This window comes from Microcoleus sp. Pol7_A1 (assembly GCF_036701085.1).
Taxonomy (GTDB): domain Bacteria; phylum Cyanobacteriota; class Cyanobacteriia; order Cyanobacteriales; family Microcoleaceae; genus Microcoleus; species Microcoleus asticus.
Window position 1 is genome coordinate 1 of sequence record NZ_JAUBQD010000031.1, and the last position, 53,135, is coordinate 53,135.

The 53,135-nt window shown below is 45.9% G+C and carries 45 protein-coding genes and 1 pseudogene; 19 read left to right on the plus strand and 27 right to left on the minus strand.

Annotation, left to right across the window (positions count from 1 at the left end; translation table 11 throughout):
* From QUA20_RS17905 to purS, 4 genes are all read right to left on the minus strand, one after another.
* The coding region (locus QUA20_RS17905; protein WP_333190385.1) for a WD40 repeat domain-containing protein at nt 1-1,445 on the minus strand (1,445 nt) is incomplete at its 3' end.
* Nucleotides 1,442-3,481 carry an ATP-binding protein gene (locus tag QUA20_RS17910; protein WP_333190386.1) on the minus strand — a complete coding sequence of 680 codons (2,040 nt, stop codon included), beginning with the start codon at nt 3,479-3,481 and terminating at the stop codon, nt 1,442-1,444. The genes QUA20_RS17910 and QUA20_RS17905, both read right to left, overlap by 4 nt.
* A gap of 290 nt (nt 3,482-3,771) precedes the next feature.
* The gene (gene purQ, locus QUA20_RS17915; RefSeq protein ID WP_333190388.1) at nt 3,772-4,473 is read right to left on the minus strand and encodes a phosphoribosylformylglycinamidine synthase subunit PurQ; all 702 of its coding nucleotides are present in this window, start codon (nt 4,471-4,473) and stop codon (nt 3,772-3,774) included.
* A gap of 343 nt (nt 4,474-4,816) precedes the next feature.
* On the minus strand, nt 4,817-5,101 hold the full coding sequence (gene purS, locus QUA20_RS17920; protein ID WP_333190389.1) for a phosphoribosylformylglycinamidine synthase subunit PurS: 285 nt from the start codon (nt 5,099-5,101) through the stop codon (nt 4,817-4,819).
* Between the two features lie 143 nt (nt 5,102-5,244).
* Here purS and QUA20_RS17925 point away from each other — a divergent pair, with 143 nt between their 5' ends.
* Complete coding sequence (locus QUA20_RS17925; protein WP_172184862.1) at nt 5,245-5,637, plus strand: Fur family transcriptional regulator; 393 nt, start codon at nt 5,245-5,247, stop codon at nt 5,635-5,637.
* 68 nt (nt 5,638-5,705) lie between these two features.
* Here the strand turns inward: QUA20_RS17925 and QUA20_RS17930 are convergent, their stop codons facing one another.
* Both QUA20_RS17930 and QUA20_RS17935 read right to left on the minus strand, forming a co-directional pair.
* On the minus strand, nt 5,706-6,665 hold the full coding sequence (locus tag QUA20_RS17930) for an SPFH domain-containing protein (protein ID WP_172184864.1): 960 nt from the start codon (nt 6,663-6,665) through the stop codon (nt 5,706-5,708).
* Between the two features lie 112 nt (nt 6,666-6,777).
* On the minus strand, nt 6,778-7,209 hold the full coding sequence (locus tag QUA20_RS17935; RefSeq protein WP_333190392.1) for an NfeD family protein: 432 nt from the start codon (nt 7,207-7,209) through the stop codon (nt 6,778-6,780).
* A gap of 334 nt (nt 7,210-7,543) precedes the next feature.
* Between QUA20_RS17935 and QUA20_RS17940 the strand changes: the two genes are divergently transcribed.
* Nucleotides 7,544-9,700: a protein phosphatase 2C domain-containing protein gene (locus tag QUA20_RS17940; RefSeq protein ID WP_333190393.1), complete on the plus strand. Its 2,157-nt coding sequence runs from the start codon at nt 7,544-7,546 to the stop codon at nt 9,698-9,700.
* A 254-nt stretch (nt 9,701-9,954) separates the two neighbouring features.
* Here the strand turns inward: QUA20_RS17940 and QUA20_RS17945 are convergent, their stop codons facing one another.
* Nucleotides 9,955-10,539: a calcium-binding protein gene (locus QUA20_RS17945; RefSeq protein WP_333190395.1), complete on the minus strand. Its 585-nt coding sequence runs from the start codon at nt 10,537-10,539 to the stop codon at nt 9,955-9,957.
* A 119-nt stretch (nt 10,540-10,658) separates the two neighbouring features.
* On the minus strand, nt 10,659-10,988 hold the full coding sequence (locus tag QUA20_RS17950) for a hypothetical protein (RefSeq protein WP_333190397.1): 330 nt from the start codon (nt 10,986-10,988) through the stop codon (nt 10,659-10,661).
* A 126-nt stretch (nt 10,989-11,114) separates the two neighbouring features.
* On the opposite strand from QUA20_RS17950, the gene QUA20_RS17955 reads away from it, so the two are divergent.
* Nucleotides 11,115-14,726: a WD40 domain-containing protein gene (locus QUA20_RS17955; protein ID WP_333190399.1), complete on the plus strand. Its 3,612-nt coding sequence runs from the start codon at nt 11,115-11,117 to the stop codon at nt 14,724-14,726.
* A 114-nt stretch (nt 14,727-14,840) separates the two neighbouring features.
* Here the strand turns inward: QUA20_RS17955 and QUA20_RS17960 are convergent, their stop codons facing one another.
* The 4 genes from QUA20_RS17960 to QUA20_RS17975 form a co-directional block, all read right to left on the minus strand.
* Entirely contained in the window at nt 14,841-15,929 is a 1,089-nt protein-coding gene (locus tag QUA20_RS17960; protein WP_333190400.1) for an ABC transporter ATP-binding protein, read from the minus strand.
* 186 nt (nt 15,930-16,115) lie between these two features.
* Nucleotides 16,116-17,177, minus strand: a complete 1,062-nt coding sequence (locus QUA20_RS17965; protein WP_333190402.1) for a spermidine/putrescine ABC transporter substrate-binding protein — start codon at nt 17,175-17,177, stop codon at nt 16,116-16,118.
* A gap of 51 nt (nt 17,178-17,228) precedes the next feature.
* On the minus strand, nt 17,229-18,080 hold the full coding sequence (locus QUA20_RS17970) for an ABC transporter permease (protein ID WP_333190403.1): 852 nt from the start codon (nt 18,078-18,080) through the stop codon (nt 17,229-17,231).
* Between the two features lie 110 nt (nt 18,081-18,190).
* A complete protein-coding gene (locus tag QUA20_RS17975) occupies nt 18,191-19,036 on the minus strand; it encodes an ABC transporter permease (protein WP_333190405.1) in 846 nt (281 codons plus the stop codon).
* Between the two features lie 101 nt (nt 19,037-19,137).
* On the opposite strand from QUA20_RS17975, the gene QUA20_RS17980 reads away from it, so the two are divergent.
* The gene (locus tag QUA20_RS17980; RefSeq protein ID WP_333190407.1) at nt 19,138-20,649 is read left to right on the plus strand and encodes an FAD-dependent oxidoreductase; all 1,512 of its coding nucleotides are present in this window, start codon (nt 19,138-19,140) and stop codon (nt 20,647-20,649) included.
* 250 nt (nt 20,650-20,899) lie between these two features.
* Here the strand turns inward: QUA20_RS17980 and QUA20_RS17985 are convergent, their stop codons facing one another.
* Entirely contained in the window at nt 20,900-21,313 is a 414-nt protein-coding gene (locus QUA20_RS17985; protein ID WP_333190409.1) for a peptide chain release factor 1, read from the minus strand.
* Between the two features lie 165 nt (nt 21,314-21,478).
* On the opposite strand from QUA20_RS17985, the gene QUA20_RS17990 reads away from it, so the two are divergent.
* Nucleotides 21,479-21,685, plus strand: a complete 207-nt coding sequence (locus QUA20_RS17990; RefSeq protein ID WP_190734170.1) for a hypothetical protein — start codon at nt 21,479-21,481, stop codon at nt 21,683-21,685.
* A 238-nt stretch (nt 21,686-21,923) separates the two neighbouring features.
* Entirely contained in the window at nt 21,924-22,346 is a 423-nt protein-coding gene (locus QUA20_RS17995; protein ID WP_333190411.1) for a DUF6335 family protein, read from the plus strand.
* A 93-nt stretch (nt 22,347-22,439) separates the two neighbouring features.
* On the opposite strand, the gene QUA20_RS18000 is transcribed toward QUA20_RS17995, so the two are convergent.
* The 3 genes from QUA20_RS18000 to QUA20_RS18010 all read right to left on the minus strand — a co-directional run bounded on the left by QUA20_RS18000 (nt 22,440) and on the right by QUA20_RS18010 (nt 25,341).
* Nucleotides 22,440-23,120: a response regulator transcription factor gene (locus tag QUA20_RS18000; protein WP_333190413.1), complete on the minus strand. Its 681-nt coding sequence runs from the start codon at nt 23,118-23,120 to the stop codon at nt 22,440-22,442.
* Complete coding sequence (locus QUA20_RS18005) at nt 23,117-24,571, minus strand: HAMP domain-containing sensor histidine kinase (RefSeq protein WP_333190415.1); 1,455 nt, start codon at nt 24,569-24,571, stop codon at nt 23,117-23,119. Before QUA20_RS18005 ends, QUA20_RS18000 begins: the two co-directional genes overlap by 4 nt.
* 158 nt (nt 24,572-24,729) lie before the next feature.
* Nucleotides 24,730-25,341, minus strand: a complete 612-nt coding sequence (locus tag QUA20_RS18010; RefSeq protein ID WP_333190417.1) for a cupin — start codon at nt 25,339-25,341, stop codon at nt 24,730-24,732.
* A gap of 370 nt (nt 25,342-25,711) precedes the next feature.
* Between QUA20_RS18010 and QUA20_RS18015 the strand changes: the two genes are divergently transcribed.
* Together QUA20_RS18015 and QUA20_RS18020 are read left to right on the plus strand one after the other, a co-directional pair.
* The gene (locus tag QUA20_RS18015; RefSeq protein WP_333190419.1) at nt 25,712-26,458 is read left to right on the plus strand and encodes a YHS domain-containing (seleno)protein; all 747 of its coding nucleotides are present in this window, start codon (nt 25,712-25,714) and stop codon (nt 26,456-26,458) included.
* Between the two features lie 338 nt (nt 26,459-26,796).
* Nucleotides 26,797-27,498: a DUF4079 domain-containing protein gene (locus QUA20_RS18020; RefSeq protein WP_333190421.1), complete on the plus strand. Its 702-nt coding sequence runs from the start codon at nt 26,797-26,799 to the stop codon at nt 27,496-27,498.
* A gap of 158 nt (nt 27,499-27,656) precedes the next feature.
* Here the strand turns inward: QUA20_RS18020 and QUA20_RS18025 are convergent, their stop codons facing one another.
* The 3 genes from QUA20_RS18025 to QUA20_RS18035 form a co-directional block, all read right to left on the minus strand.
* Nucleotides 27,657-28,535, minus strand: a complete 879-nt coding sequence (locus QUA20_RS18025; RefSeq protein WP_333190422.1) for a sugar ABC transporter permease — start codon at nt 28,533-28,535, stop codon at nt 27,657-27,659.
* A gap of 177 nt (nt 28,536-28,712) precedes the next feature.
* A complete protein-coding gene (locus QUA20_RS18030; protein WP_333190424.1) occupies nt 28,713-30,176 on the minus strand; it encodes a CIA30 family protein in 1,464 nt (487 codons plus the stop codon).
* A 123-nt stretch (nt 30,177-30,299) separates the two neighbouring features.
* Nucleotides 30,300-32,822, minus strand: coding sequence for an ATP-binding protein (locus QUA20_RS18035; RefSeq protein WP_333190426.1), 2,523 nt, complete (start codon nt 32,820-32,822; stop codon nt 30,300-30,302).
* Nucleotides 32,823-33,313: 491 nt separating this feature from the next.
* Between QUA20_RS18035 and QUA20_RS18040 the strand changes: the two genes are divergently transcribed.
* Entirely contained in the window at nt 33,314-33,703 is a 390-nt protein-coding gene (locus QUA20_RS18040; protein ID WP_333190427.1) for a hypothetical protein, read from the plus strand.
* A gap of 124 nt (nt 33,704-33,827) precedes the next feature.
* On the opposite strand, the gene QUA20_RS18045 is transcribed toward QUA20_RS18040, so the two are convergent.
* Nucleotides 33,828-34,688: an Hpt domain-containing protein gene (locus QUA20_RS18045; protein WP_172184899.1), complete on the minus strand. Its 861-nt coding sequence runs from the start codon at nt 34,686-34,688 to the stop codon at nt 33,828-33,830.
* Nucleotides 34,689-34,865: 177 nt separating this feature from the next.
* Nucleotides 34,866-35,792, minus strand: a complete 927-nt coding sequence (locus tag QUA20_RS18050) for a DMT family transporter (protein ID WP_333190430.1) — start codon at nt 35,790-35,792, stop codon at nt 34,866-34,868.
* A gap of 297 nt (nt 35,793-36,089) precedes the next feature.
* On the opposite strand from QUA20_RS18050, the gene QUA20_RS18055 reads away from it, so the two are divergent.
* Nucleotides 36,090-36,329, plus strand: coding sequence for a hypothetical protein (locus QUA20_RS18055; RefSeq protein WP_333190432.1), 240 nt, complete (start codon nt 36,090-36,092; stop codon nt 36,327-36,329).
* Nucleotides 36,241-36,878, plus strand: a pseudogene (locus QUA20_RS18060) (SDR family NAD(P)-dependent oxidoreductase). The gene QUA20_RS18055 and the pseudogene QUA20_RS18060 overlap by 89 nt, the downstream one beginning before the upstream one ends.
* A 95-nt stretch (nt 36,879-36,973) precedes the next feature.
* Here QUA20_RS18060 and QUA20_RS18065 read toward each other — a convergent pair.
* Nucleotides 36,974-37,783, minus strand: a complete 810-nt coding sequence (locus QUA20_RS18065; protein WP_333190434.1) for a calcium-binding protein — start codon at nt 37,781-37,783, stop codon at nt 36,974-36,976.
* A 205-nt stretch (nt 37,784-37,988) separates the two neighbouring features.
* Between QUA20_RS18065 and QUA20_RS18070 the strand changes: the two genes are divergently transcribed.
* The 6 genes from QUA20_RS18070 (at nt 37,989) to QUA20_RS18095 (ending at nt 46,831) form a co-directional block, all read left to right on the plus strand.
* Nucleotides 37,989-38,969 carry an ATP-binding cassette domain-containing protein gene (locus QUA20_RS18070; protein ID WP_333190436.1) on the plus strand — a complete coding sequence of 327 codons (981 nt, stop codon included), beginning with the start codon at nt 37,989-37,991 and terminating at the stop codon, nt 38,967-38,969.
* Nucleotides 38,970-39,048: 79 nt separating this feature from the next.
* Nucleotides 39,049-39,837 (plus strand): ABC-2 family transporter protein, encoded by a 789-nt coding sequence (locus QUA20_RS18075; RefSeq protein WP_333190438.1) that lies wholly within the window; start codon nt 39,049-39,051, stop codon nt 39,835-39,837.
* 445 nt (nt 39,838-40,282) lie between these two features.
* On the plus strand, nt 40,283-42,847 hold the full coding sequence (gene nirB / locus QUA20_RS18080) for a nitrite reductase large subunit NirB (RefSeq protein ID WP_333190439.1): 2,565 nt from the start codon (nt 40,283-40,285) through the stop codon (nt 42,845-42,847).
* A gap of 191 nt (nt 42,848-43,038) precedes the next feature.
* Nucleotides 43,039-43,398 (plus strand): nitrite reductase small subunit NirD, encoded by a 360-nt coding sequence (nirD, locus tag QUA20_RS18085; protein ID WP_333190441.1) that lies wholly within the window; start codon nt 43,039-43,041, stop codon nt 43,396-43,398.
* Between the two features lie 216 nt (nt 43,399-43,614).
* Entirely contained in the window at nt 43,615-45,708 is a 2,094-nt protein-coding gene (locus QUA20_RS18090) for a HEAT repeat domain-containing protein (protein WP_333190443.1), read from the plus strand.
* A 181-nt stretch (nt 45,709-45,889) separates the two neighbouring features.
* Nucleotides 45,890-46,831, plus strand: coding sequence for a DNA methyltransferase (locus tag QUA20_RS18095; protein WP_333190445.1), 942 nt, complete (start codon nt 45,890-45,892; stop codon nt 46,829-46,831).
* On the opposite strand, the gene QUA20_RS18100 is transcribed toward QUA20_RS18095, so the two are convergent.
* From QUA20_RS18100 to QUA20_RS18120, 5 genes are all read right to left on the minus strand, one after another.
* Entirely contained in the window at nt 46,794-47,345 is a 552-nt protein-coding gene (locus QUA20_RS18100) for a hypothetical protein (RefSeq protein ID WP_333190446.1), read from the minus strand. The two genes, QUA20_RS18095 and QUA20_RS18100, sit on opposite strands and share 38 nt — an antisense overlap.
* Entirely contained in the window at nt 47,335-47,547 is a 213-nt protein-coding gene (locus QUA20_RS18105; RefSeq protein WP_015176535.1) for a helix-turn-helix domain-containing protein, read from the minus strand. Before QUA20_RS18105 ends, QUA20_RS18100 begins: the two co-directional genes overlap by 11 nt.
* 170 nt (nt 47,548-47,717) lie before the next feature.
* Nucleotides 47,718-47,921, minus strand: a complete 204-nt coding sequence (locus QUA20_RS18110; RefSeq protein WP_333190449.1) for a hypothetical protein — start codon at nt 47,919-47,921, stop codon at nt 47,718-47,720.
* Nucleotides 47,922-47,928: 7 nt separating this feature from the next.
* A complete protein-coding gene (locus QUA20_RS18115; RefSeq protein WP_333190450.1) occupies nt 47,929-49,638 on the minus strand; it encodes a pentapeptide repeat-containing protein in 1,710 nt (569 codons plus the stop codon).
* Nucleotides 49,639-50,066: 428 nt separating this feature from the next.
* The gene (locus tag QUA20_RS18120; protein WP_333190452.1) at nt 50,067-50,483 is read right to left on the minus strand and encodes a hypothetical protein; all 417 of its coding nucleotides are present in this window, start codon (nt 50,481-50,483) and stop codon (nt 50,067-50,069) included.
* A 254-nt stretch (nt 50,484-50,737) separates the two neighbouring features.
* On the opposite strand from QUA20_RS18120, the gene QUA20_RS18125 reads away from it, so the two are divergent.
* Nucleotides 50,738-52,507, plus strand: a complete 1,770-nt coding sequence (locus QUA20_RS18125) for a S8 family peptidase (protein ID WP_333190454.1) — start codon at nt 50,738-50,740, stop codon at nt 52,505-52,507.
* Complete coding sequence (locus QUA20_RS18130) at nt 52,504-52,725, plus strand: hypothetical protein (RefSeq protein ID WP_333190456.1); 222 nt, start codon at nt 52,504-52,506, stop codon at nt 52,723-52,725. The genes QUA20_RS18125 and QUA20_RS18130 overlap by 4 nt, the downstream gene beginning before the upstream one ends.
* Nucleotides 52,726-53,135 lie beyond the last annotated feature (410 nt).

The following is a 53,135-nucleotide window of genomic DNA, read 5'->3' on the forward strand; positions in this document are numbered from 1 at the left end:
CCTGTCTTGATCTCCCAGATTTTCAGGGTGTGATCCCATGAAGCGGAAATCGCGGTTTTGCCGTCGGGTGCGATCGCTACTGCACTTATCCAGCTAGTATGATCGGTGAGGGTGAACAGTTCGGTGCCTGTCTTGATCTCCCAGATTTTCAGGGTGTGATCCCATGAAGCGGAAATCGCGGTTTTGCCGTCGGGTGCGATCGCTACTGCACTTATCCAGCTAGTATGATCGGTGAGGGTGAACAGTTCGGTGCCTGTCTTGATCTCCCAGATTTTCAGGGTGTGATCCCATGAAGCGGAAATCGCGGTTTTGCCGTCGGGTGCGATCGCCACCGCACTTACGGAGCTAGTATGACCGGTGAGGGTGAACAGTTCGGTGCCTGTCTTGATCTCCCAGATTTTCAGGGTGCGATCTCCTGAAGCGGAAATCGCGGTTTTGCCGTCGGGTGCGATCGCTACTGCACTTACCAAGCTAGTATGACCGGTGAGGGTGAACAGTTCGGTGCCTGTCTTGATGTCCCAGATTTTCAGGGTGCGATCCCCTGAAGCGGAAATCGCGGTTTTGCCGTCGGGTGCGATCGCTACTGCATTGACCCAGCTAGTATGACCGGTGAGGGTGAACAGTTCGGTGCCTGTCTTGATCTCCCAGATTTTCAGGGTGTTATCTGAAGATGCGGAAATCGCGGTTTTGCCGTCAGGTGCGATATCCACTGCTGTTACCTCCTTAGTATGACCGATGAGGGTTAATAGTTCGGTGCCTGTCTTGATGTCCCAGATTTTCAGCGTGTTATCCCTTGAAGCGGAAATCGCGGTTTTGCCGTCAGGTGCGATATCCACTGCATTTACCCAGCGAGTATGACCGGTGAGGGTGAACAGTTCGGCGCCTGTCTTGATGTCCCAGATTTTCAGGGTGTTATCTGAAGATGCGGAAATCGCGGTTTTGCCGTCAAGTGCGATCGCGACTGCTGTTACCGAGTTAGTATGACCGACAAGCGTCCTCAATGCCCCTTCATTTGCCGGCTCTAAATTAGCCTTTAAAGGCCGCAGCCAAGGACTATCTTTCGACTGCTTTGCCTGTTCCAGCAACCCCTGAATCTGGGGCATTTCAAAATCCAGCAACCTCCCCAACAAATGCCCTACAAGTTGGGTTTTATCCAATTCCAAAACGTGCGCAGACTTCCGAATTGCCCCTTGAATCAAATTCAAAGTTTCAGTTTGCCCCTCCGACAGCAAAACATCAGAAACTCTTGCCAAATCGTAATCCTCAATTAACGCTTGTACCCCCAACAATTCCAACTTCGCCTCAATAAAACCAAAATCCGTCACCCAACGATAATAACGATCGAACTCTCCCGAAGTTTCCACAAAATCCCTGGGTTGATACTTCAAAAAATATTCTCGATCCGATCGACTTTGCTGCGACAACCACACACCCAAATCGCTCATAGCGGCGCTCCTTTTAACCTGTTATCCATACCTTGGCGGTTGAGCTTTTCAACGTCAACCCCCGCAGCTTGCACCGTTTCATTTTTTGCCAAAAAGTCGCGAAAACTGTTGTGATAGATGCTGTAGCGAATTTCGCCATCAACTTGCTGCTGCCGCAAAAACGACTCCCATTTCTTCAACACCTGCTGCACTTTAAAATCCGTTTCCCCTACCGATTTCGCAATCCAGCCGCGAGAAACAGCTTCCCGCGCTTTCGAGAGCACATAGATAATCTTAACCCTCATCTCCAGCAGCGGATCGTCTTCCCGCCCCATCATTTGCATCCAATGCTTGTCATAATATCCTTCCAACTCCCTCGGCAAATCTTGCAAATTCACATCGCTGTACTTGCCGCTATCGATATCATTCAGCACATAGCGCAGGTACATAAAGTTATTCTGGCTTTTTTCAGCCACCGCCGCCACAAACTGTTCTCGCTGCAAATTTTGACGGTTAATCCAACTCTGAATTGACGCGCTGTTGCTGGTGCGTTTGTCTATATAAAGCTTGACATCCGCCAAACTTTCTGCACTGTACTGCATCAAATCAAAAACCTGATGATTTGGCAAAGGCAGAGATTCCGGTCGCTTCGAGACAATAAAATAAACATTATCCGGCAAAGCATCTGGCAAATACAGGACATTGCTGCCGCGCCCCTGCAAACTCGAATCCACTTCATCCAGGGCATCCACCACCACAATCAACTTTTTGCCGCCCAATTTAGCGCTGACTTCCCCCAACAACCGACTCAGAAAGTTGCCATCTCTGGTCGCATTTTCCGGCAGTTGCGGATAATTTAGTTGATAGCCTCGAATTAACTGAGTGCAGGCATTTTCCAGAAATTGTTCGGTGCGGACAATGCCTTGAGATTGCGAGTTAAAATGGGCAACGCAGCGCCGCTTCAGCAGCAGCACTAACTTGGCCATAATTGAACTTTTCCCGACTCCCGGATCTGCTTCTAAAACAAAATAGCCTTTGCGATTGTTCTGCAAAAATTCGGCAATTGCTGCAAACACAAATTGGCGGCCGGTAAAGTCTTGAGTCCGGTCTGCAATAATCGTTTCGCACTCGTAGGGATGCGGCAATCTGGGCGCGGAAGTATCGATAAATCGTTCCAGTGATGTTTTAAGTTGCGCCAAATCGTCGCGGATACCAATTTCGATCGCCTCCAATTTCCCCATCACTTGACAAATCTGCTGCCCAGTTGCCACTGCCTCCAACTTTTGCAGAATTTCCCCATTTTGCAGCCCCAAATCTTTGAGTTCCGCCAAAGTAATTTGGTGCAGGTTCAACAGCATCGCCGCAAACTTTTCTCCTCCCTTCGCCGCATCCAGTTTCAGCACTTCGCGGTACGCTTTCGGGAATGTTGCGTACAGTTTGTCCGCGACAAATTCCACAATTTCCGCCTCGAAGGATTTCCCCTCGCGCCGGGCGAATTCGTTGACGAAAGTTGCCCAATCTGCCGTTGTCAATCCGGTAACTCGATCGAACTCCTCGGCATCCGCAGAAAAAATCTTGGTTAACTGGTCTTCGGAAATATTTAAACCTCTTGACAAGTCGGCTGTATTCGTGTTTATATCAAGCCAGTATTCAGGAGTTTTCTCGGCTAATTGACTGAGAGCTGTTTCTGGATAAGGCAATTTTTTGGTTTCGGCGATCGCAATTAGGCGATCGGACTTCGCAACCTCTCTCAAAATATAGCCGATCGCCTCACCCGCGGCCTTAATCAAATCGTGATTGTCGAGAATCCTCGGATTTTTGCTCAACCGTTCCGTCATCCGATTTCCGAGGTCATTAGCCGCGATATTCCCCGCTATACCAGTAGCAATCGCCGCCAAAATCGAAACTCCCCCAACTGCGATCGGGCCGCCCATCATACCCGCTGCTGCTTGAGTTGCCGGATTGGCTAGCGCATTTGAAATAAGTTGCCCGACAGCCATCACCGCACTGCATCCAATTACCCTAGTTTTAAAATTAGCTAAGTCCATTAGTGGCATAAAATAAATATTCTTCTTTTCAAAAGTTGGTAAGCTGTCCCGAATCTAAATTGTATTTTTTTGGGCGGGCAAGATGCCCACCCCACAACAAACTTGATGTATTGTGGAACAGGCATCTTGCCTGTTCATTTTGGGCGGGCAAGATGCCCACCCCACAACAAATTTAATCTACTGTGGAACAGGCATCTTGCCTGTTCATTTTGGGCGGGCAAGATGCCCACCCCACAACAAATTTAATCTACTGTGGAACAGGCATCTTGCCTGTTCATAAAATCCGAGGTAAATATCAACTACAAAACAGCAGCAACAGTTGCCATCAGCAAGCTTTGAAACAATTTCACCCCATCAGTTTCGCCCAACATCGGATCGGATGCCCGTTCTGGATGCGGCATCATTCCTAATACATTGCCTTGGCGATTGCAAATACCGGCAATATTATTTAACGAACCGTTGGGATTGCCAGCATCGCTAATTTTTCCCGCCTCTGTGCAGTAGCGAAACAGCACTTGCTGGTGGTCTTCTAACTCTGCTAATGTATCCGCATCAGCATAATAGTTGCCTTCGCCGTGGGCGATCGGCAAATCGATGATTTCACCCGTAGTATAAGCCGCAGTCCAACGAGTATTACCCCGTACAACTTTCAAAGAAGCGCGATCGCAAATAAAATTCAATCCCGCATTCCGCACCAGAGCACCGGGCAACAAACCAGCTTCAGTCAACACCTGAAAACCGTTGCAGATGCCCAATACAAGCTTTCCTTGTTTCGCGTGTTCCGCAGTAGCCCGCATCGCCGGAGAAAAACGGGCGATCGCGCCGCACCGCAAATAATCTCCGTAACTGAAACCACCGGGAATTACAATGACATCAATATCCGAAATATCGGTATCTTCGTGCCAAATCATCCGCGTCGGTTGGTGGAGTAACCCTTGAGTTACCCACACCACATCGCGATCGCAATTTGAACCCGGAAAAACAATAACTCCAAATTTCATAAGCTGAAGGAAGAAGGAAGAGGGAAGAAGGAAGAAGGAAGAGGGAAGAAGGAAGAAGGAAGAGGGAAGAAGGAAGAGGGAAGAAGGAAGAGGGAAGAAGGAAGAGGTGTCAACTTAAGACTAAAATCTTATGTTTCTCTCGCTTTTATCAAAGTCTAGATACCCCTAAATCCCCCTTAAAAAGGGGGACTTTGAGTGCTCCGAGTTTTCGTGTTTTTAACGAAGACTTTGAAAGCTCTTGTCCTCGCCTTTTTAAGAGAGACTTTGAACACTCTTGTCCCCCCTTATTAAGGGGGGTTAGGGGGGATCTCCGGGTTTAAAAACACCCTAGGGGCGATCGCATTTATGTCGCCGCTGTCTCCACAGCAACAGGAATTTCAGTCAAATCAAAGCGATAATTTTCAATAACTGGATTCGCCAAAAGTTGGTCGCAAACGCGATCGAGTTGTTCGCGGGCTTCCGACTCACCAGCAGCAGTCAGCGTCAATTCAACGTATTTCCCGATACGCACGCGCTCAACATTGTCGTATCCCATGTGTTGCAAACCAGACTGTACGGCAGTGCCGGCGGGGTCTAAAACCGAAGGGCGGAGGGTAACATAGATTTGGGCAAGATATTTCTGAGTCACGGGAATGTTGCGGTAGGTGATGTGAAAGTTAGCGCCATTTTATTCTACAACCGAGCAGCGCGCCGATCGCCATTTAACTCCCCCAAGTGAGATAGCCTAGAAATAGGGACAAATTTGATTCCAGCAGATTCGAGAAAAAAATTATGAGAACCAACCACACCCGCAGTCAGGAGCGTATTTTAAACTTGCTCAAAGTCCTGAATCGATCGCTCTCAGCGCAAGATATCTACTTAGAACTGCGTAACAGCGACCAAAGCATGGGCTTAGCAACCGTTTACCGCTCCCTCGACGGTTTAAAGCGAGAGGGGTTCGTTCACGTCAGAACCCTCGCTAGTGGCGAGTCTCTCTACGGTGCCGCCCACCAAGATCAACACCACCTAACTTGTCTGGAATGCGGCGCCTCCATTACGATCGACGAATGCCCGGTTCACCACTTAGAAAGCCAACTGCAACAATCTCATTCTTTCAAGATTTATTATCACACTTTGGAGTTTTTCGGATTGTGCGATCGGTGTACTTTGGCTCAAGAATCTTAAATTTGGTAATAGGTAATAGGTAATCACAACAGTCAGCAGTTAACAGTCAACTGCCAACTGCCAACTGGCTAATCAGCCTTATTACCTTCCCCAACAATAGATCGCAATCCCTCCATCGTAGCGGGAATGCTGCGCGGGTCCATAAACATCACCTTGCTGCTGTCGCTGGTGCCAATTTTTTGACCCATATCCAGATAGTTTTGAGCTAACAAAAATTGTAAAGCTTCGCCGGCATTGGGGTCAGTTTGCAGAGTTTTGCCGATTATTTGCAAAGCCTCGGAAGTAGCTTGAGCTTTCAAAACCTGACTTTGGCGTTCTGCTTGAGCTTTCAGGACGATCGCCTTTTGTTGAGCTTCCGCCTCCAAAATAGTCGCTTTTTGGCGCGCTTCCGCATCCAGAACTTGCGCTTCAGCTTTACCTTTGGCGCTGTTAACTGCTGACTCGCGTTCGCCCTCGGATGTCAGAATTGCCGCCCGCTTCCGTCGATCGGCTGCCATCTGCAATTCCATTGATTCCTGTACAGTTTTAGAAGGGATAATATCGCGCAGTTCTACCCGCGTTACTTTCACTCCCCAAGGATCGGTAACAATATCTAAATCTCTGAGCAATATTTCATTAATTTGAGAACGAGCAGTAAAGGTTTGTTCGAGATCCAGTTGACCCATTTCGGCGCGAATTTGAGTCAGCACCATATTTACCATTGCTGACTGGAGATTTTCTACTTTGTAACAAGCTTTTTCCAAGTCTACAATTCGCCAGTAAACCACAGCATCAACTGTGATAGAAACGTTATCCCGGGTAATACAAGCTTGCGGGGGAATATCTAAGACTTTTTCCCTAATTGTTTGCTCGTAAACGACGCGATCGAGAAACGGCTTGACAAAATTCAAACCGGGTTCCAGTTTTTTGCCGCTGTATTTACCTAAAGTTTCCACCAGCGCTTCATTTCCCTGATTGATAATCTTGACGGAACCTGCGAGGGCTGAGCCGCCTAGTGCTAAAAATACAAGTAAAAAAAATTGTTCCACGGTTGCCTCCTATAAATGTTGACTGTTAACTAAAAACTAATGACTAATGATGACTAATGACTAATGACTAATGACTAACTACTAATTGCCTGTGATTAATTACGCATTTTGTTTAAGAATGCAATAAATGTTCTGGCAAAACTATCAGAGTAGTGCCTTTTCGTCCCACGACAATTACGTTTTGGTTGGGGGGAATGGTGGCCTTGGTGTCTTCGCAGCGAGCTTGCCAAGAATTCCCCTCATAAATGACTCTGCCGGCTTCTCCGGGGGGAATTTCTGTTAAAGTTTTTGCTTCCTGAGAATCTGCGATCGCCCTTGCCTTGCCTTTTGGTATCAACCGCCGGGACAGCAGCACAAAAACTGTCGAAAATATCATCCACAGGAATATTTGTAAATTAACGTAAGGTAGAACTAGAGAGCATCCAGCTACGGCGAAGGCGCTCAGTCCCATCATAAAAGCGACAAAAGCAGTCGGGAGAAATAGCTCTGCCAAACAGAGCAAAGACCCAGCTAGCAGCCAAAGGAGCGTGGGAGTCCAGATCATAAAAAGAATAGGTGATACTATTTAGATCTTAGATTGGAAATTTAAGATTTAAGAATTACCAACAACTGACTGTGCAAGGGTTTGCCACTTGCGGGCCCTCAGAGCGATTTGTGGCGCAGCCGTACCAGGTTGAGGCTTCCATCCTACTCCAAGTCAGAGTTTAGTAACTTAAATTACAATTTTAGTCGGTGAAGACTGGCAGAAACTACAATTTCTAGGGGCCCAAAGGCAGTTAAGAAATTGATAGGGGCTAAAATCAGTTTATTCTCAAGCTCATGAATTTGGGCTGGCGAATCATATATCTTCAGAATCTTTTTACACAAACTATTTCGATATGATCAGCAGTTTCTCCGAACCCATTTATTGCCCGAATCTTAGCTGTGCCGAGCCCCGCAATACCTTTGGCCGCCAGCACTGTGCAGCTTGCGAAACCGATTTAATTTATCGCTACGTGTGGGCGGTAGGGCAAGCAGCCGAGGAAGTGCCGGCGGGTAAGGTAATAGCCGATCGATACTTTGTCATTGCACCCCAAATCTGGCTCGACAGCCGTCCAGCTCTGCCTCCGAGCGTCCCGGAACAACTGCCGGATACGATTATGCCTTACCTGCATTTGTATCCCCAACGGCTGCATACGCCTGAAGTATACGGTTTTTGTTCGCTGGGGGAAGCACCGGAAGCAGCAGAGGTGCTGTTGTTGGAAAATGTGCCCATCAATAATTTCGGTCGCCTGTATCCTTCTATTTTAGAATCTTGGTCTGGGACAAGCGCCGCGCGCCAAGTTTACTGGCTGTGGCAAATGCTCCAACTGTGGATACCGCTGTCGGAACAGGGAGTCGCTTCGAGTTTGCTGGTACCGGAAAATTTGCGGGTGGAAGGTTGGCGGGTACGCCTGCTGGAACTGCACCCCGGCAATTTTGTACCGACGCTGCGGGATTTGGGAGATGTGTGGTCAGGTTTGGTGGAATCAGCGCAACCCGAGGTGCAGTCGAAACTCGGAGAGATTTGTCAGTTTATGCGCCGCAGCAGCATGAATTTCGACGCGATCGCCCTGGAACTAAACGATTTACTATTAGAACAAGCCGCTAAATTGCCTCTGCACTTAGAAGTAGTCGGCATGACCGATACCGGGCCGCAGCGCTCCCAAAATGAAGACAGTTGCTATCCGACTGCTGCTGATTTTCAATCTAGCAAAACTTCAGGCGGCGACAAACTAATTCCTTACTTGACAATGGTTTGCGACGGGGTTGGAGGCCACGAAGGAGGAGAAGTTGCCAGTCAATTAGCCGTCCAGTCCCTGAAAGCTTTAATCCAAAATTTGCTCTCAGAAATCACTCAACAAGAAGAGTTGATGACCCCAACAATGGTCATCAAGCAACTCGAAGAAATAGTGAGAGTTGTGAATAATGTAATTTCCGCTCAAAATAACGAGCAGGGAAAAGAGTTGCGGCAGCGGATGGGGACGACTTTGGTGATGGCCCTTCAGTTGCCTCAAAAAGTGAAAATTTCCGAGGATTTGCCCTCGAATAACAGCCACGAACTTTATTTAGTCAATGTTGGAGACAGCCGCGCTTATTGGATTGGCAAAAATTACTGTCAGCGGCTGACTGTGGACGACGACGTAGCCTCAAGGGAAGTCCAGCTAGGACACAGTTTATACTGGGAAACTCAACTGCGATCGGATGCAGGAGCCCTGACTCAAGCTTTGGGTACGCGGGACGCCGATTTCCTGCGCCCGACGATTCACCGATTTATTGTCGAAGAGGAAGGCTTACTGCTGCTGTGTTCCGACGGTTTGAGCGACAACGACTGGGTAGAGAAATCTTGGGAGAATTACGGCCCAGAGGTGCTTGAGGGCAAAATGTCTTTGGAAGCCGCGGTTCAGTCTTGGATTCGTCTCGCCAACGAGAAAAACGGTTACGACAACACCTCCGTGGTAGCGACTCACTGTCGGATGTCGCCGGAGAGATTGGTACTGTTCGATCCGGCGGTGGCGTCAGCGCCAGTGTCAGCGCCGGTGTCAGCAGCTTCGGTGTCGCTGCCGATGTCAGGATCTGCATCCCTCCAGAAAACCGGGAGGATGCCAGAATCTCAGCTTTCTGAATCCTCCAAACAGTTGCTGTACCCCGAAACTTCCCCCGCTCCGGAACCAGTTCAAAAACAGAAGCCCAAGCTTTGGCTGCCCCTGCTGGGGCTGTTGGGGCTGATGCTAGTCTTCGCGGGTTTAGGTTTGTGGGTGCGCAGCCTCCAAAACCAGAACCCCGATCCCGAACAACTGCCGCCACCGCCGGAAACTACCGCCCCAACTCCTGCGGATATTCCCTCCCCCGGTGCCGATATTCCCTCCTCCGGTGCTGAGAGTCCCTCGCCCGGTGCTGAGAGTCCCTCGCCGTCGCCAGAATCGAGTCCTGCGGAGATTCCCTCGCCGTCGCCAGAATCGAGTCCTGCGGAGATTCCCGCGCCTTCCCCCTCGCCGGAAATTCCCCCACCTTAAAAGTTTGCGAGTTTTGGAACTTGTTGGATGTGCATAACTACAAAAGTCTTTCTCTTGTTTTAACCCTCGGGCTAAAAGCGCGGAGGCTCTCAACTCCGACTCGGTAGTTCGACATCTTCGATCGATAATTTTTGACTCTTTTTAATCGGAACTTCCCCCATAGGGAGAAGTTCCAGTTAGCCTGCGAGTAATGCACGTCTCCAATAGGATTGCGATCCAATCAGTAAGGTTTTAATTGATTTGCGATCGCCAGCCTAGAAGAGGTTATTGCCTGTATTGGTAAACAAGTTAGAACTCGACACAAATTTGTCGTCAACAATGGCAAATAGGTCATTGCCTTTGAATATTTGCGTATCGTTTGCTGCACCACCAGAAACATTTTGGTTAGACACAAATCGGTAATCTGAGACGCTACCTTGAACCGCAATTCTGTCACCGTCTGACGAGAAAAAATCGCGAATTGTAGCATGGTCAGGCCCGCTGTAGCCAAAGGGGCCCTGGGCCAGACCAATGACAAATATATCTGCCCCAATGCCACCGGTCAGGGTGTCAAATTCATTCTCAAAAAAAGGTCCAATGCCAATCAGTACATCATTACCTGTGCCACCGGACAGTACGTCATTACCACCAAGACCAAACAGTTGGTCATGGCCGAAGCTACCAAACAGTGTGTCATTACCATTCTCACCAAACAGTTGGTCATCACCAAAGCCACCAAACAGTTGGTCATTACCAAAGCCACCTTGAAGAGTGTCGTTTCCTCCAAGGCCACTGATTGTGTCATTCTCAAATGTGCCGATCCGCTTGTCATTGCCTTCGGTACCTATGATGTTTGCCATGTTACTTTCTCCTGTTGTTTAAAGACAATCACCCAAATAGGTGATTGGGAATTGAGCGAGTCTTGTTGTTGAAATTGCAAGACTTTGTTTCGCTATAAACCCAAGTTAAACAATGGGTATCAGTTCGACGACAAGAAAAAGTCGTAAAAAGTCAGGAAAAAATAGTCTGAAAAAGTCATACGACTTTCGCACGAGCGATCGCAAACCGGGTTGATGGACGAAAATCCTTCGCTGCAAACCGCAGTAAGGATAAAAAACCCGGTTTCTTTGGTATTGGTGCCTAATACTAAATCCGGGTTACTTACCCCGGAAATCGATAGCTGTAGGGAAACGGCACTGCCGTGTCCTCTATCTCTGCACTGAAATCTGCTGTAACTGTTGAGAGTGCTATTTTCGCAAAAATCTAGAAAAGTCTTGTTAAAGTAAGAAGACTCAGATTTTGCATCCATAGACTAAGCCGGGGAGACGCCTACCCCACAAGAGGTTAATTTTTCTTGTGTGATGGGCCCTCTTAACCCTTCTCACGCGAATAACCGCAAGATCTCAGGAGACTAAATTAGAGGTGCTGTAAAGTTATGACTGTGGAAGAAGCGCTGAGAATTTTAGATACAGCGATCGCCCCAACTTCCCTCAGCAACATCCAAGAGATTGTATTTCGCGAATCTTGGGAAGGGCTATCTTATTTAGATATTGCAGATCGCGCTGGCTATGACGCTAGTTATATTAAGGATGTGGGTTACAAGTTATGGCAACTACTCAGTGCTGAACTTGGAGAAAAGGTTACTAAAAGCAATCTTCAAGCAGTCATAGGACGGCGATCGCGTCAGACACCCGTAGAATTAGCGAACACAGAGATAGAAAAAATACCACCGCTGCAACTGCAAGTTCAACAACAAGAAATTGCAACGCACCGCCACTGGGGAGAAATGGTTGATGTCTCCACATTCTACGGTCGAAATCAGGAATTAGTGCGACTGCAACAATGGATTGTTACCGACTCCTGTCGTTTGGTTGGCTTGGTAGGAATGGGTGGAATTGGCAAAACCTCATTGGCTGCAAAAGTAGCGATCGCACTTCAAAATGAATTTGACTTTCTCATCTGGTATTCCTTGCGCAATGCACCACCGCTTGAGGACGTATTATCAACGCTGATTCAAATTCTATCTAACCAACAAGAAATAGCACTCCCGACATCGCTTGAGGCTCAAGTCTCTCAACTGATGGGGTATTTACGCTCCTCACGCTGTCTGTTGATCCTGGATAATTTTGATGCGATTCTAGGGGGTGCGGATGGGGCAATATCCGAAGCAGGGCAATACCGAGAAGGCTATGAGGGCTACGAGGAAGTTCTCAGACGAGTGGGAAGCGAATGCCATTCTAGTTGTCTTGTCTTGACAAGTCGGGAAAAACCCACAGCTTTGATGTTGTTGGAAGGCGAAACCTCACCTGTGCGAACCTTACCCTTAATCGGGTTAAGTTCCTTGGAAGTGCAAGAAATTTTACAAGCCAATAGCTGTTTTTCCGAAACAGCAACCGATTGGATAAATTTAACTCAACATTATTGTGGCAATCCACTGGTACTCAAAATTGTCTCGACAACTGTTCTAGATTTATTTGATGGCAATATTACCAACTTTTTGGAGCAGGGAGCGATCGCGTTTGGAGATATCAATATTCTGCTCAATGGGCAATTTCGGCGGTTGTCAGACTTGGAAAAGCAGGTGATGTATTGGCTGGCGATCGATCGAGAATGGATTTCTATAACCGACTTACGGGCAGATTTTGTTTCCATCCCCTCACAATCTAAACTGCTGGATGCTTTGTCATCTCTGAGCAGGCGATCGCTAATCGAGAAGAATGCCGGAAAAATCAGCTTACAACCTGTGGTAATGGAGTATGTTACCGAACAGTTAATCGAAGGATTTGAGCTGGAAATTAAGTCAAAAAATCTCAATTTATTTGTTACCCATGCGCTAATCAAAGCAGAAGCAAAAGATTACATTCGGGAAAGCCAAATTCGATTGATTTTAGCACCAATGGCTGAACGAATAATGGGGGAGTTACGATCTAAAAAAGATTTTGAATATCAACTAAATCAAGTTTTGTTTTGTCTGCGATCGCAATTTCCTAATTCAGTTGGATATGGTGGTGGAAATCTGATTAATCTGTTACTTCAACAGAAAATAGAATTAAGGGGCTATGATTTCTCGAACTTGAGCATTTGGCAAGCTTATCTCATTGGTACAAACTTGCATGGAGTTAACTTTGCTAATTCCGATCTGTCTAAATCCGTCCTTACCAGTAATTCAAATGGAGCTATATCTGTTGCCTTTAGCCCAGATGGTAATTTTTTGGCAGTTGGCAACCTCGATAGTAAAATTCGAGTCTGCCGCACCCAAGATTATCGAGATTTTCTCACCTGTGAAGGACACACCAGTTGGATTGCTGGTGTCGCTTTTAGTCCCAACAATCAAACTTTAGCAAGTGCATCTTTTGACCACATCGTCAAGTTATGGGATTTGGCTACGGGTGAGTGTATTCAAACATTAACAGAGCATACCGGATGGGTAGGTTCCGTTGCATTTAGTCCCGATGGTCGAACCTTAGCTACTGGGAGTTGGGACTGCACAATTAAGTTGTGGGATGTGGCAACTGGTGAATGTTTAAATACGCTTCTGGGACACGCAAATTTTGTAACGACGGTGATTTTTAGTCCAGATGGTAAGCTTGTGGTGAGTTGTAGTTACGACAAAACTATCAAATTATGGCAGCTTGAAACTGGGGAAATTATTAACACATTGGAAGGGCATACACACATCATTCGATCGATCGCTTTTAGTCCAGACGGTCAAACCTTGGTTAGCGGCAGTTGGGACTGTACGGTTCGTTTGTGGGATATTTCTACGAGACAATGTTTAAAGATTCTGCGGGCACATACCGATCCTGTCGTAGGAGTCGCATTTAGTCCAGATAGTTGTGCGATCGCCAGTGCCAGCTATGATTGCACGGTGCGACTCTGGGATGTTGCGACTGGACGGTGTTGCCAAGTTATGCAGAAACACTGCGGTTGGATATGGTCGATCGCATTTCACCCGCAAGGTCATACTCTGGCAAGTGGTAGCTTAGATTGCACCGTTACCCTCTGGAATACGCAAACAGGAGAATCATTGAGAACTTTGTATGGCTACAGCGCTGGGATTAAATCGCTTGTTTTTAGTCCAGATGGGCAGTTTTTAGCCAGCGGTAGCGATGACACAACGCTCAAATTATGGGACGTGCAATCTGGTAAATGCAGCAAAACACTGCCAGGACATACAAATTGGGTTTGGTGTGTTGCCTTCAGTCCAGATGGTCAAGTGCTTGCTAGCAGCAGTAGTCGTGGCATTATCCGTTTGTGGGATGTCGCTACGGGTCAATTGCTGCGGGTAATGCAGGAAGGTAAAAGCATTGCCAACAACTTTGTATTTTCTGTTAGTTTCAGTCCAGATGGTCGCACATTAGCAAGTAGCGATAATTTTCATAATCTCCGATTATGGAATGTTCGGACTGGTGAATGTTACCAAATTTTGTCAGATTGTTGTCGTGCTTGGTCAATTGCTTTCAGTCCAGATGGGACAATTTTAGCCAGTGGCAGCGATGATAGGCTGGTGAGATTGTGGGATGTTTGCTCTGGGGAATGTTTCAAAACCCTTTCAGGTCATACCAGTTTGCTGTTTTCAGTTGCTTTCAGTCCGGATGGAAAGATTTTAGCAACCAGCAGTGACGACAAAACGATAAAACTGTGGGATATTGAGTCGGGAGAATGTCTGAAAACCTTCGAGGGACACAAGGCTTTGGTATGGTGCGTCCGGTTTAGTCCAGATGGGCGAATTTTGGTCAGTGGCAGTCACGATAAAACGATCCGGTTGTGGGATGTGTGCTCCGGGGAATGTGTTAAAATCTTACAGAATGATTCGTCTCAGATATGGGCGATCGCAATTTCTCTCGATGGTAAAACCATAGCCAGTGGCAGTGCCGATGGAACTATTAAGCTGTGGGAAATGGAGACAGGAGAATGTGTAAAAAAAATGCGATCGCCCAGGCTTTACGAAGGTATGAATATTATAGGTGTTACTGGTCTAACTGATGCTCAAAAATCAACCCTAAAAGCACTTGGAGCAGTAGAAATAGATCAGTTTACCTACTGAAAAACCCGTTTTCTTTGGTATTGATGTGTAAGTGCTATACTCATGACTCCTGAGTTCCGCTATAATACGTGCATTCGTGTGAAAATCCGTGTCGTGTCTGCCTTCTTCCTGCTGCTATAAAATACAGATACTTTCCGGCGGCACGGCAACTCGAACGCTGTCGCCGACTTGGTGTCGCTGCAAGTCATCTCTGTGCAAGTTTTGTCGGCGAAGGGCGATCGAACTTTTAGCAGTCAACCGCACCGTATAGCGCGTGTCAGTGCCAATATAAATAGCCTCTTCTACTATTCCCGGCCAGCTATTTTCAACATCATAATTAGCCGGGAAAATTGCAGCTTTTTCTGGTCGCAACACCAGGGTGACAACTTTCCCAAAGGGCATATCTTCTGCTGTCGCAACTAAGACCGGCAAATGCTGGTCAACCAACACGATTATTTGACCGTTTAGCTTTTCTACTACTTGCCCGCTTAAAAAATTGCTATCGCCAATAAAATCTGCAACAAACCGCGTTTTAGGATATTCATAAATATCAACAGGCGTCCCGACTTGTTGCAGTTTTCCTCCCTCCATTACTGCAATTCTGTCTGACATTGTTAGCGCTTCTTCTTGGTCGTGAGTTACATAAATAAACGTAATTCCCAATTTTCGCTGCATTTTTTTTAATTCTAATTGCATCTCTTTACGCAATTTTAAATCCAGCGCTCCTAGGGGTTCATCCAACAGCAAAACAGACGGCTGTTTGACTAATGCTCTTGCTAGCGCTACTCGCTGCTGCTGTCCCCCTGACAGTTGGCGGGGATAGCGTTTTTCTACATCGGTTAACTGTACTAATGCTAAGGCTTCAGCAACGCGATCGCGAATTGTTTTCTGAGGCAAATTCTCCATTTCCAACCCAAAAGCGGCATTTTGTGCTACTGTCATGTGCGGAAATAAAGCATAATTTTGAAATACCGTATTCACTGGGCGGTGAAATGGCGGGCGATTTTGCATCGGTTGACCGTGAATGTAAATTTCGCCCGCTGTGGGAATTTCAAAACCCGCGATCATTCGCAAAGTAGTAGTTTTGCCGCAGCCGGAAGGGCCTAGTAAAGAAAAGAATTCTCGATCGTAAATTTGCAGGTTGATGTTATCGACAGCTAAGAAATCTTGACTGCGGACACTTTTAAATACTTTAGAAACGTCTAAAACTTCGACGGCGTGCATTGTTATCTATCCTGCTATGGTGCTTCAGGGATTAGCCTATAGTTTATCTATAAAATTACGCTGTGCAGACGCACCCTCCGGGTTCTATCTCAGCTAATCAGCATTTAAATTGCTTCTCAATAAATCATTTAACTCTTGTGGGGCGGGCTTTGAGCAACGCCCCACAAGATTTAAATGTGGAATAGCTTACTTTCCGGCCCCTGCTTTAACTTCCGTCCAAGCTCGATCGTACAATGCAGTTGCTTTGCCGACATCTTGCAATAATTTCATTTTGCCAAACACCTCAGCCGGCGGGTAAATTTGAGGATTTTTCAAATCGTTCGGGTCGATTAAACCTCGATCGATTGCTGCTTTGTTGGGCGATCCGAAGTGGGTAAAATTAGAAATTTGGGCCCCTACTTCTGGCTGCAAAATAAAGTTAATAAATTTCTCGGCTAACTCTTTTTGGGGCGCACTTTTGGGAATTGCCATGTTGTCAGAAAAGATAATTGTTCCTTCTTTGGGAATAGCGTAGCGAAGATTGGGATTTTCTGTCATTACCTGAAAAATATCGCCGCTCCATTCCATCGTCAGATTTACTTCTCCTTGATCGAGCAGATTTTGACCGTTGTCGGGGACAAAAGCGGCAATGAGATTTTTACTTTTAATCAGCAAATCGCGGGCTTTGTTAATCTCTTCGGGATTGGTTGTATTTGGATCAAATCCTAAATACATTAAAACTCCTGCAAATGTGTATCTGGCATCGTCTTGCCACGCGACTTTTCCGGTATATTTCGGGTCGAACATCGCCGCCCAACTGTTGATATCGCCCTTGGTGGTTTTCACGTTGTAGCCAATTCCCATCGTTCCCCACTGGTAGGGCAGGGAATATTTATTGCCCGGGTCAAAAGCTTGATTGATAAATTTAGGTTCTAGGTTTTTTTTGTTGGGAATATTGTTTAAATTTAGCGGCTCAATTATATTTTCTGCGATCATGATTTTCACCATGTAATCGGCTGGAAATATTAAGTCGTAACCGGGGTTTCCCTGTTTGAGTTTGGCATAGAGTGCGTCGCTGTTCTCGAAAGTGTCGTATTGAATTTTAACATTGTTCTCTTTCTCGAATTGGGCGATCGCTTCTGGGGCGATATAACTTGCATAATTGTAAATGCTGAGAACTTGCTGCTGGTTGCCACCTGTGGGGCTACAGCCGAAAGCCACCGTTGCACTCATCACAAACAAAATTAAGAAAGTCAGCAGGCGTTTCATAGGTTGTGTTAGTTGCAGACGACAATAATTATGACACATAAAGCAAAATTTTTAACTTTTTTGAACTTTAAACGATGATAAAACCAGCAATAAGGAAGCCAACAACATCAAAGTTGAAATGGCATTAATCGCTGGCGTCACTGCAAATTTTATCATTCCGTAAACAAATAGCGGCAGCGTCATCGAACCGACGCCCGTTGTAAAAAATGTCACGACAAAATCGTCCAGCGACAGAGTAAAAGCCAGGAGTGCCGCGCTGAAAATAGCGGGCCAAATTAGAGGTAGAGTGATGCGCCAAAAAGCCCGCCATTCGTTAGCGCCTAAGTCAAAAGCTGCTTGTTCTAATTGAGGATCGATTTCCGCCAAACGCGCCCTGACGGTAATAGTCACAAAGGAAATATTAAAAACAACGTGACCGATAATTACGGTAGGTAAGCCGAGATTGAGGCGAAGTCCCGTGAGATTTTCTACGATCCGAAATACTAGGGTAAAGAAAACTAGCAGCGAAATGCCGATCGTAATTTCGGGCATGATAATCGGCAAAAACAGTAAAGCCTCTACTGCTTTGCGTCCTGGGAAATGAAAGCGTTCGAGTGCTAGCGCGATCATTGTACCAAAAATTGTGGCTAACACAGTCGAAATAGCTGCAATTAGCAAGCTGTTGTTAAGGGCTGTCACAATTCCGGCGCTACTACTCGTAGCAATCGTCCCGCCTGCATTGCCAAACAAACTGCGGTACCAATCGAGGGTAAACCCGCGCCAAACGGCATTGAACCTGGAGGCGTTAAAGGAGTAAATAATTAAGATGAGAATTGGCAAGTAAAGAAAGGCAAATGCTAGTGCAGCTTGTACCAAAAGCCATTTTTTGCCGATCGCCCGCACGAGTAAATCTAGTTTAGTCATTAGTCAAAAATAAATTCGCCTATAGGGGCGGGTTTTACAGACAATCTGTGCCTAAGAGCAATAATCTCATAAACCCGCCCCCACCCAACTGTAAATCTCAATCTACCTGTTTAAGTTTCGTCAGACACGCGGAAGTAAATTAACACAGGAATCAATATGATTACCGTCAACAGCATAGAAAGCGCCGATCCAAAAGGCCAATCGCGGGCTTTCATAAACTGATTTTGAATCAAATTTCCCACCATAACTGTTTTAGAACCCCCCAATATATCAGGCGTGATGAAAGCGCCGACGGCGGGGACAAAAACTAAAATAGAGCCTGCAACAATGCCGCGACTTGTTAATGGTAAAAATACGCGCCACAAAGTGCGGATATCATTAGCCCCTAAATCGTGAGCGGCTTCTACCAATGAAAAGTTGAAGCGTTCTATGCTAGAATATAAAGGCAGAACCATGAAAGGTAAATAGCCGTAAATAAGACCGATCGCCACAGCGAAAGGCGTAAAAAGCAAGTTTAACGGTTCGCTAATAATTTGCAAGCTTTGCAGGGCTGTGTTAACTACTCCTTCGCTCCGCAGGAGTATGATCCAGGCGTAGGTTCTCACTAAGAAATTAGTCCAAAATGGAATAATTACCAGCAAAAGCAAAGCATTTCGCCAGCGGGGAGAACGGGTGGCGATGAAGAATGCTAGGGGATAGCCAATTAATAAGCAAGCGGCCGTTGTCAGAAAAGCCAGCCAGAGCGATCGCCCAATTACTCCTAAGAAAAGCCCACTGAACAAACGCTGGTAGTTGCTAAGAGTAAATATCCAAGTAACGCCGCCGTATGTACCGCGTTCTAAGAAACTGTACAAAAGTACAATTAGCACGGGCAAAATGAAGAAAACCATCAGCCATGCCGTAGCGGGAAATAAGAGCAGCAGCAGGTTAGTCTGCTGGCGGTTTTTGACACTCATTATTTACTCAAGCGAAATTTAGCACATAATTCACTACATTTTATATCAAATCCGGATTTTATGAATTATGTCATCATTAATAAATTATCAAGAGGTACGCAATGTCACCAGAATCGTCAGCCCCAAAAATAGTCGTCGTCGGTGCAGGATGGGCCGGTTTAGGCGCTACCTATCACCTAACCCAGCAAGGCTATGATGTCACCCTGCTAGAAGCTGGCCCTTATCCGGGAGGCTTAGTTGCAGGGTGGAAAACCGCCGGCGGGCGTTCCGTAGAAGCTGGGATTCATGGCTTCTGGTATCCCTACAAAAACATCTTTTCCTTAGTCAAGGAATTAGAACTAGATCCCTTCACGCCTTGGACTCGTTCTTGTCAGTATTCACCCGCCGGATTGGAAGTAGAATCGCCGATTTTTCAGGACGAACCGCGACTTCCCACACCGTTAGGAACCTTTCTTTACACCCGATTTAAAAGGTTGCCATTAGTCGATCGGCTTTCAGCGTTGCCCTTACTCTACGCCGTTCTAGATTTCGACAATTCCGACGAAGCGTGGCGCAGGTACGATCGCGTCACAGCCCGCGAACTATTCAAACAGTTTGGCGTTTCTGCAAGACTGTACCGCGATGCTTTTGAACCGATGTTATTAGTAGGTTTATTTGCACCAGGAGAACAATGTTCTGCCGCCGCAGCTTTGGGAATGCTTTATTATTTCATCTTAGCCCACCAACCGGATTTTGATGTAGTTTGGTGTCGCGGAACAGTCGGAGAAAAAATCTTTCGCCCCTGGGTCGATATCCTAGAAAAACTAGGTGCAAAAGTCTTGACAAAGCAGCGAGTTACTGATTTGATTGTTGACAGCAACAATCAAGCTAATGGCGTTGTTTGCGGCGACAAAACCTTCGAGGCAGATGCAGTTATTTTTGCAGTGGGTGTCACGGGAATGCAAAAAATTATCAGCAGCAGCCCAGCTTTGCAAAGCCGCCAAGAGTTTCGGGACGCGATGAATTTGGGTGCAGTTGACGTGTTAGCTGTTCGCCTGTGGTTTGACAGAATAATTGACATTCCGCTGCCTTCTAATGCCTGTTTTGGCTTTAGTTCAACTACAGGTTGGACGTTTTTTGATTTGAATGCTTTGCACGACGAATTTCGATACGAACCCGGAACAGTTGTCGAAGCTGACTTTTATCACGCAAATCAATTAATTCCCCTGAAAGATGAGGAAATAGTTTCCTTAGTTCAGCGAGATTTAGCGACTTGCATCCCTGCTTTTCGGGAGGCAAAAGTAATTGACAGCAGCGCAATTCGGCTGTCGCGGGCGGTGACGCATTTTGCCCCTGGCAGCTATCAGTATTTGTTGCCGGCAGTAACAAGTTATGATAATGTATTCATGAGCGGCGATTGGGTTGTGACCCGCCACGGTTCTTGGTCGCAGGAAAAGGCTTATGTTACTGGTTTGGAGGCGGCAAATTTGGTAATTTCGCGTTTCGGAATCGGAAACAAAGCAACAATTATTCCCGTGGAAGCTGACGAACCGCACATTCAAATCGGGAGAAAGATTAATCAGTTTACTCGCAGTTTGACTAAAACATTCATTCCCGATTTTTGGCTGCCATAAGAAGGAAGAAGTTCGGCAACGGATTCTGTAACGGATTCGGTAACGGATGTCAGGAAGAAGGAAGAAGGAATTTTTTGCTTGAAGCGGTAAGGTGCGCACTGCGCACCCTACATATAGACTAATAACCAATGACCACTGACTAATGATACTATTTTCACAAAAAAATGCAACTGTAGACAAGCTCGAAACCCGAATCTTCATCAGTCATAGCCAATCTAAAATCTAAAATCTAAAATCTAAAATGGCATGACTATCGCCAATAAGGCCGGCCCTTCCAAAAAACTCCCACCGCAATTCCTATTAGTGCAGTTTCTGATAAACTTGCTAAAGAAGCAGGTATGGGTAGGAATGATTTTAAAACCAAACCCAAGAGCAGGCACAAAACTAAAACCCACAAACTAATTCGGTTGAGCAAAAATTGTTGTTGCCAATACTCTAAAAAGTACACTGCTAAAGCTCCCATTCCCACTGCTGCTGCAAAAGGTATCAATATCCCGAGGGAGGAACCGTAGAGAAGCGTCACCCCGTTGCGGATTGGCCGCGATTGCGTGAAACCCCAGGCTAAAAATAGCTCCAGTCCAATCACGATTGAGTTGACGAGGGCGGCAATTTGCAGCATTTCTCGCCAAGGTAAAAGTTTTAAGCGCCGCAGAAAATTACTCACGATCGGCAGATTAGGTAGGTTGCTTTGATTTTATAACAGTTTTGCGCTGGCGATCGACCTTTGATGACAATTTGTGAAGTAAAATAAAGATATAGAGCTGTCTCTTGACAAATTCACCCAGAGTACGTGCCTATTAGTTGTTGGAAGTGTGAAAGGAAAAAAGTTATGGTGGAGAACACTGTCGATTGTGCTGTAGCTTGCGTCAATGGCTGCGTTCTGGGCGACAAGTGCCCGAAGCGGGAATACGCAGAAGCAACGTCCAACTTTATTGAAAATACTTCTCTGGATAAAATGCTAGAAATAGCAGAGGAAGCGGTGAGAAGGAAACGGATGGAACCTCCCAAATGGGTAATTCCTGATTTTCCCGAATAGAATTAGCCTCCCCATTAAAAAGCGATCGCCCGTTTCCAAAGGGCGATCGCTTTTTGTATTCCCAATGAAATAGCTGAGCGGAATAAATATATTTCCTGAGATAGAAGCTAAAAGCTTAAATAGCAATTAAGATACCACTTAATTATAGCCATCGGCAATTACTAAAAACAATTCAGTTAAAGCCAAATTCGGACATTTTTAATTTAATTGAGTTCAAAAATAAACAGGAGCAAGTATCGTGGCACAGCAAAAGAAAAGCAACGAAAAAAAAACAACAGAACGCGATAATTTGGGCGAATTGCCTCAAGAAATTACCGAATCTTACGGTACCGGCGTCATCGATCAACCGGGATTGAGCCAAGACGACATAACAACCCTGCAGGACAGCAGTTCGGAATACTCTTCCACCAGTTCTCAAATCGGCGGCGAGGATGCCGATCCTGCTGCGGAACAAGAAAGTGCCACTGGCGAGCAATCGGTGGGCGGAACCGCGCCTACTCCAGACCTGGATATGGTTGACGAACTCGGAGCCGCTGCGGGCATAGAAATGCCCGATGGGGCTATGTTGCACACAACAAATATGCTTGAACATCGAGATGAAAGTCGGTGGGAATTAGACCCGAGTTCTGCGGAAGATTATCAGGAACGACCGGATTTCTAGGTCGATTTTTTACAAAAAAATAGGTAGTATAATAGGAGCGGGTTCACCAGTATCCATACTTAATCTGCCAAGTATTTGTAAATCCGCCCCTGCTCACTTTTGCTCTCGCAACACGTATCCAACTCCCCTAACCGTATGCAGCAGGCGTTTTGAGTTACTTGCTTCTAACTTAATTCGTAACGCACGAATATACACTTCAATAATGTTGGACTCGCCCATAAAATCGTAACCCCAGACTTTTTCTAAAATTCGGTCGCGGCTAATCACTTGACGGTGATTTCGCAGCATAAATTCTAACAAATCAAACTCTTTGGCAGTGAGTTCAATTAGTTGACTGCCTCGATATACTTCACGGGTTAAACCGTTCAAGATTAGGTCTTCAAATTGTAAGTTATCGGCGTCATTTTGTTGAGTTCGGCGCAGACGGGCTTTCACTCTCGCCAGGAGTTCTTCCATACTAAAAGGCTTAGTAACATAATCATCGGCTCCAGCATTTAATCCCGTCACGCGATCGGGTACTTCATCTTTTGCTGTCAACATAATTATTGGTACTTGAACACCAGTCGATCGCAACCTTAAACAGATGTCTAATCCAGAGATGCCGGGAAGCATCCAATCTAAAATTAATAAATCCGGTTGAGCATCACGAGCGATCGTTAATCCATCCAATCCATTTGGGGCGACAGTGACGTGATATCCTTCCAGACTAAGTTCAGATTCGATGAACTTTGCCAGTTTAGGGTCATCTTCAACAAGGAGAATGCGATCGCTCATAGCTGCGGATTCCAGACAGGTAAGGTGATAGTAAAAATACTACCTTCTCCCGGTTTAGATCGGAGCGTAATACGTCCTTCCATGCCTTCGATCAGGCTTTTGGCGATCGCCAATCCCAACCCTGTACCGTCTCTAGAGCGCGTCATTGACTCATCCACCCGGTAAAATCGTTCAAAAATCCGGTTTTGATGGGGGAGAGAAATACCAATTCCGCGATCGCCCACATGAATCATCACCTGCTGTTCCCTCTTTTCTAAGACTAACTCAACTGGTTGTTCGGGAGCAGAATACTTGATTGCATTATCGACTAAGTTAATTAACACTTGTTGTAAACGATCCTGATCCGCACAGGCTACAACATCCTCATCATTTGACACCAAAATAATTTTTCGATTGCTAACTTTTTGACTCATTTCGGCCACCTCAGCCACCAGAGTATTCAGGATCACCGGATTCAAACGAAAGTGCAAGTTGCCACTATCTGCCCGTGCTAAATCGAGCAAATCTTCTAACATCCGAATCGTGCGTTCAGTTTCGCCAACCGCTGTTTCCAGTGCTTGTTGCTGATAGTCACTTAAGTTAGTGCTGCGTCGCAGCAAACTTTGTAAATAACCAACTACAACCGTCAGAGGCGTGCGTAATTCGTGGGAAACATTACCGACAAATTGGCGTTGTTGCTCCCAGGAACCCGATAATCGAAACAACATCTCATTAAACGTTTGCGCTAGTCCTAAAATCTCATCAGGAGCCTGATGCAGTTGGAGTTTTGCCGCCTGCAAATTATCAGCAGACAAAGTGCTAGCTACCTGACTCATATGTTCCAAAGGATGGAGAGCATGACGAATGCGACTGGCGATCGCCAACATTAACACTAAGATTACCACAATACTGACAACTATTAGACTCCGAATCCCATCATTTAACTGACGTTGCTCATCAGTGATATCTTGAGAGAAATATACCGTACCCAGTAACTCATTTTTAATCCTCAGAGTTCTGCTACAGATCACCAAATAGCGATCGCCCATCTGAACAAAAGTCGGCTGTGCAGGTACTTCCGTCAACGAGATCATCTTCGTAATCTTAGAAGATTGCAGATCCATATCAGGTGAATTAACCAAAAGCATCCCATCATTTCGCTTCACCCACACCATTATTCCTCCTGTGGAAGCTTTGTGGACGCTTCGGGTTAAGCCAATTTCTAGTGAACCCATTTCACTATAAAGCTCAACCTGTTCGGGAAAGCGTATTCCAATGTATTCCAGGGTTTGTTTATGAGCACCCACTAGATTTTGCGACCTTTGCCAGCCCGCCCAAAATGCCACACTGCTAAGTCCTAAAATCGAGAGTACCAGCAATTCCAGCGTCAGGCGAAACTGAAGAGAAGAGGTGGAAATTCGCTTGCCCGTGAGAGGGTTGATAGCGGCTATGACTTGGCGAATTAGATTCATTTTATAGTCAGGGAGTGATAAGAATTAAGCATTAAAATGAGTCAACACTTAACTAGAGAAAGTTAGTATCGTGTAGAACCGACGAAAGTTGGTGCAGCCGCGAAAATCGCCCGTTATATTTGATATTTGTTGATATTTGTTTTCATCAGACTGCTATCTTAAAAGTTTTCCGCAGTACCTTTAATTTGGTTAAACTCAAATCGTCGATCGTAATCTGTTACGCCATAAAGATTAAAACTAATGGTTGGTTTATCTCCCAGTGCTTCCACATGATGAATCGCATCTGGCATTAAGCACAAAACGTCACCCGGAGCCAGCAAAATATCTCCCACTGTTGTGATTTTATCGGGAAACTTGCGAGTTGGCGATCGCTGCCAGAAAGTATTTTTCTCCTGTCCATCAAGTAGTGCCACCAATCCCCAACTGGCATGATTGTGAATCGGAGAAACTGCACCCGGTGCCCAAGCCACCAACTGCACCGTCAGAGGAAAAAATGGTTCATCATAAAGTGTTTGTACTGCCCAGCCTGTCTCAGAGTCAGGCTCAAGGAGAGCAATTTGAAACCAGGAAGAACTATCTAACAACCTGCGGACAAGGGGACAAATTGCCTGGAGTCGTAAATAATCATCACTAATTTGCTCTAATACATCTTCTAAGTCAGTTAAAAAGCGATAAAGTCGGTAGGGATGGGTCAAATCTTCAATTTGACTTGTAGCCTCAAAAATATTGCACTGTCCATCATCAGTCACTAACCAGTCTTGTCCTGTCATAATTTCTCAACTCGCGGTTAAATTACTGCACTACTAAGTTTCTCATCAGGAATCTTGGGTTTAGCAACGAGGTATCTACGAAGAAACCCGCTTTCTAAGCCCAGAGTGTATAAGTCCTGTAAAGGATAGTCAGGGTTAATCTCCACTCTATAAGAGAATCCTGGCAACTAGATGATGCGTTCCTAATTTCCAGATGAATTTTTGCTGAAGAAATTGGCGTATAAAGTATTCAGAGTTTTATCTCCCATCCATCTCTTCCTCATCTAGCACTCATTTTCTTGAGAGTTAATGCAAATAACCTCAAGTCTTGAGGGAAACACAAAGCCAGCATAATTGCCAAAGAGCAAGAACTCTCAAGCAAACATCTGGCGTGGAATTACTAACAATTTATCGGGAAATTAGACACATGAAAGTAAAATACATTACCACGATCGCCATTGCCACCATTCTAGGCTTGGGAACAACTAATGTTAGCTACGCCAACTTCAAGGCTTCAACAAACTCAAACTCTACAACCGTTTCATCCAAGGTTGCACAATCCAATCCTTGTGCGGGTAAAGCCAATCCTTGCGCGGGTAAAGCCAATCCTTGTGCGGGTAAAGCCAATCCTTGTGCGGGTAAAGCCAATCCTTGTGCTGGTAAAGCCAATCCTTGCGCGGGTAAAGCCAATCCTTGCGCTGGTAAAGCCAATCCTTGCGCTGGTAAAAGCAGCACAACAACCGTTCATCCTCAGTTCTACACTGAAAAAGGTGTGGCTCTTGATGGTCAGGATGTCGTAGCCTATTTCACCCAAAGCAAATTAGTTATGGGAGTTAGCCAGTTTAAACATAATTGGGGTGGAACAACTTGGATGTTTGCTAGTGCAGCAAACCGTGATATGTTTGCTCAAAATCCTGAAAAGTACGCTCCTCAATACGGTGGATATTGCGCCCAGGCTACCAGTGAAGGAAATCTTGTTGTCACCCAGCCTGACGCCTGGAAAATCGTTAATGGGAAGCTTTATCTCAACTACGACAAGAAAGTACAAGCACAGTGGATGGGGGATATCCCTGGTCACATTGCTTTAGCAAACAAAAATTGGCCTGCTATTCTGAATAACAAAGAACTGTTGCGCTAAGCTCAAAGTGATGCAGGCAATTAGTTGCCACTAACCACCACTGACATTACCACCAGCAGTTTTCATTTCCCTGAGAACAAGGTAATTGTAATTGCGTAATTGAGAAAGCTGTACCTCACCCAATTGACGACTGCTATATCTTGTTATCAATCAACATATTCGGTGAGTTACGCTTCATAAAGCGTTTTTGCAGTCAGGACTTCAGTTTTCTCTTGACCGATGAACAATTACTATTAGTCCTGACTACAAAATTACGGTGGTTAGAGCGCCGAATATGATATTATGTATCGCAAAAACCGGGTTGATGAAGCCAACCCTCTTCAAGAAAAAGGTGTTGTATGGAATTTAAAGATTTTCTGGTTTTGCTGCATCCTATTTTAGCTGTAGCGATTGTTTTTCCTATGCTTGGTGTTGTTCTGAATATGGCTTGGCAAACTATGCAGCGTCGGAAGCAAATTGCGATCGACACCAAGAGCAAAATTCCACCTGTTGTGGGTCAAGAACACGTCAAAGCAGGTCGAATTTTGTCAGCTTCTGTGGTAGGAGTGACGTTGTTGGGTCTAGCCTACCCGATTTTTGAGCATATTTTGAGCAAGGATGTTTGGAGCAAAAACTCGTTTCAAGTCATTTTCATTGTGCTGATGTTTGTTGCAACGATCGCCTCTTTGGTGATGCTCTATCGAGCTACACCCGCTTTATGGCGCGGCATATTTGCCACCCTAACAGGTACTGGTCTGGTCATTCTTGGCACTCAAGATGGCGTTTATCGGCTAACCAATGAATGGTATTGGTCTCACTACTACATTGGCATCACCGCTGCGCTAATTATGGTTTTCTCCCTTGCCATCATTCAAGACATTTACAAAGACCGCTCAAATCGCTGGCGCACTATCCATGTGATCTTGAACTCGATCGCTGTGCTGCTCTTTCTTGGACAGGGAATGACCGGAACCAGGGATTTATTACAAATTCCTCTGAACTGGCAGAAACCCTATATTTATAGCTGTGATTTCGCCAATAAGACCTGCCCAAAGCCGTGAGCGATCGCATTACTTCGAGATTCCAGCCTAAAATTAGTAGAAATTAGAGCAATAAACCCGGTTTCTGAATGTAATAAAGTCCTAGGAGCAACAGGAGTGAGAACGAGAAACCGAGTTTATGATGCCCGGAGTGCGTCAGTTCTAATCAGTCATAAATCTTAATCATTGCGAGTCAAACCCTGAAGGCTAACTTGCAAAATCGATAAACCCAAAATTAGCAAAAACAAAACCAGCCCGATCGTACAAGCATAGCCAATTTCCAAATCATTAAAAGCCCGTTCGTAAAGATAATAAACAACAGTCTTAGAACTATTGCGAGGCCCGCCCTGAGTCATAATATAAACTTCTTCAAAAACCTTAGTAGCAGAAATCGCCGAAATTACCGCAACTAAAACTAAATAAGGCTTCATCAGCGGCACAGTAATATCCCAGTGCTTTCCCAAACCATCAGAACCATCAATAGCAGCCGCCTCATAAAGTTCAGCCGGAATAGCTTGCAACCCTGCCAAATAAATCACCATGTAATAGCCCAATCCTTTCCAGATAGTAACTGCCATCACGCTAAAGATTGCTAACTTCGGATTAGCCAGCCAAGAAACAGGAGGTAAACCCAACAATTCCCCCAACTGATTTAGCAGTCCAGTCTCAGCAAACAGCCACTTCCAAGCAATCCCGGCGACAACCATTGAAATCACCGCCGGCGTGTAGTATGCTGCTCGAAACCAGTTCATCCCCTTAAGTTTTTGGTTGCACAAAATCGCCATTCCCAACGGTAGAACAACCAATACAGGCACAACGCAGGTGAGATAAAGCAGCGTATTAGTCAAAGTTTGCCAGAATGTGCGATCGCCCCACAACCTGTAAAAATTCTTTAAACCCACCCACTGCGGCATTTGAGTCAAATCATATTCGTAGTTGGTAAAACTCAAATAAAAAGCTTGCACCGCCGGCCACAAAACAGTCAAACTCAAAATAAATAAAGCAGGTAGCAAAAACAAATAAGGCGTCAAGTAGCGTCGGGAAAAAGTCACAGACATAAATTAGTTATTAGTTATTGGTTATTAGTTATTAGTTATTGGTTATTACTGGTTCCCAGGTCGAGCCTGGGAACCAGTAATCTCGCTTGTCTGCGGAGGCAGACTTCATTTGTGCAGACGCGGTTTAAACCGCCGACTAATAAGGGTAAAAAACTAATCAGCCCCTACAAACAATTGTTATTTAACTCCAGAAAACAAAGCCTGCCAGTCTCCGGGAGAACTGGCATTTTCCCCCTCTTTCACCTCAAAAGTAACGTTGCAAGCTTGCGGTTGTTCCAAAGCCTGCACGCACAATTCTGCAATATCTTCCCGACTGACTTTGCCCTTAATATTGTCTCCTTGCTCGAAGATTAAAGCTTTGCCTCCCGGTTCTTCAGTCAAAGCGCAGGGTCTGACAACAGTATAAGGTATGCCGCTCGATCGCACGCAATCTTCCCCTTTCAACTTCCAAGTCAAAATCCCCCCTAACATATCATTCATCCTGACGGCAGGCGGTTCTTCTTCCAAGTTAATTCCCGGGCGGCCCGGGCGGGTAACTCCTGCCGAACTCACCATCACAAATCGCGGCAAATTCTGTCCGCCATCAGCTTTAATAGATTCTAACTCCAGTTGAAAAATACCAGGTGTAAATTTCGGGTTGAGCGCGCCATCATATTCAAACTTGCTCAACATTAACTGAAAAGAAAAAATACTGCTGGCATCAAATTTCGAGCCATCTTTAACAGTTTTGGCGCGGAATACTGGAATTAACTCATCAAAAGGAACAGTGACAGTAATCCAGATATTGTAAACAGTATCAAACGAATAGCAATAGCCAATTCCATCCCATTTAGCTTCGCTGCGAACAATCAATTTGTAGCGCTTGCCGTCCCCTTTGACGCGCAGTTGGAGGCCGCTAAATCCTGCGAGATTAAGCGGAGGATCGAAGTTGCGGGTACGCACGGAAGCAAAGCCGCCCGAGTTGGCAGTAGAAACATTGCCTGTGAAGATAGCTGTATTGTCTGTAAGTACGATCGAACTTTCGCTCGTGCCACCCATCACGATGTCGTCTAGCGCACCCCAAGTTTCTTTTAAATCTTGGCTGGGTTTTGTGAAGTCAAAAATTGTTTTGTCGCCTGCTTTAATTAGCTGGCGGCGAACAGCTTGCACTAAATTATTGATGCCTTTGTATTCGACTATTTCGGGAACATCCACAACTTCCGGCATATAAAATTTGATGCCTTGGTAGTATTTTTCCCGATTAGGGGTGTCTCCTTCTACTGGTTGAACTTTGGTGCCGGTACAGCAGATAACTGCTTCTACGCCCTCGGTTACTAGCGGTGTTAGCGTCTCTGGGAGAGCGATATCTCCCTCGACTAATTCGACATTTTTGCCGAAAATTTCTGTTGCTCTTTTGGTATCTCTGACGAGGCAGCGTACTTTATATCCCCGCTGTTGCAGCCGCTTGACAACTCGCTTCCCGACGCCGCCGGTGGCACCGGCTACCAGTATCAGTTTGGGTTGGTCTTTTTTACTGTTGCTGCTGCTTCCAAAGAGTTGTTGCAGCCAGCTAATGCTGCCAATGAAGGGAATGACGCCGAAATAAGCCAAGGTTTTGACAAACCTGCCGGCATCCCATTGGGCGGTTTTTTTTTCAGTCATAGTCGCTTCCTCAGAATTGGCTCAAATCTACTTAGCTGCTTTTGTATTTTAATCGCATTTTCGATTTTTGAATTTGGTGGATTCCTTAGCCTTCGGGATAGCTTCGCTAGCGCGGACTTTTTTTCACTTCACAATGGGTTTGGGATGAGTTTGGTTCAAGGGAATCTCAATAATCAACTCCGTTCCCTCTCCGGGGGCTGAAATGCAAGTCAATTTGCCGCCGTGTTGTTCCACCGCAATTTCGTGGCTAATCGTCAAACCTATCCCCGCACCTTTGCCCACCGGTTTTGTGGTAAAAAACGGCTCAAATATTTTCTGGCGAACTGTTTGGGTCATGCCCCAACCGTTGTCCTCGATCCGAACTGCTACCGCTTTTTCTCCCGGACAAACTTCAGTCACGATCCGAATTTGTCCCCACTTGACGGGCTCTTGTTCGCCCCCGTAGTGCGGCGATAAATTCTTGTTGACAAAAGCATCTTCGAGAGCATCAATTGCATTTGCCAGTACATTCATAAATACTTGGTTGATCTGAACTGCGTAACACTCAACCAAAGGCAGACAGCCGTATTCTTTGATGAGATGAATTGAAGGTCGATCGGGCTTCGGTTTGAGTCGGTTGCTCAAAATCAGCAAAGCGCTGTCCAATCCGTCGTGAATGTCAACGGGTTTAATCTCTGCTTCGTCAATTCGAGAGAAGTTTCGCAGCGACTGAACTATCTCGCGGATGCGGTTAGCTCCTACTTTCATTGAACCCAGCAACTTCGGTAAGTCTTCAACTATAAACTCTAATTCAACTGCTTCTATTTGTGCTTGAATTTCTGGCGAAGGCGACGGATATTGCTGGTTGTAAAGCTCCAATAAATTGATCATTTTTTGACTGTATTCGTTGGCATAGCTAAGATTTCCGTATATGAAGTTAATCGGGTTAGTGACTTCATAAGCTACCGCCGACACTAACTGTCCCAAACTAGACATTCTTTCGCTTTGCACCAATTGAGTTTGCGCCCGCTTAAGCTCGGACATCGCTGTTTTTAGATGAGCAGTTTTTTCGCGTTCTCTGGCTACTGATTCTTCTAGTGCTATATTTAATTTTTCGAGTTTGGCTACTTGGCGCAGCACTATATTAATCATTGCTTTTTTCAGTTGCAATGCAGCGTCTATTTCGCATTTTTTCCAAGGCAACGATTTGTACCTTACATTTTCTTTCCACAGCTCAAAGGATTTCCGAGGAGATAGTCTCTGGTTGCCATTTTCCTCTATTTGAACTGGTTTGTTGGGGTTGCCAGCCCAATTTACTGTTTTAATTACTTCCGGGCGAAACCACAAAACATATATTTTCTGAGTCGGTGATATTGCTATGGCTAAACACCCGCTAGCCGTGTCTTTAAATTCCTCAGCTTCTGGATAGCATTTGGTCAGCGAGTCTGTATAAAATATTTCTTTATTTAAATGCTCTTGCACCCACTTAGTTAAGTATTTGAGCGATTCTTTCTGAGGTGTTTTCCCGACTGAATAGCAATTGTCTCCAAATATTATTGCTGCTCCCTGGGCGTTGACTGCTTCCAGCAAATTAGGCTGACATTTAACTAACACTTCTGACAAGTTTTCGGAGGTGGATATGTCTTCAAAAATCTTGGTTTGAATAGATTTTAAGTGTAATTTGTAGTCGTAGTCTTCGTTTCCTTCTTTTGATTGCAGTTCTAAGGACATTACTTGCCCGATAAATTCGCAGGCTGCACGCAATTCATAGTTGAGGTATCTTGGTGTATAGTGGTGGCAAGCAATCAATCCCCACAGTTTTTTGTCTTTGATTAACGAGATTGACATCGAAGCTACAACGCCCATATTTTGCAGGTATTCTATGTGAATGGGTGAAACGCTTCTCAACACGCTGAAACTGAGGTTTTGGGGCTGATTTGTAACAGCATTTTTTCCTGTAACAAGGGGGACTGGTTGATAATTAATATCTGGGATCAACCTCAGCCAATTTAACGAATACAGTTGTCTGGCTTGTTTGGGAATATCTGAACTTGGGTAGTTTAATCCCAAGAAAGGACTCAGCATTTCTGATTTGTCTTCAGCGATTACAGCGCCGTTGCCTTCGTGGTCAAATTGATAGACCATCACTCTATCAAAACCTGATATTTTTCTCACTTCTTCTACAGTTATTTGAGATAATTCCTTGAGATTTGGGGCGCTTTGAATTTTGCTGATAGTGGCTCTCACTGAATGATAAAAACTAAAAACAGAAAGATTTTCTGGGCTGGTGGCTAATTCCAACTCGACCATCAATACTTCTTCTACTCGGTGGAGGATGCAGTCAAATTCTAAATATTTACCTTTGTTTATGACAGATAGTTTAATGGGATTAACGGTTTTTAAGTTTTCATTACACAAACAAAGCTTGAGTTTTTTTAGTTGAACTCGATTGAAGAATAAGCTCAAATTTCGACCGATCGCACTTTCTGCATCTACTCCTAACAAATCTTGCGTATTTTCGCTGGCTTGCAGTATTTCTAGTTGAGGTTCTCGTACAACAAGCAGCACCCCGTGCGGCTGAATGTGTCCCGATAGGTGAATGGGTTCTCTGTCGCAATTTGTCAAGTCAACTTCTTCGAGTGCGGGAATTGTGATTTGTCGATCCATTTTCTTTATTTTCCGCTGTAAAAATTTGAGAGGGTTCTATTGATTAGAGATTTGAGAGCAAATTGGCTTTTCCATAATCTCATATTGTTCGATCGCATAACGGCTCGAAACCTGGAGTGACGCTAGCAATCATCCGAGAATCAGCGAGTCGAAAATGATGGAGTCGAAAATCAGCCTGCCGTTGTATTGCTGTTCGATCGGTGCGGGTATTCTATATATTTTACGATATTTTACGGAGTTGGCTCTTCTATACTATCGATCCCCGATGTTAATTATCGCAGCAATTCTTGCCATTCTTCAAGAAGTTTTAATGATTTTTCACAAATTTAATATTTGTCGTAAAAATTTACCTGCAGGAAAAGGGGCAGAGAAATGAGTCTCCAGAGCGGCCTACTGAGGAAAATATTAAGTTAAAGTAAGGGTGACACGATCTAAAAGTCAAGTCACGTTAAGCTCTTTAAGTATATCCAACAGGCCCGACAATTAGACTAATGCTCGACTTCAATACAGTTACTGAGTTTTCTCATACCTACTGCATAGCTATCTGTGCCTTTTTAGTTCCGGCAAACTTGCTGACTACTTTGCAGACAGCGATTTTCACAGGGCTAAAGCGACCTCGAATGCAAGTTTGGGCGTCTGTGATTGTGGCAAGCCTTTGGGCTACAGCAATGATACTTCACGTTTTTACCTGGTTCGCCATCGGGGTAGTAATGCTTCCGACATATATCTTGCTAGTTATGGCAATTACTTGTCTGGCTATTAATATCTGGGCGATCGCTCATCCTGCAAGCCTGATGCAATTAATTCGACTAGCGGTATCAGTTGTTAGGGGAGCTTTCAGAAAGAAAAAGGATTTACTTATTTGGGAGAGAAGGATTTAGTTATCTAGGAACTCAAAAAGAATTTGGCCGGGGGTAGTGTGAAAGATGTCAGGGAGAATATTGGTTTGAGAAGAAAGTTTTCCCTGGTTCCAAATCTGGGCTCACAGTCCAGATTTTCTACTACTTATTCCGGTTCGCGATCGCGACAATCTTCTGTTTCCGGGCCGCGGGGATGGATCGTGCAGTTGAGCAGGTAGCCACCGTCGCTTCTGCCGTAATAATAGCGGCATCCGGTGCAAATTGCCGGAGGTTCGATCGCCCTTTGGTAAACCGGATAATCTCGATTCGCCAGCAGCGAAAAGTCGCGCTGCGTCTGAACAGTCCCGATAATAGCGCCTGAGAGTTCGACAGCTTGGCGGATGTTTTCGATCCTGCTGTTAAGCGGCAGGTAAATGTCAATATAAAGGCGTATGCCCAAGTCTGCCTGCTCGTGGCGGGTAATAATGCCTCCGAGCAAACCGACGCGCGAGGCAATAGCCGAGGAAAATTCGCCCAGTGAAGTGCAGTAACCGGAGAAAACGTGAATGTGTTCGTCCGTACTAGCTCTGACAGTCACACGAGTGGGAATGAGCACTCTCAGGTAAGCGTCGAGTTCGTCAAAAACCGGTTCCGCGAGGGAGAGCATTTGGTTTGCGTCTTCGTGGTCGATCCCAAAACCCTTGGAAACCTTGGACACGAGCGCTGCTAAAATATCAAAAACTTCGATTAACAGCGATTGCAGCCTGCTATCAACGGCGATCGGACATTCTCGGAGCAGTTTTAAATAATCCTCCAAGCGATGGGCAATTCGCTGAATGCTGCTAAATCCCAGCATAGCGGCTCCCTCTTTAATCGACTGCGAGGCTCGGATCAGGTGGTGTATCCTTTGGGGGGGAGCTGCCACGGTGTTTTGCAGGCCCTGCAAGCCTTGTTCGATGATTTGGATGTATTCTGTGGCTTCATCGAGAAAGTAGCCGATGATGCGCTGTAGTTGTTCTGGCAGCATAATTTTATTCTCCGAAAGACCCCCGAGTATCATTAGTCATTAGTTATTAGTCATTACTCAGACATTTGATAGTTTGGAAGCGATATTTAAATGATGAGTTATTTTTGTTTTTAAGGCCTAATCAGTTTTATTCTGACTCACGGCCACTGTACTGGCAATGTTGAAAAATGTTAACTCTTAACTGTTGACTGTGATTTTTTTGGCTCCGACGGTAGCGGTTGCTACCCCCAACAGCAGCACCGCAGCACCTGCGAGTACCGTCGGCCCCGGCACTTCCCCAAAGAGCAAATAACCCAAACAACTCGCCCCAACCGGTTCAAACAAGATCGCAAGAGTTACCAGAGTTGGGGAAATTTGCACTACGGCCCAGTTCAAAATGGTGTGGCCGACTAATTGAGGCAAGGCGGCCGTTAACAAAATATAAAAATATACAATGTGCGAATAATTAGTATAACTGGTGCCGAAGGCGAGGGGGAGAGGCAGCAGGACGATCGCAGCAACAGTATAGGCGATCGCGATATAGCCACCAATTCCCAGTCCCCGCCGCTGAGCTTCCCGGCCCAGCAGCAAATACAAGCTGACGGCCCAGGAACCGGCCAGAGCGAGGAAATCGCCCAGCAGTTGGCTGCTGCCGGCATTGGCTGCGCCCGCACTTCCAAGGGCGATCGCCATTCCCCCACCAAGCGCTATAGTAATGCCAACGATCGACATTTTGCTGAGTTTTTCCCCGAACCAGAAGCGCGACAAAAGCGCTACCCAGACAGGATTAGTGGTGACGAGGGCAGTTGATGCGGCGATCGAAGTATAAGAAAGTGAGGTTATCCAAAGGGCAAAGTGCAGGGCGAGACACAAACCCGCAGCAGCAGCATAGCGCCGAGCTCCCGTTTGCAGGGCGTTCCACTGAATTTTCGGCCAAGCCGGAAGCAGAATTAAAGCAGATAAACTCAGGCGAGAGGCGGCGAGTACCAGACTGAAACCGAAGCCGTCCGCCCCTGCTGAAATGTTCGCCAGCCGAATTAAGATTGAGGAAGTTGAGACGGCTAAAACGCCGATAATTAACACTAGGGCGATCGACCAATTCGGCGGTTGTTTCGGAAGATTCATTTTTTAGGCATTGGGCATTGGGCATTGGGCATTGGGCATTGGGAAAATTTACAAAGCAATTTTCGCACAAATTATGAATATTTTCTATTCTCTTCTTTTCCTCTCCTCTTCTCTCTTCCTTCGCGCCTTCGGGGTTCGTTAAAAAAGCCCGATCGCGTATTATTAAAAATTGGTTTAATTAAGAAAAACTATCTATATAGAGTGAGCCAAAAAGCACCTTACCTCTGTTAGAGTTTCAAGAGCGCAGGAAACGATTTTCCCACTTAAAATTTATAACTATCTATAGATCCTACAGTTTTGATTGCAGGCGCTTCTCAAGGAAGCGGCAAAGCAACAGCAATTTTATTTGCAAGTAAAGGTTACGATGTGGTGATGGTGACCCGCCAGCCAGAGAGATTGGCAGCAAACAGCGGGTCAAGTGCAGCGAGAAGGCACTTCCGCTGTTGCTATTGGGGGGGATGTTGGCGACATTCAACAAGTGCGCGCGATCGTCCAAAAAGCCCTATATACTTGCGGCAGTATCGATGTTTTGGTTAACAATTCTGGCATTTGTCTCGCGGGGCGATCGAGCAAACTACCTCTGAAGACTGGCAGCAATTAATGAATACCAATTTTTGGGGCTGCATTAACACAATTCAAGAAATTTTGCCACATTATTTTCTGGAACGAAAAACAGGGACAATAGTCAATGTGGGTTCCATTGGCGGCAAAATGCCTTTGCCTCAAATGACTGCTTATTGCGCCAGCAAATATGCAGTAACCGGTTTAACAGAAACTTTGCGATTGGAATTAGCGCCTCAAGGTATTCACGTTGGCGCCGTGCATCCGGGCTTGATTAACAGCGATTTTTTAGAAAGAGCTCTATTTCGCGATCGAGACGAGCCCGCAGTCGAATTGCGCCGCCAGAAAATGAGCCAAATGCTAAAATCTGACTGGGCAAATCAGCCGGAAGATATTGCTCAAGCTATCTGGGATGCTGTAAAAAATCAGCGTGCAGAAGTTACCGTCGGCCCTGCTTTTTTGGCGTCGGAAGCTTATCGGTTGTTCCCCGGTTTGATGCAGTGGGCAATGGAAAAGGGCAACTGAAGAACAGACAAGATGCCTGTTCCACAAAAACTGAGTTTTTTTTGTGGAACGGGCATCTTGCCCGTTTTTGAGAGATAATTAATCAACTAGCTGCTTCAAAGCAAAGAATTAGCATTAATAAAACGGTCGTTTAAATCGGCTGGGGTCACGTTCAACACAGTCCCCAACAAAGCATTAGTAAAACCGAATCTAATATTAGTAGCTTCTACGCGGCCATTGCCATCGGGATCGAGACTTCGCTGCGAGATCCCGCCCTTGGCTAACAAACTCGTTCCTCCCGATATATTTGCAGGATCTATCAGCAGCAGTCTCGGATCGTTCAAGCTATAACTTACCTCTTCTAAAGAGATATTGCTGCTCGTAAATGCCACGCTAATTCCAATCGAATCGCTAGATTTATCAAAATCCACAATTACCGCGTCAGGAACTTCTATTCCAGCTACTCTGCTTCCCGCTTGATCGACTCGAACAACAAAGACATCGCTCCCCCCACCACCTTGGTAAATATCCACCTCTCTGTCGCCAATTAAAGTATCGCTGCCTTCACCGCCAACTAACAAATCAACACCTTGTCCACCGCGCAGCAAATCATTTCCCGCACCGCCATCAAGGAAATCGCTATTTCTATCTCCTGTCAAGAAATCCTCGCCAGTTTCTCCTAACACATCGTCATCATCTTTGCCACCGTAAATAGAATCACTGCCGACACCACCTAACAGACTGTCTTTACCATCGTTGCCGAAAATCCGTTCTGCATCTGACGATCCCCTGACAGTATCATTGCCGCCCAGCATCCAAACTCCCCCAGGAAAACTAGCAAGTTGTCCTGGTGCCAGTGTAATATTTTCAGAAGAATTGTCTCCTACCAAACGAGAGATGTCTGAATTATCTGGGGTGAGTACCATAGTTGTATAGTTGTAAAGTTTGTGCGATGCGATCGTGGATATTTTGCAATATTCTACAGCTTAGTACGGTGTGCCAGAACACAGTTACTTTATCTGAGCGATCGAGCAATCGCTGGCGCACCCTACTAGACAGCTCTATGGATTCATCTTGGCACAAGCCTGATGGAAGTATCCTAGATTAAAATAAAAGTTAAAATTTGAGCCGATGCCAATTATCTTAGTTGAAGACTTGAGCAAAGTTTATCCGGTAGCGATTAAAGAACCGGGACTTAAAGGAACAGTGCGGCACTTTTTTAACCGCACTTACCGCAATGTCAAAGCAGTTGAGGGCGTTTCTTTCAGTATTGAACCTGGGGAAGTGGTGGGATTTCTCGGCGCTAACGGTGCGGGCAAAACTACTACGCTGAAAATGCTGACTGGTTTGATTTATCCGTCTGTTGGTACTGTGAGAGTGTGCGATCGTACTCCTTTCCGTCGCGAAGCAGATTTTCTCCAAAGAATCACGTTAGTGATGGGCCAGAAACAGCAGTTAATTTGGGATTTACCCGTGCTTGACTCTCTGCGAATCAATGCCGCTGTCTACGGCATTCCCGATAAAGATTATCGGCGGCGAGTCGGAGAATTGACAGAGATGCTGTCGTTAGAAGGCAAGTTAAATCAGGCGGTGCGCAAGCTTTCTTTAGGCGAACGCATGAAAGCTGAATTGATGGCGGCGCTGCTGCACCAGCCGGAGGTATTATTTTTAGATGAACCGACTTTAGGTTTGGATATAAACGCACAGTTTAGCGTCAGGCAATTTCTGCGAGAATATAACGATCGCTATCAAGCAACGGTGCTGTTGACGAGCCACTACATGGCTGACATTACTGCTTTGTGCAAGCGCGTTTTGTTAATCCATGAAGGTCAATTAGTTTATGATGGCAGTTTGGACGGATTGCTCGACAGGTTTGCACCTTATCGAGAAGTTCAGGTAGAATTAGCCCATCCGCTGGCAAAAGATAGCGCTTTTGGTTACGGAGAGGTAGAATCAATTGAGGGAAACTCAGTACGTTTTTTGGTCAAAAGGGAAGAGCTGACGGTGAGCGTGGCGAAGATTTTGGCGGATTTGGACGTGATAGATTTGACTGTTACCGATCCGCCAATTGAAGAGGTAATAGGTCGAGTTTTTCGCACGGGAAAAGTGTAGCATAATTCACGCATAAATTATATTTGTAGGGTGCGCAATGCGCACCTTAATGTTGACCCATTAAAAAACTAAGATTGACATGAAACGATTCATCAAAATTTCTAAAACTTTGCTAGTTACCTACTACGCTTATATGCTCGAATACCGGGCAGAATTGTTGTTGTGGGCGCTGTCGGGAGCTTTGCCATTTATCTTGATGGGTGTCTGGATGCAGGCGGCCGAAACTGGTCAATTTGGGCTGAAGGCGATCGACTTTGCCCGTTATTTTTTAGCCACTTTCATTGTCAGGCAAATAAATGTAGTTTGGGTAATTTGGGAGTTTGAAAAGGAAGTAGTGCAAGGCAGGCTATCTAATAGATTGTTGCAGCCTCTCGATCCCGTATGGCACCACTTTGTATCTCACGTTTCCGAAAGGTTTGCGAGGCTGCCGTTTGTATTCGGATTGGTGCTGCTGTTTTTTGCACTTTACCCGCAGGCTTTTTGGCTGCCGAGTTTGGGCAGGTTTTTGCTGTTTTTGTTGGTTGTCGTCTTGGCTTTTTGCTTGCGGTTCCTGATACAGTATACCTTTGCGCTGTTTGCTTTTTGGCTGGAAAGGGCAAGCGCGATCGAACAATTTTGGCAGTTGATGTACCTGTTTTTATCGGGAGTTATCGCGCCGCTAGAAGTGTTTCCCGCACCCGTGCGCGAAGTAGTTTTGTGGACGCCGTTTCCTTATTTGATTCATTTTCCCGCTTCCATCTTGATCGGATTACCCGTAGATGTGGGCCGCGGTTTGTTGATGATGCTGGGTTGGGGTGCGGTGTTTTTTGTGTGGAATCGCTGGCTTTGGCGGCAGGGTTTGAAGCAGTATTCGGGCATGGGAGCTTAAATAATAATTAAAAATTAGAAAACTGTAAGCTGCGTCACAGTAAGATGTTAATCGTTTTGTCAAAAACACTTACTTGACGCACCCTACTTAACTGCGGAGTAAATCTAAAATCTAAAATCTAAAATCTAAAATCTAAAATCTAAAATCGACTGACGCACCTTACTTAACTGCGGAGTAAATCTAAAATCTAAAATCTAAAATCTAAAATCGACTGACACACCTACTTCACTGTGGAGTAAATCTAAAATCTAAAATCTAAAATCTAAAATCTAAAATCGACTGGCGCACCTACTTAAGCCGATCGCAGAGATCATGCAAAAATGCAATCGAGAGTATTCGACAATTGCATAAACATCCATTTTTTGTATCTCTAATTACAAAATTTTACCGTCAAGTCTTATATTAATAAACCCAACGACTGATAAACGGGATAAAAGAGATTCTAATGACAGCCAAAAAAAACCTCATTGTAATCGGCAATGGCATGGTAGGTCACAAGTTCCTAGAGTTAATGGTCAACTCAGATGCTGCCAAACACTGGAATTTAATTACTTTCTGTGAAGAACCGCGCGTTGCTTACGATCGCGTAAACCTCAGCGGATTTTTTTCTGGCAAAACAGCGGGAGATTTATCTCTAGTTGCACCAGGATTTTATCACACAAATGACATAAAGCTTCACATCGGCGACAAAGCAGTAGCCATCAATCGGGAACAGAAAACAGTCTCTTCAGCCAATGGTTTAGAAGTTCCCTACGACAAAATTGTTCTCGCGACCGGTTCCTATCCATTTGTACCGCCCATTAAAGGCAAAGACGCTACAGGGACTTTTGTTTACCGGACAATTGACGACCTGGAGTCGATGTCAGATTACGCTAAAAATTGCAAAATTGGCGTAGTAATTGGCGGCGGTTTGTTAGGTCTAGAATGTGCTAACGCTATCCAAAATATGGGCTTAAAAACTCACGTTGTTGAGTTTGCATCGCGGCTGATGCCCGTGCAAGTTGACGAAATTGGCGGTGCGATTCTCCGCAGCAAAATAGAAGAGTTGGGAGTTTCGGTTCACACCAGCAAATCTACAACAGAAATTGTTAGCGAAGATGGCAAAGTTACTAAAATGCTGTTTGCTGACGGTTCGGAATTAGCAACAGATATGATTGTCTTTTCTGCTGGCATTCGCCCCCGCGACGAAATTGCCAGAAGTTGCGGTATAGAAGTAGGAGAACGCGGTGGCATAGTCATAAATGATAGCTGCCAAACCTCCGATCCTGACATTTATGCGATCGGAGAATGCGCGCTTTATCAAAATCGTATCTACGGCTTAGTTGCGCCTGGGTATACAATGGCAAGCGTAGCGGCAGATATTTTGAGCCGTGCAGCGGATGACGGGCAAGATGCCCGTCCCACAAGCAATTTTACAGGTGCGGATATGTCCACTAAACTCAAACTTTTGGGAGTGGATGTTGCTAGTTTTGGAGATGCTTTTGCTAAGTCCGCAGATGCTAAAGAAATTGTTGTTGCTGACACTTTCCAAGGCATTTACAAAAAATTAGTTTTAAATCAAGACGGCAGCCGCATTTTAGGCGGAATTCTCGTAGGAGATGCCTCAGCTTACGGCACTTTGCTGCAATTCATGCAAAATGAAATTGCTCTGCCGCCGCATCCTGAAGATTTGTTAATGCCACCGCGATCGGGCGGAGCATCTACTGGCTTGGGTGTGGACAGTTTGCCGGATTCGGCTCAAATTTGTTCTTGCAATAATGTCAGTAAAGGGCAGATTTGTGAAGCGATTCGCGATCGCAATTTAACTGATGTCCCCAGCGTCAAAAAATGCACTCAAGCTGGTACGGGCTGCGGCGGCTGCGTGCCTTTGGTGACGGATATCTTCAAGTCGGAGATGAAAAAAGCTGGCTTCACCGTCAAAAATCATCTCTGCGAACATTTTGAATATTCCCGTCAAGAATTGTACCATTTAGTACGCTCTCAAGAGATTAAAACCTTTGAAGAGTTAATTGAAAGACACGGCAAAGGTAAGGGTTGCGAAATTTGCAAGCCTGCTGTTGGTTCGATGCTGGCTTCTACTTGGAATGACCATATTTTAGAGAAGTCTCACGTCGGTTTGCAAGATACGAACGATTACTTTTTGGCAAACATTCAGCGAGACGGTACTTATTCGGTGGTGCCGCGAATACCGGGGGGAGAAATTACGCCGGATAAGTTGATTGTTTTGGGGGAAGTTGCTAAGGAGTTTGGGCTTTATACTAAGATTACTGGCGGACAACGGATTGATTTGTTTGGAGCTCGGGTGGATCAATTGCCCCATATTTGGCGTCGGTTGATCGATGCGGGATTTGAGTCGGGACACGCTTACGGTAAGGCTCTGCGTACTGTAAAATCTTGTGTGGGTAGCACTTGGTGCCGCTTTGGGGTGCAGGATTCAACGAGTTTGGCGATCGAAGTTGAATTGCGGTATCGCGGTTTGCGATCGCCCCACAAGCTCAAATCTGCTGTCTCTGGCTGCACTCGCGAATGCGCGGAAGCTCAAAGCAAGGATTTTGGGATAATTGCGACGGAGAATGGTTGGAATTTGTATGTGTGCGGCAACGGCGGCATTAAGCCGCAGCACGCGGTTTTGCTGGCGACGGATATCGATAAGGAAACTTTGATTAAGTATATCGATCGATTCTTGGTTTTCTACATCCGCACGGCAGACAGATTGGAACGCACTGCTACTTGGTTTAACAAGCTTGAGGGCGGAATTGAATACTTAAAACAGGTGATTATTGAGGATTCTCTGGGCATTTGTGCTGAGCTGGAAGGGCAAATGGAACATTTAGTGAATACTTATCAATGTGAGTGGAAAACGACGATTGAAGACCCGCAAAAGGTGCAGCGGTTCCAGCATTTTGTGAATTCCGATTTGCCCGATCCCAGTATTGTTCGTGTTGCGGAACGGGGACAAACGCGGCCTCCTTACGAATATGAAAAGGCTCTGGCTGGAGTTTCGGAATAACCCCTCCCCAGCCCTGCCCTTGAATCAGGAGAGGGAGCAAGATTTAATCTCGTTTAATCTCGTTCCCAGGCTCTGCCGGGGAATGAATTCCCGGAGGCTCTGCCTCCTCGATCCGTCAGGCAAAGCCTCGAAACCTACGTTCCCAGCCGGAGATTGGGAACGAGATTAAAGTAAATTAACAAGAAAAGAAGATGGTTCAATCATTACAAGTTTCGGATACTGTGACTACTTGGATAGATGTGTGTTCTCTGGATGCGATCGCCCCGAATACGGGAGTTTGCGCTTTAGTTGCAGGGGAACAAGTGGCAGTTTTCCGAGTGGGAAACGGGGATGAAGTTTATGCGCTTAGCAATTACGACCCGTTTAGCAAAGCTTTTGTGTTGTCGCGGGGACTTGTGGGCGATCGCAGCGGCACTTTGAAAGTTGCTTCTCCGATTTACAAGCAGAATTTTAGCTTGGCTACGGGTCAGTGTTTGGACGATGAAACGGTAAAAATTCCGACTTTTACGGTTCGGGTGGCAGCAGATCGCGTCCAAGTAGCTGTTAGCTAGATTGCGCTGCTCAATTTTTAGCTCGCCATCCGCCAATACCTAACATTCCTGTGGGTAGGGGCGGATTTTGCATTAGGATGCGACCGAGCAAGTAGTTTTGGTATAAAATGGAGTCGATCGGCGACCTACTCCAGGAAAGCTTAAGAAACTCTAAACTAATACTGGATCTGGTTTCGGATTTTTAATGCAAACAAACTCGATGGGCAGGATATCGGTATGTTCTTAAAAAAACTTGTTTCCGAAAATAATCCCCAGACAGTGGCAGAGTTAATCCACGCGCAACTCAAAATCGGTCTACTGACTTGGAGCGAACTCAACACACAAGTTTTCTGCCAGCACTGGCGGGACGAATCTTTGCACGAAGTTCTGAGAGAAATTGCAGCCAAGCTCGACAAAGAAACAGCCAGCGAAATTATAGAATATTTGACAGCTCAAAACGGTCAAGAAGAAAAATTTATTAATTTGTTTTTAGCAGCGCAATGCCTGTTAAAAGTTAAAAATGGCGTTAAAAAAACAACAGAAAAAAAACTGTTAAAGGCCTTAAAAAAGTTATCGCAATACGGCACGGGTTTCCTGATTCTTTATCAAAGCGCTCAAGAATGGCAGGAAACTTATCAAATTCGCGATCGATCGATCGCCGCGATCGCCCAAACTTGGAAAAACGACCCGCAAACCCTGCCTTGGCTGAAAATACTCGCTCACTCCAGCGACTGCGGCGAAGTCCGGGCCACAGCAGTCAAAGCAATAGCCCGCGGTTGGCCAGACCAGCCAGAAATTTACCTGATGCTCAAAAACCTCGCCCAATCCGATCGAAGCTGGGCAGTGCGATCGACCTGTGTGCGAGAAATGGCTTGTGGTTGGCCAGACACGAGCGATACCTTGCCGCTGCTAACGGCCTTGGCTCAGTTCGATCAAAGTCCCGCAGTCCGCACCGCAGCACTCGAACAGTTGGCCTCTAATTGGCCCGATCGCACCGATACCTTACTGTTGCTGAGAACCGCCGCCGAATACGACGAAAATTTGGGAGTGCGAGTCGCAGCGTGGCAAGAAATAGCCAGACGTTGGCACAGCGTTTTAGGCACGGCGTCCCTGCTCCAAAACCTTGCCCAGACAGGAAGTTCTATCCTGCGAACAGTAGCGGTGCGGGAGTTGGCAGCGGGCTGGCCCGCGGCGGCAGACGTTTGCCTGCTGCTGAAAACCCTAGCCGAATCCGACAGCAGCAAAGAAGTGCGGACAGCAGCCTTAGAAGAATTAGCCTCGCACTGGCCCGGCGAACCAGACATTTACCCGCTGCTCAAAAATCTCGCCGAGTCCGACGAGAGTTCCAGCGTCCGGCGGTCAGCAGTGGAAGCAATTGCCTCTGGCTGGCCCTTGAACCCCGAAACTCTAACTTTTTTGAAAAATATAGCATTGAGCGATCGCGACAGCGAACTGCGCGAAATAGCCCTGCAACAAATAGCCGCAGGTTGGCCCGACCACCCAGAAACCCTGCCCCTGCTGCAAAAAATTGCTGACTCTGACGATTATTGGACTGTGCGGCAAGTAGTAGTGGAAGCTGTCGCCGCACTGCCGTCAGCAAGTCTCGAAGTCTTTGCCTGGTTGCAAAATCTCGCCGAGTCAGACAGACACCTGAACGTCCGAGAAACTGCCGTGGAAGAGATAGCAAGACGCTGGTCTCACCGGGGCGAGACGCTGCCTTTCCTCAAAAGCCTGGTCGAGTCGGAGCAAGATTCTCACTTGCTGAGCGTGCTGGTGCGGGAAATAGCGCGGCGATGGCTAGACGAGCCGGAAACCTTGCCGTGGTTGAAAATTCAGCTTGATTCTGGGGAAGCGCTGGTGCGGCAAGCTGCGGTGCAGGAAGTCGCTCGCAACTGGCTTTCGGGTGCTGAAACTTGGAGGATGCTGGAGGCTAAAGCACAGGACGATGAGAGTCCCGCTGTCAGGCAAATCGCTTTGCAAAAGTTAGCCCGGGGGTCGACAAATCAGTCTCAAACTTTCGAGTGGCTGAAAATTAGAGCTCAAGAGGATGAAGATTCGCAGGTGCGGGCGATCGCCCTGGTAGAGTTAATGCGGGGATGGAAAGACGAGCCGGGAATGTTTGAGTTTTTGCGCGATCGAGCTTTGAGCGATGTTGACAATCAAAACGGTTCTTTTCCTTACAATCCCAGGTTTACAGCACTCGAAGCGATTATTGAACATTATCCCGAAAATCCGGGAGTTGTGCCGTTGTTGCGATCGCTTGCAGTCTCCGACACCGACGAGCAAGTGCGGTCCTTAGCGGGTCGCCACCTGCGCAGCCAAGACTGGTAAACAGAAACAATCCTTTAGACATTTCCGAAAATTAATTGTGATGATAAGAAACCATGACACAGCCAGTCATTTTATAAAAATTAGAAGAACTGCCTGAGTCTTTTCAGACAGAAGTGCTTCATTCTAGTTGACCGCTCCCAAAAGAATACTATAAGTATCATATTGATTAACTGCCTGACTAATGAAAAAAACTCCCTCAAATGAAGTTTTGATTGGCGACTGTCGTGAAGTGATGAAGGCATTGCCAGAAAATTATGTTTCTGCATGTATTACTGACCCACCTTACAATTATGAATTTATTGGTCATAAATGGGATGACTCAGAAATTCAAAGGCGTATTGAAAGAGTCAATGGCAAGGGAAATAAAACCCTTGTTAAAAACATTCCTTATGGCAGTGGTTTAGCTGGTGGAGTCAGAAACAAAAAATGGTATCAAAGGAATCGTAACAACATTCTGGAGTATGAGAAGTGGTGCTTTGATTGGGGTGAGCAGCTTTTTCGTATCTGCAAACCGGGTGCGACAGTTTTAGTTTTCAACAGTACACGAACTGTTGCTCACGTGCAAGTAGCACTTGAAAGTGCTGGTTTCTATGCGAGAGATATTCTTGTTTATAAAAGATCGAGTGGTATCCCTAAAGGTGTCAATATCAAACAACAGTTGGAGAAGAAAGGATATGAAAATTATGAAAAATGGGATGGTTGGCACAGTTGCCTGAGGAACGAATGGGAAGCAATCTGCGTACTTCAAAAACCACTGGTCAATAATTACTTGGAAACTCTACAGGAGTATGGTACTGGTCTATTTTATACTAAAGATCAGTTCGGTGGTTTTCAGTCGAATATTTTAGAAGGTATACATCGTGAGAAAAACGAGGAGTTTAACGTCCATTGCACAGTTAAACCAATTGCTCTAATGAGAAAGCTTGTCGAAATATTTGTACCGCGTTTGGAAAATTCTCTTCTAATCGATCCTTTCGCAGGATCGGGAACCACATTGCTGGCGGCGCAAGAATTTGGCATTAGGTATGTTGGTATTGAAATAGTACCTGACTACTTAGAGATTATAAACAAGCGCCTTGATAGTTTCAGCGGTATACAGGGAATTCTCCCACTTTTCCAATAAGAAATGACTTTAAATCAAACCCGCTTATTGTTTGTAGAAACTCAAACGAATCGTCCCCAGTGTAAACTTTCCAAGTCCCTACTTGGCACGCTGTAATAGCTGCGGGCAAATTATCTTTTCTAAGTATTAAAAATACGGGATCGTAATTATAAGTACGAAGTAGTGGACCATAAGATTTGAACTTTTTCAGTGTTCCAGAATCTCCTGAGCCAATACGATATTTTGTATCTATTGCGTACCCATCAACAATCAGATCGCACGGCTCATCGCTTCCAACTTTAAATGCTGGCTGAAAACTACTGCAATATGCTTTACACGTTTCAGTAACTAACAATTGCCAACACATACCTAACTCCCGTCCCCAATATTGCCTATTCTCTTTTTTTATTATGGGAGAAATACCAAACACATCCATTAAAATATCGTGTTCTTCATTTTCTTCTGCATAAACTTTCTCGGTAAATGAGTTTTGGTATCTTGCTAAAATTTGCTCTAGTCTTCTTTCAGTCATCATCAGTTACCAGTTCAGCTAGACTGACGGATAATGCCTTGGCTATTTTGCTTGCATTAAGCAGCGTTATATTCCTTTCACCTCGTTCAACTGAACCAATATAGGTGCGATGTAATTCAGATAGTTCTGCAAGCCGATCTTGGGAAAGATTTCTGAGCTTTCTGAAATGTCTAACTTTTTTACCAAATTGCTCCGTAATATCCATAGATTGGGCAAGATTAAGCAATGACAACTATAATCTGACAGACTATAAGTAGCGACAGACTATAAGTAGCATTCGTGACAGGCAGCCTTTATATTTGTGACCTGACCAATCCAACAATTCTTATGAGGCAGGCATCCGGTCCTCCCTGGACTGGCTTTTCACTTCTATGTCTATGCGCCACAAAAGGGCGATCGCAAACCGCACCGCTTCCCCATTACCGAACAAAGATCGCAATCCGAAGCCGTTTTCTCCCACGTGAGCAACTGTTCCCGAAAAGCTTGGTATTGCTTGGCCCGCTGCACAATTTCTTGCAGTTTGCGACACAGAAGAGCAAGTGCCGGCTTTAGCGGGTCGCCGACTTCAAGTGTTAACAATTAACTGTTAATAATCGATCAAAAGGGTGATGGCATACCGCACCGCTTCCCCCATCATCGAACAGCGAACGCGATCGGACGCCGTTTTTTCCCACGTGAGCAACTGTTCCCGAAACACCGGGTCTTGCTTCGCCCGCTGCACGATCGCCTGACTGATGACTTTCTTTTGAATCTGCTCTGTTGGGATACCTTGCTGCTTCAAATAATCCAACAGCCGCTGCACGCTTTCAGAGAATTTATCCGGCGTCTGAGACATCAAAATAAACGAAATTTGGCGCACCATTCGCTGGTAGATTTCCTGTCTTCTGAGCAACGCCTCCTTGTGGCTCGGGTCAGCCGGCTGCGCACTGTTAGTAGGAACAGCCAAATCGAGCAAACTCAAAATTTCAGCGCCCTTGGCTAAAACCTTTTCCAACATATCTGGATAAAGCTCCAAAATGCGATCGCCCAAAATCTTGCCGTTCACCAAACGGTTCGCGCTCAGCCGCAGTAAATTTTGTTCTCCAGCAGACTCAAAAAATTGAACGTTCAATTTGAGTTCGCGGCTTTCCAACTCCACCCGACGCAGCGTAAAAACCAAAGCCTCCCAATTAGGAGATTCATCAAAAAACACCTTCACCATAGAACTGTCCTCTTGATGCTGCCTCCCCAATTCCCCGGACTCAAAATCGCGATTGACTGGCAAGCGATTTGCCGCAACTTTCGCAGTATAATCAAACTCAGTAAAAACATAGTTGCAGTCAACTCTCGACAGATCGACATCTTGAACTTGCCAATTTTGAATGCAGCAACCCGTAAGCTGCGCCCCCTCCAAATTAGTCCGAATCAAACGGCACTCAATCAAACAAGCTTCTCTTAAATCTGCCTCACTCAAAATCGCATCCATCAAATAAGCGCCACTCAAATCAGCTTTCCGCAAATCAGCACTGCGCAAATTAGCTTCGCTCAAATCCGCCCGCAGCAAATACACTCCTTGCAGGTTACCTCGCAGCAAAAGCGCCTTCTTAAAACTCGCTTTCAATAAATAAGAACCTGCCAGATTAGCTCGACTCAAATCAGCGTTATCCAGCACCGCCTCAGTCAAATCCGCCCCCGCCAGCACAGCTCGGTGCAAGTCAGCGCCCGTCAGATTTGCCGATCGCATTTGAGCGCCGTTGAGGTCAGCTTCAATCAAATTTACACCCCTCAAAATTGCCGATCGCAAATTCGCTTCCACCAAATGCGCTTCCCGCAAATTAGCACCCGTTAAATTAGCACCAACTAGACTGGCGTGGTTGAGATTCGCCTCCATCAATTCCGCCGCCATCAACTTCGCGCCGTCAAGTTTAGCCCCAGCCAAATTAATTTGGTCTGATTTAACTCCTTGAAGATTAGCACCGCCCAAATCCGCTTCAGGCAACGTGGCCCAATTGAGCTCTGCTGCTTCCAAACAAGCAAGGCGCAAATCCGCTTTAGCAAGATTTGCCCCGCTCAAATTTGCCCCGCTCAGATTCGCCCCAGCCAGCCCCGCACTGCGGAGATCCGCGCGGCGCAAACAAGCCCCTATCAACTTGGCATTGCTCAAAAAAGACCAGCTCAAATTAGCACCGGTCAAGTTAGCACCAGTGAAGTCTATTTCTCGCAGGTTAACACCGCTTAAACTAGCGCCGCTGAGGTCTATGTGACCAAAGTTGCGCTCTCCCTGTTGATAGCGCTGTAAAAATTCTTGTGTTTGCATTCCGCAGGTTTGGGGGCTGGCAATTTAGCTGTTTTAGGACGCGCTGGTCAATCGATTTTAGATTTTAGATTTTAGATTTTAGATTAAAGCATTGACCCCACAGATAAATTCGGGGGCTCCTTTATCGGATACAGGTTTTTTCTTTCTCCACGGATGAATCCGGGGGCTTGTATCCTGGATGCTTACGGTCAATAACTTTAACTGTAAGGTACGCACGGAACACTAGCGGGCTAGGCACGGGGACACTACTTCTACTACTTACTGCCAGAACTCACGTCCTCCGGGTGATCCGTGGGTACTTTACCCCTATAGATGGCAGTTCAAAGGATTTGTTGCGTAAGTTCTATTTCTACTACCAGTTTTACAGACTTTTGTAACTTCAACTAGCCGAGTTCATATCTGATACGCTGCCCCGCTGAAGACTGCTTTTACCTAAAGCGCTGCAATTCTTGCTGCAAGTGTTTTCCCCATTTAGTCGCTAGAGGAATTTCTGTAAAAGGAACCTGCACCGCAGCAGCATCTTTCAATAAAAATTCGAGGGCGATTGGACTTCCCGAACTCGGCGGCGACTCTAAATCAACTGCCTGAGAGTTGACTAACAACCGCAGCGACTGCACGTCTTTTAAAGAAAAAGTTTGCAAATTCACAGGCCCGCTGCGAGTAGGTTTTCCCCAAGTTAAACTGTCTTCTTTTTGACCGAGTACAGCATAAATATCGTACTTGGCTTTAGCGAATTGTTCGGCCCAGACGCGATACGCTTCGAGCTTTTGATACTCGTTCCATCCAGCCCAAGCCAGCCCGATAAACATTGCCAGCAGCGGCAGCCACATTAAACCTCTTTCCATGCAATACCCTTGTTGAAAATAGTCCAGGTTCTGTTTCTCATCTTCTCTAATGATACAATTAATTGAACTCCTAAAACTTGCTCTGCAATTTAAACTAGAAATTAGAGCAATTTTTGATCTAGCAACAGCCACCGCCGAAAACTACCAAACGCCCGCGTGCGAGATCCCCACAAGTCGCAGCAAGGAAAACTGGCGCTGGCGGTGAAAATTGGGTTATTGTGGGGAACAAGCCTTCCCTAAACGGACGATCGGCCATGAAAAAGTTTTTCCTTCTGTGCTTATTTTTAATCGGGCTCGGCTGGGCGATTTCTAATTTCCCAGGACTTGCTACTCAAGGCACTTACGACTCGATTGTGCTGGATTTCCGCGAAGATTTGGGTGCTGCTGAGATTGCGAAAGAAGTAAATGCGATCGCCCAACAGTACCAAGTCGCACCCCAACTCAACAGCGAATTCTCAGCAGGCGACAATGTATATGTAGTTAAGGGCGATCGCACTTTGCTAAACGCCCTGAGAAAATCAAATTTGGCTAAAGATACCGAATACATTGAACCGAACTACGTCTACAGCGCTTTCGAGATTCCCAACGACCCCATGTATACCAAGCAGTGGAATCTCCGCAGCATCAATGTAGAATCTGCCTGGAACGAAACCAAAGGCAGCGGCACAACAGTAGCGATAATTGACACGGGTATTACTCCAGTCGCTGACTTAAAAGAAACCAAATTTGTACCGGGCTACGACTTTGTAAACGATCGCGCCGAAGCCTACGATGACAACGGCCACGGTACTCACGTCGCCGGTACAGTCGCCCAATCAACTAACAACAATTACGGCGTTGCGGGCATCGCCTACGAAGCAGCTTTAATGCCGCTGAAAGTGTTAAGCGGCAGCGGTGGTGGCACGGTTTCCGACATCGCCGAAGCAATTAAATTTGCTGCTGACAACGGCGCAGATGTCATCAACATGAGTTTAGGCGGCGGCGGCGAAAGTCAGTTAATGGAAGAGGCGATCGACTACGCCCATTCTAAAGGCGTTGTCATCATCGCAGCCGCAGGCAACTCCGGCGACAGTTCCGCTTCCTATCCCGCCCGCTATCCCCACGTCATCGGCGTTTCCGCCCTCGGCCCCGACGACGAAAAAGCCTCTTACTCCAATTTCGGCGCAGGGGTTGACATTGCAGCCCCGGGCGGTTCTGAAATGGGCAAGATCCTGCAAAGTACGATCGACCCGGAAACCGGCGCCGAAGTCTTTGAAGGCTACCAAGGCACTAGCATGGCTTCTCCCCACGTTGCAGCCGTTGCAGCCCTTGTCAAGGCCTCCGGCATCACAGAACCAGACGCAATTCGCAGCGTACTCTTGCAGTCCTCGCGAACTGTCACTGAAGATCCGTTAAACCATTTTGGTTCAGGACACCTAGACGCAGCCGCAGCAGTTCAGCTAGCCCAGCGCGGACAAATCAACTTCCGCGATTTCTTCCGCTGGCTGCGCGATAACGGGTATCTCAACCCCCGCTTTTGGATTGACGGCGGTGCAGTCGCCCTGTTGCCTAAAATTGCAATGGTGCTGGGTTCTTACCTGCTGGCTTTCTTTATGCGGAATTATTTTCCGTTCCAGTGGACTTGGGGCTTTTCCGGCGGCTTGATTGCTGGCAGTTCTGGGTTCTTTGGCCTGCGAAATCTGTTTGTATTTGACTTGCCGCAGTGGCCGATGCGGGTGATGGGCAGTTCTATTCCCGAACTCGGCGGCGCAATTAATGGCAGCAGTATGCTGAATCCCATTTTTGCTAGCGTTTTGATTCCTGGGATTTTGATTGCTTTGCTGTTGGGACATCAACAGTGGAAGTGGATCGCGATCGCAATTTCGATCGGTTTTGCCAGCAGTTTAGCGGTGAATGCTTTTGTGTCTCCCGCAGTCTGGGGATTGGGCACAGGTTTGGTATCACAAACATTTTTGATTGTCAATGCTTTTCTGTGTTTCGGACTGGCGCGTTTAGCAATTAAAACAGAGGTGCGATCGGCATGAGTATTACTGTCAAAGGTGTAATTGAACGCAAAGGATTGGGTCCCGGTACTTGGGCTTTGGTTGGCGAAGATGGGGAAACTTACGAACTTAAGAATGCTCCTTCTGGGTTGAAAAAAGCTGGTTTGAAAGTCAGTGTTAAAGGTGAAGTCCGCAAGGATGTGATGACTTTTGCTATGATCGGCCCGGTGCTTGAGGTGCAGTCTTTTGAGGCGATTTAGCCTAATTGGTTAATGCAGCTTTTGAGCTAAAAAAAACCCCGGCCAAAATTGGCTGGGGTTTATTAATCAGGGTGCATCTTTATTTACTTTGCAGTGGCTAGCACGATGTTCGGGACAAATTAGATTTTTGACCGCAGATGCACGCAGATTAACGCGGATAATTCTTGATTTATTAAAATTTTGCGGTTTTGGCTGCAATACGAAAAAAAAACCCGGCCAAAATTGGTCGGGAGTTAATTAATCAGGGTGCATCTACTAATTTAGTCTCCGGTTCAAGGCGTACCTATTCCGGACAGTTGGGGAAAATTTGGGAAAATTTGTGGTTTGGGGTGAAATACGAAAAAAAAACCCGGCCAAAATTGGTCGGGAGTTAATTAATCAGGGTGCATCTACTAATTTAGTCTCCGGTT

Excerpts from the sequence above, each read along its gene's own strand:
- QUA20_RS17955 (WP_333190399.1), top strand. The coding sequence starts at position 11,115 with ATGACTGTGGAAGAAGCGCTGAGAATTTTAGATACAGCGATCGCCCCA.
- QUA20_RS17935 (WP_333190392.1), bottom strand. The coding sequence starts at position 7,209 with ATGATCTGGACTCCCACGCTCCTTTGGCTGCTAGCTGGGTCTTTGCTC.
- QUA20_RS18040 (WP_333190427.1), top strand. The coding sequence starts at position 33,314 with ATGCTCGACTTCAATACAGTTACTGAGTTTTCTCATACCTACTGCATA.
- QUA20_RS17945 (WP_333190395.1), bottom strand. The coding sequence starts at position 10,539 with ATGGCAAACATCATAGGTACCGAAGGCAATGACAAGCGGATCGGCACA.
- QUA20_RS17990 (WP_190734170.1), top strand. The coding sequence starts at position 21,479 with ATGGTGGAGAACACTGTCGATTGTGCTGTAGCTTGCGTCAATGGCTGC.
- nirB (WP_333190439.1), top strand. The coding sequence starts at position 40,283 with ATGACAGCCAAAAAAAACCTCATTGTAATCGGCAATGGCATGGTAGGT.
- QUA20_RS18100 (WP_333190446.1), bottom strand. The coding sequence starts at position 47,345 with ATGATGACTGAAAGAAGACTAGAGCAAATTTTAGCAAGATACCAAAAC.
- QUA20_RS18010 (WP_333190417.1), bottom strand. The coding sequence starts at position 25,341 with ATGACAGGACAAGACTGGTTAGTGACTGATGATGGACAGTGCAATATT.
- QUA20_RS17980 (WP_333190407.1), top strand. The coding sequence starts at position 19,138 with ATGTCACCAGAATCGTCAGCCCCAAAAATAGTCGTCGTCGGTGCAGGA.
- QUA20_RS18075 (WP_333190438.1), top strand. The coding sequence starts at position 39,049 with ATGAAACGATTCATCAAAATTTCTAAAACTTTGCTAGTTACCTACTAC.
- QUA20_RS18125 (WP_333190454.1), top strand. The coding sequence starts at position 50,738 with ATGAAAAAGTTTTTCCTTCTGTGCTTATTTTTAATCGGGCTCGGCTGG.
- QUA20_RS17975 (WP_333190405.1), bottom strand. The coding sequence starts at position 19,036 with ATGAGTGTCAAAAACCGCCAGCAGACTAACCTGCTGCTGCTCTTATTT.
- QUA20_RS18095 (WP_333190445.1), top strand. The coding sequence starts at position 45,890 with ATGAAAAAAACTCCCTCAAATGAAGTTTTGATTGGCGACTGTCGTGAA.
- QUA20_RS17925 (WP_172184862.1), top strand. The coding sequence starts at position 5,245 with ATGAGAACCAACCACACCCGCAGTCAGGAGCGTATTTTAAACTTGCTC.
- QUA20_RS18020 (WP_333190421.1), top strand. The coding sequence starts at position 26,797 with ATGGAATTTAAAGATTTTCTGGTTTTGCTGCATCCTATTTTAGCTGTA.
- QUA20_RS17910 (WP_333190386.1), bottom strand. The coding sequence starts at position 3,481 with ATGCCACTAATGGACTTAGCTAATTTTAAAACTAGGGTAATTGGATGC.
- QUA20_RS18090 (WP_333190443.1), top strand. The coding sequence starts at position 43,615 with ATGTTCTTAAAAAAACTTGTTTCCGAAAATAATCCCCAGACAGTGGCA.
- QUA20_RS18130 (WP_333190456.1), top strand. The coding sequence starts at position 52,504 with ATGAGTATTACTGTCAAAGGTGTAATTGAACGCAAAGGATTGGGTCCC.
- QUA20_RS18030 (WP_333190424.1), bottom strand. The coding sequence starts at position 30,176 with ATGACTGAAAAAAAAACCGCCCAATGGGATGCCGGCAGGTTTGTCAAA.
- QUA20_RS18065 (WP_333190434.1), bottom strand. The coding sequence starts at position 37,783 with ATGGTACTCACCCCAGATAATTCAGACATCTCTCGTTTGGTAGGAGAC.
- QUA20_RS18035 (WP_333190426.1), bottom strand. The coding sequence starts at position 32,822 with ATGGATCGACAAATCACAATTCCCGCACTCGAAGAAGTTGACTTGACA.
- QUA20_RS18105 (WP_015176535.1), bottom strand. The coding sequence starts at position 47,547 with ATGGATATTACGGAGCAATTTGGTAAAAAAGTTAGACATTTCAGAAAG.
- nirD (WP_333190441.1), top strand. The coding sequence starts at position 43,039 with ATGGTTCAATCATTACAAGTTTCGGATACTGTGACTACTTGGATAGAT.
- QUA20_RS18050 (WP_333190430.1), bottom strand. The coding sequence starts at position 35,792 with ATGAATCTTCCGAAACAACCGCCGAATTGGTCGATCGCCCTAGTGTTA.
- QUA20_RS17970 (WP_333190403.1), bottom strand. The coding sequence starts at position 18,080 with ATGACTAAACTAGATTTACTCGTGCGGGCGATCGGCAAAAAATGGCTT.
- QUA20_RS18120 (WP_333190452.1), bottom strand. The coding sequence starts at position 50,483 with ATGGAAAGAGGTTTAATGTGGCTGCCGCTGCTGGCAATGTTTATCGGG.
- QUA20_RS18005 (WP_333190415.1), bottom strand. The coding sequence starts at position 24,571 with ATGAATCTAATTCGCCAAGTCATAGCCGCTATCAACCCTCTCACGGGC.
- QUA20_RS18025 (WP_333190422.1), bottom strand. The coding sequence starts at position 28,535 with ATGTCTGTGACTTTTTCCCGACGCTACTTGACGCCTTATTTGTTTTTG.
- QUA20_RS18045 (WP_172184899.1), bottom strand. The coding sequence starts at position 34,688 with ATGCTGCCAGAACAACTACAGCGCATCATCGGCTACTTTCTCGATGAA.
- QUA20_RS18115 (WP_333190450.1), bottom strand. The coding sequence starts at position 49,638 with ATGCAAACACAAGAATTTTTACAGCGCTATCAACAGGGAGAGCGCAAC.
- purQ (WP_333190388.1), bottom strand. The coding sequence starts at position 4,473 with ATGAAATTTGGAGTTATTGTTTTTCCGGGTTCAAATTGCGATCGCGAT.
- QUA20_RS17950 (WP_333190397.1), bottom strand. The coding sequence starts at position 10,988 with ATGGATGCAAAATCTGAGTCTTCTTACTTTAACAAGACTTTTCTAGAT.
- QUA20_RS17965 (WP_333190402.1), bottom strand. The coding sequence starts at position 17,177 with ATGAAACGCCTGCTGACTTTCTTAATTTTGTTTGTGATGAGTGCAACG.
- QUA20_RS18070 (WP_333190436.1), top strand. The coding sequence starts at position 37,989 with ATGCCAATTATCTTAGTTGAAGACTTGAGCAAAGTTTATCCGGTAGCG.
- QUA20_RS17940 (WP_333190393.1), top strand. The coding sequence starts at position 7,544 with ATGATCAGCAGTTTCTCCGAACCCATTTATTGCCCGAATCTTAGCTGT.
- QUA20_RS18000 (WP_333190413.1), bottom strand. The coding sequence starts at position 23,120 with ATGAGCGATCGCATTCTCCTTGTTGAAGATGACCCTAAACTGGCAAAG.
- QUA20_RS17960 (WP_333190400.1), bottom strand. The coding sequence starts at position 15,929 with ATGCACGCCGTCGAAGTTTTAGACGTTTCTAAAGTATTTAAAAGTGTC.